This is a genomic window from Kitasatospora sp. NPDC004723 (genome assembly GCF_040609255.1).
In the GTDB taxonomy this organism is placed as follows: Bacteria; Actinomycetota; Actinomycetes; order Streptomycetales; family Streptomycetaceae; genus Kitasatospora.
This window is the reverse complement of record NZ_JBEXJT010000001.1, coordinates 87,453-143,727: the sequence shown is the minus strand read 5'-3', so window position 1 is coordinate 143,727 and position 56,275 is coordinate 87,453. Positions and strand designations below refer to the sequence as shown.

The window sequence follows — 56,275 nt, the reverse complement described above, 5'->3', positions numbered from 1 at the left end:
GATCACACCGGGCTGGGTGACCCGCCAGCGGTCGAACAGCTCGGGGCCGATCTTGCGCAGCTCCGCCATGTCGACCAGGTCGATCCGCCCGCCGGGCACGGTGGGCAGGCCGGCCCGCAGGCCGCCGGCGCGGAGCAGGTCGATGTTCCAGCCGTGGCCGCGGGTGGCGGGGCCGAAGCCGTACCGGCCGTAGATGTTGTACTCGGCGGCGATCAGGATCGCGACGGCGGCGCCGCGCTCCCGGGCCGCGGCGAGGTCCCCGGTCATCATCCGGCGCAGCAGGCCGCGCCGCCGGTGGGTGGCGGTCACGGTGACGGCGGTGATCGCGTCGGCCTTCACCACGGCGCCGCCGGGCACGGTCAGTTCGGCGTCGAAGCTGCGGAAGGTGGCGACGATCCGGCCGTCGTCGAACGCCCCGAGCATCCGGTCCGGCTTCCACTGCCGGCGGCGGAACTCCGTCGCCCGGCCGACGTGCGGCCGCAGGAAGCCGACGGCCAGCGCCCGGTCCCACGCCTCGACCTCGTCCTCGCCGACCGCCCGGACCTCGATCCCGTCGACGATGTCGCCCTGCTCCTTCGAACGCTGTTCCTTCAGACGGCCACTGCCCGGATCGCGGGGGCCGTCGTTCGCCTCGTTGCCCATTCGCTCACCGTACGGCGGGATTTCGGCGAAGGCATCCCAATTATTCCGGGTGCGGAGCACGGGCCCCACTCGTTCCGTCCGCCCTCGGCGAAGACCGGCCCGGACGGGCGCCGGCCGTCCTAGAGTCCGGCCTATGACGACGATCACCACCCACACGGTCAGTTACCCGGCCGACGGACTGACAATGATCGGACACCTCGCGCTCCCCTCCGGAACCGGCCGCCGCCCGGCGGTCCTGCTCGGCCCCGAGGGGCCCGGCCTGAACGACGTCTACCGCCACCGGGCCGACGCCCTCGCCGAACTGGGCTACGTGGCACTGGCCTTCGACCTCCACGGCGGGCGCTGGTTCACCGACCCCCAGGAGATGCTGGCGCGCGCGATGCCGCTGCTCGCCGACCCCGAGCGGATGCGGGACATCGGCCACGCGGCGCTCGACGTGCTGCGCGCCGAACCGCGCACCGACCCGGAGCGGATCGCCGCCGTCGGTTACGGCACCGGGGGCGCCATCGCCCTGGAACTCGGCCGCGCCGGGGTCGACCTGCGGGCGATCGGAACGGTCAACGCCCTGATCACGGGCCGGCCGGGCGAGGCGGCGCGCATCCGCTGCCCGGTGTGGGCCGGGGTCGGGTCGGAGGACCCGATCATGCCGCCCGCGCAGCGGGAGGCGTTCACCGCCGAGATGCAGGCCGCGGGTGTCGACTGGCGCCTCGTGGTCTACGGCGGGGCGCTGCACGCGTTCCACCACCCGCCGGTCGACCACACCGTGCTCCCCGGTGTCGGCCACCACCCCCGGCACGCGGAGCGGGCCTGGCGCGACATCCTCGACCTGCTCGCCGAGTGCTTGCCGGTGACGGAGTGAGCGGGCGCCCGGCCGGGGGTCAGGGGCGGGCGTAGAAGTCCGGGGTGCCCATGATCCAGAGGCTGGCCTGCTTGACCGGCCGGCCGGCCCGGGGGGCCTCGATCATCTGGTCGTCGCCGATGTAGAGGCCGACGTGGTGGATGTCGGCGGCGCGGCCGGTGGCGCTCCAGAAGACCAGGTCGCCGGGGCGGAGCTGGCGGTAGGTGACCGGGGTGGACTGGGCGTACTGGTCGGCGGCGAAGTGGTTGAGCCGCTTGCCTCCCTGGCGCCACGCCATCATGGTCAGCCCGGAGCAGTCGTAGCCGCCCGGGCCCTCGCCGCCCCAGACGTAGGGCAGGCCGATCTTGGTGCGGGCGAAGGCGATGGCCTCGGCCGCGCCCTCGGCCGACCAGGGGCGCTCCGGCGGCGGGGGTGCGGCGGAGCCGGTGGGCGGGGCGGTCCGCGCGGCCTCGGCGGCAGCCGCGTCCCGTTCGGTGGCTTTGGCAGCTTCGGCGGCGGCCCTGGCCTCGGCCTCGCGGGCGGCCTGCTCCGCCGCCTCGCGTTCGGCCGCCGCTTTCTCGGCGGCGGCGCGGGCGGCGGCCTCGGCCTCCCGGGCGGCGATCGCCTCCAGCGCCTCGCGCCGCTGCCGCTCCAGCTCGACGGTGGTGTTCCGGGCGGCGGCCAGTTCGGTGAGCAGCTGCTCGCGCCGCAGTCCGGCGGCCGTGACCTGGTTCTGCTGGTCCGCCAGCCGTGCCTCGGCGCGCTGCCGGGCGGCGCCGACCGCGGCGGCGGCACGTTCGGCGGCCCCGGTCGCGGTGCGCGCGGCGGCGGCGGCCCGGGCGGCGGCGGCCGCCGTGGAGACCGCCGCGTCGAGGATCTGCCGGGTGCGGCGGCTGGCGATCCCGACCACGGCCGCCCGGTCCCCGGCCTCGCGCGGACCGCGCGCGCCGAGCAGGGCGTTGATCGCGGAGAGTTCGGCGCCGGTGCCCTGCCGGTACGTTTCGGCGGCCAGGGCGGCGGCCTCCTCGGCCGCGTCGGACCGCTCGGCCTCGGCGGCTGCGGCCCGGACGGCCGCGGCGGACTCCTCGGTGCGGGCCCGGGTGAGGGCGAGTTGGGCGCCGTTGTAGGCCTCGACGGCCTGTTCGGCGGTCCGGGCCGCCTGGTCGGCTTCGGTCCTGGCGGCGGTGAGCGCGGCCTCGATGGCGGTGACGCCGCCGGCCCGGCGATCGGCCTCGGCCCGGGCGCGGTCGATCTCCTCGGCGGACGGGTAGGCCTGGTCCCCGGCCCCGGGCGGCACGGTGACCGGCGGCACGGTGACGGGCGGCACGGTGACGGGCGGCGCGCCGGGCGGCACGTCGGCCGGAGCGGACGGGGCCGGTGCCGCCGTGACGGACACCGCGGCGGGGAGCAGTCCGAGCAGGGCGGCGAGGGAGAGGACGAGGGACAACAGGAGGGTCGGCAGGAGCCTGCGCGCCACGATTCATCCCTTCGAACGGCCACGAGGGACTGGAGCGGCCACGCACACGTGGGCCGACGGGCCGATGAACCATCCCATTCCGTGACAAGGCGGTCACTGGACGCCATGTTCTCAAGCCGAGGCGCTTTCATGCCTCAAGCCCGCGCCACCAACCGAGTGACCATCAGATGATCAGACCGCAGCCGCCTCCAGCCGGGCTACCGCGCGCCCAGGCGCACCCGCTACCGGCTCATCCTGCGGGTCCGCGTCCGCAGCCAGCGGTGCCGGCCCGGCCGGGTCACCTGGCCGGCCGGGCCGACCGCGTACGTCCGGCTGCGGCCGGCCCGGACCGCCCGCCGTCGCTGCTGGGACCGGCCGTGCCGCCCCGCCCGGGCGGTCGGCCCGCCGTCGCCGGGCGCACCGGCCCCGGCGCTGCGGCGGCTCCCCGACGGGTGCTCCGCGGTGCCCGCCGCCGAACGGCGGTCGGCCAGCCGGGCGGACCGCCGGGCCAGCGCCCGGGCGGCGTGCGCGTCCAGGTGCGCGGTGGCCCGGGCGGCCATCTGCTCGGCCACCCGGTGGGCCGCCGGGTGGTGGGCCGGCACCTTGTCGGGCGCCCCGGCGATCAGGTCGAAGAGCCAGGTGCGGGCCTGGTCCGCACGCCGGTGCAGCAGGCGCTCGCGCCGGAGCGCCCGGGCCCGCAGGCGCGGACTCGCGGCGTACCGCCAGCGCGCCCAGGGGCTGCTCGGGCGGGCCAGCCGGACGGCGCCGACCCAGGAGAGGCCGGGCACCATGATGCCCAGCAGCCCGGTCCACACCTTGCCCTTGAGCAGGGTGACGACCATCGCCAGCGCGTTCACCGAGATCACCGTGACCAGCCCCCACCTGGTCTCCCCGGTGGGCTCGGCGCCGAGCGGGACGTACCCGACGAGCAGCAGGCCGGTGAAGAGGATGCCGAAGATCACCGCGTCCACCGACTTGCGCCCCTGCTCGCTCCAGTAGACGTCGTCCAGGTGCAGGATCAGCGCGAACTCGTCCAGCACCAGGCCGCAGCCGATGCCGAAGAGCAGCCCGAAGACGTCGATCCACGGGTGCCCGCCGTAGGTCGCGAACACCCCGATGCCACCGGCCAGCAGGAACCCCAGGCCGAACACCATGTGGTGGATGTGCAGCCCGCCGGGCGTCACGTTGCCGGGCCACCAGCGCACCTGGGCCCTGATCATCCGCACGCTGAACCGGATGAAGACGAAGGAGGTGGTGAACCCGACCAGCAGCAGGAACAGCGGTTGCTTGTGCGTGGCGACGATGTGCTCGCGATAGCCGTCCAGCAGTGTGGTCATGGCTCTTACCTTCGTTCCTGGTGCTGCGTGCGACCTGCCGCGACATGGCCCGGGGGCCAACGCCCGGCGTCAGAAGCCGCGGGTGCGCTTGGCGGCCCGGCGGGGGATCACCGGGGCGAGCGAGGGACGCTCGCCCCCGACCGGGAGCTTCATGAAGAGCCGGGCGATCTCACCGCCCAGGTTCACGCCGATGGCCAGCGCCATCGCGATCGCGGCGGCCCGGGTGATCTGGACCAGCCCCCCGCTGGGGTGCCCCTGGGCGAACGAGAGCATGCCGAGGTAGAGCGCCGAACCGGGCATCAGCGGCCCGATCGCCGCGGTGACGTACGGCAGCGCGGACCCGTTGCGGTAGCGCGCCATCAGCTGGCCGAAGAGGCCGACCAGGCCGGCCGCCACCCCGGTCGCGACGATCGGCGAGACCCCGGCGTTGTAGGCCAGCACGCCGTAGCTGGCCCAGCCGATGCCGCTGTTCAGGGTGACCAGCGCGAGCGAGCGGCGGTCGGTCTGCAGCAGCATCGCGAAGGCGAGCGTCAGCACCATCGCGGCGACCATCTGGACCGGCGGGTAGTTGTTCCCGACCAGCGACTCGTCCGGCCGCAGCTTCGCCTCGAAGCCGACGCCCAGGTAGAGGATCAGCATCACGCCGATGACGATGCCCGCCACCAGGTAGATCACCTCCAGCAGGCGGGCCGCGGCGGTGATGTAGAAGCCGGTCAGACCGTCCTGCACCGCGGCGACCAGCGCGCGCCCGGGCAGCAGCGCGAACAGCCCGCCGGTGATCACCACGGAGCCGCGCAGGCCCAGCTCGTTGAAGGAGAGCACGATGCCGGAGGCGGCGGCCGGCATCGCGGCCAGCACGAACTGGTAGAACTCCGGCAGCCCGCGACGGGCGATCAGCGAGGCCAGCCGGTCGCCGAGCACGGCGGCCACGAAGGCGCTGAGGAAGACCAGCCAGGCCTTGTCGTCGATCTTCCCGCCGACCAGGAAGGTGGCCGCGCCGGCCAGCAGACCGGTGTTCAGCGCGAGCAGCCAGGCCGCGTAGGGGTGCCGGTTGCGGCGGATCGCAGCGAGCCGGCGGTAGGCGTCGTTGACGCTCACCTGCTCCGCGGTGATGTCCGCGACCAGTTCGTACACCGCGTTCAGCCGGGTGTAGTCGGAGGTCCGGCGGCGCACCACGCGGTCGGCGGTGATCGGCGGCTCGACCAGCGAGGGCTGGTGCGAGATGCCGATCAGGGTGAAGGTGACCTGCGGTTCGCAGCGGTCCAGCCGGTAGGCGTGCGCGATGCCGAGCATGGCCGCCTCGACATCCTCGGCGGCCTCGCCGCTGGCCAGCAGCAGTTCGCCGATGCGCAGGGTCAGGTCGAGGATGCGCGGGACGTTGCGGGCCGCGGCGGAGGCGGTCGCGGGGTGCAGTTCGCGCGCGGAGCGCTCGAAAGCGGGGCGCTCGGACATCGGGGTGCGCAGCAGGGTGCGCATCCGGTCCGGCCAGGGCGCCTCGCCGGGGGCGCCCTGGCTGAGGGCGCCCAGCGGGATGCCGGCCGGCGGGGTGTAGCCGGCGGCCCGCCACTCCTCGGGGGTGAGGGTGTCCTCGGCCACCGAGCGGCGGCGGTACACCGGGGCGAGCGGCTCCCCGGCGGGCGTCGTCGGGCCGGCGGGCGTCGTCGGCTCCGCGGTGGCCGTGGCGGGGGCGGTGTCCTCGCCGAGGGCGGTGCCCGTGGCGTACGCGGTGCCCGTGGTGTCCGTCGGGGCGGCGGCCGGTTCGGGCTCCGGGGCCAGCAGGCCCTTGGTCTCGGGGGCGGGCAGCGCGAGCGGGATCTCCACGGTCTGCTCGGCGACCGGGGCGGGGTGCCCGAGCAGCCCCTCGGTGGGCGGCGCCTCGGACGGGTGGACCGGCCGCGTGCCGACGGCCGGGCGGGCCTGACGCTGCGGACGACCGCCCCGGCCGCCCCTGGCCCTCTTGCCGCCGCCCGGTCGGCCCCGCTTCGGCACTTCCACTCCTTGCCGCCCCTGGCGGTGCCGGTCCCCCGGGCCGCCGATCGATCTCCGCCTACACCTTGCCTGATCGAACTGCCGGACGCACATGTACGCGACGGCGGGCGGCGGCGTCCCCGGACGCCTACCCGGCGCGGTGCGGGCCGCCGGTTCCGGCGACGGGCGCCGCCGTGGGGGCCGCGGCGGGGTCGGTGCGGGCCTCGGTTCCGGCGTCGGCGCGGACGTCGGTGGCGCGGACGCCGGTGCCCCGGGCTTCGGCGGCCGGGGCTTCGGTGGCCCGGCCGGAGCGGCGGGCGCGGAGCAGTTCGACGGCCACCGGGATCACCGAGACCAGCACGATGCCGACCAGGATCGCCTCGATGTTGTCCCGGACGAACGGGATCTGCCCGAGGAAGTACCCGAGCACCGTGACGCCGGCGCCCCACAGCACCCCGCCGATCACGTTGAAGAGGACGAAGACCCGGTAGTTCATCCTGCTCACCCCGGCGATGATCGGGGTGAAGGTACGGACGATCGGCACGAAGCGGGCCAGCACGATCGCCTTCGGCCCGTGCCGGTCGAAGAAGGCCGCCGCCTTCTCCACGTTCTCCTGCTTGAACAGCCGGGAGTCGGGGCGCCGGAACAGGCTCGGGCCGACCTTCCGCCCGAACAGGTAACCGACCTGGTCGCCGGCCACCGCCGCGGCCACGATCAGCGCGCAGACCACCCAGAGCGGCTGGTGCAGGTAGGTGCCGCCGGCCACCAGCAGGCCGGTGGTGAAGAGCAGCGAGTCGCCGGGGAGGAAGAAGCCGATCAGCAGACCGGACTCGGCGAAGACGATGGCCAGGATGCCGAGCAGCCCGAAGGTGGAGATCAGGTGGGTCGGATCGAGCCAGGACGGGCCGAGGGCGAGGCTGGTCACGGTGCGGACTCCTGAGGGCCTGGTGGAAAGGTCGACTCTTGGCAATGAAACAGTAAAGCATTCGCCAAGAACGTATCGATCAGCCCTGTTCCAGGGGGAAGTCGGACAATCGTCCGGACAATGGCACCGGGCGATTCGAGGCCCCGCGAAGCCCGTCACCAGGCCGTTCATTGCGGCGCGGACGCCGTTCTCCCCACCCTGGACAGCCGAAGCTACCCGGGATTAACTTGTGGGGCGATCGGCGGGGCCGTCCGAGCCCGCCGCGCAGGTTCCAGCGAACGTCAGGCACCGTCGAAGGGAGGCGCCGCCGTGCGCCGCACCGTGTTCACCGAGGACCACGAGGCCTTCCGGGAGACCATCCGGGACTTCATCGCCAACGAGGTCGTCCCCGTCTACGAGAGCTGGGAGGCCGAGGGCCACCCGCCGCGGGACTTCTACCGCAAGCTCGGTGAACTCGGCATCTTCGGCATCGAGGTGCCCGAGGAGTACGGCGGCGCGGGCGAGAGCGGTTTCAAGTACCAGGCGGTGGTCGCCGAGGAGACTGCGCGGGCGGGCGTCAGCTTCGGCTCCTCCGGGGTGCACACCGGGCTGGTGCTGCCCTATCTGCTGGAGTACGCGACCGAGGAGCAGAAGCGGCGCTGGCTGCCGGGCTTCGTCTCCGGCGACCTGATGACCGCGATCGCGATGACCGAGCCGGGCGCCGGCTCCGACCTCGCCGGCATCACCACCACCGCGCGGCTGTCCGAGGACGGCACCCACTACGTGCTCAACGGCGCCAAGACCTTCATCACCGGCGGCGTGCTCGCCGACCTCGTCCTGGTGGTCTGCCGCACCTCGCCGTACGACCCGGAGAACCGCCGGGCCGGGCTCTCCATCCTCTGCGTGGACACCGCCTCCCCCGGCTACAGCGTCGGCCGCAAGCTGCAGAAGATCGGCCTGCGCACCTCGGACACCGCCGAGCTGGCCTTCTCGGACGTCAAGGTACCGGTGGAGAACCTGCTCGGCGAGGAGGGGAAGGCGTTCGCCTACCTGACCCACAACCTGGTGCAGGAGCGGCTGGCGATCGCGGTCGGCGCGTACGCGGCCGCCGCCGCGGCCGTCCGGTTCGCGGTGCAGTACGTCAAGGACCGCAAGGTGTTCGGCAAGGCGGTCGCCGAGTTCCAGAACACCAAGTTCACGCTGGCCGACTGCGAGGCCCAGGTGATGGCGCAGCAGTCGATGGTCGACCGCGCGCTGGAGCTGTACCAGAACGGTGCGCTGACGGTGGCGGACGCGGCGGCGGCGAAGCTGTTCTGCACCGAGTCGGCGTCCGTCGTGATCGACAAGTGCCTTCAGCTGCACGGCGGTTACGGCTACATCCTGGAGTACCCGATCGCCCGGCTCTACACCGACAACCGGGTGTTCCGGATCTACGGCGGCACGAGCGAGGTCATGCGCAGCATCGTCGCCAAGTCGCTCGGGCTGTAGCGGGGACGGCCGGGGCGGCTGCCGCCGGCCGGGTTCATGCCCGGTTCGCGCCCGGTTCGCGCCCGGTTCGTGCTCAGTTGGGCGAGTGGTGCTCGGCGCGCCACGCCTCCCAACCGGCCGACGACGCCACCTTGGCCTCGTGCAGGGCCCGCTGGGCCCGCTGGGTCAGGGCGGCCGGCGGGGTGTCCAGCCCCCGCACCCACTTGCGGCCGGCCGTGGCCAGCGCCGCGCACACCATCACCGCACCCGCCGTCCCGAACACCGCGGCGATGCCCGTCAGCACCGCGCCGCCGGCCAGCAGCGAGCGGTTGACCTGGAAGCCGCTGAAGAAACGCTCATTGGTCGCCATGCCTCCACGATGGAGGCAGTCGGCCACCGCCGCACGCCGAGCGCACCCGCGCGCGGCGCGCGCCCGCGAACCTCGGCGTGCGGGCGCGCGGCGCGTCCGGGACGCTGGGCCGCAGGAGCGCCCACGCGGCAGGACCGCACCCGGACGGCAGGAGGACGCGCGATGGTCGATCTCGAACAACTCGTCGCGGAGCACGCGGCCATGGCGGCCGAGAGCCTGCACGGCCGCAGCGCCCATCTGGTGCTGCACGACGGGGTGCTGCGGCAGACGGTGATCGCACTGACCGCGGGCACCTCGCTCGACGAGCACAACGCCCCGGCCGCCGCCAGCGTCCAGGTGCTGCGCGGGCGGGTCTCGCTCACCATCGCCGGGCGTCGCGAGGAGCTCTCGACGGGGCAGTTGCAGGCCGTCCCGCAGGAACGGCACGGCCTGCTGGCCCACGTCGACTCGGTGGTGCTGCTGACGGCCGTCACCGCCTGAGCCCGGGCGGGGCATCGGGCGGGGCACCGGGCGCTCTCAGGTCACGGGGCCGTGCCAGTCCTTGGCGCCGTGCCAGTCCGCGGACTTCCGCTTCAGCACCGAGCCGCCGACCAGCTCCAGCCCGCGCAGCAGGCCCCGCCCACCGGGCGCCATGTCCGGCGCGGCCAGCCACTGCCCGGCCAGGCCCACCAGCAGCGCCTGGTAGAAGGTGCCGCGGGACAGCTCCTCCTCGGTGTCCGCCACCTCGGGGAGCCCCTGGAACAGGGCCGACAGCCCGAGCCGCGCGTTCTTCTGGACCTCGCCGAGCGCCTCCCGCAGCTCCGGCACCCGCTCCACCTGCACCATCGCCTCGAACTGCGAGGCCCAGAGGCCGCGGTGCGCGGCGATGCTCTCCAGCACGCCGTCCCAGACCGCGACGAACCGCTCCTCCGGGTCGTCGGACGTCTCGTTGGCCCGCGCCACGACGGCCACCAGGACATCGCCCCACTCCCCGGTCGCCTCGATCAGCGCCGCGTTGAGCAGCGCCTCCTTGGAGCCGAAGTGGTAGCCGATGGCCGCCAGGCTGACGCCGGAGGCGGCGGCGATGTCCCGGGCGGTGGTGCGCCCGTAGCCCTTCTCGGTCAGGCAGCGCTTGGCGCCGGCCATGAGGTCCTCGCGATTTCCCATGCCCGCATGCTACGTCCGATCAAGACGACTGTCTTGCACGAATGTCTGGCACATATGTCTCGCACAATTGATTGAGACAAACGTACTAGACAAACGTCTGACACGTCCGTACCGTCTTCCCCATGACCGCCACCCCCGGCCGTGCAGGCCGTCGCGAATGGATCGGCCTCGCCGTCCTGCTGCTCCCGACCCTCGTCCTGACCCTGGACATGGGCGTGCTCTTCTTCGCCGTCCCCTACATCTCCACCACGCTGGCGCCGAGCGGCACCCAGCAGCTGTGGATCATGGACATGTACTCGTTCCTGCTGGCCGGGTTGCTCATCACGATGGGCGCGCTGGGCGACCGGATCGGCCGCCGCCGGCTGCTGATGATCGGCGCCACCGGTTTCGCCGGCGCCTCGCTGCTCGCCGCCTACGCGGACGGCGCCGGCCAGCTGATCGCCGCCCGCGCCCTGCTGGGCGTCGCCGGGGCCACCGTGATGCCCTCGACCCTCGCGCTGATCCGCAACATGTTCCACGACCCCAAGCAGCGCCAGATCGCGCTCGGCGCCTGGGGCGGCATCCTCACCGCCGGCGCCACCCTGGGGCCGGTCGCCGGCGGCCTGCTGCTCGACCACTTCTGGTGGGGCTCGGCGTTCCTGCTCGCCGTCCCGGTGATGGCCCTGGTCCTGCTCGCCGCCCCGGCACTGCTCCCCGAGTACCGCTCCTCGCAGCACGGCAGCTTCGACCTGCTCGGCGCCGTCCTCTCCCTGGCCGCCGTCCTGCCGCTGGTCTACGGCGTCAAGACGCTCGCGGTGGACGGCTGGGACCCGCTCGCCGCGCTCGCCGTCCCGGCCGGGCTGCTGCTCGGCGGCGCGTTCTACCGTCGCCAGCGCACCGCCGCCAACCCGCTGCTCGACCTCGGCCTCTTCCGGATCCGCGCCTTCAGCGGAGCGATCAGCGTCAACACCATGGCGATGTTCGCGATGATGGGCTTCAGCCTCTTCACCTCGCAGTACCTGCAGCTGGTCAAGGGCATGAGCCCGCTCACCGCCTCGCTCTGGTCACTCGTCCCCAGCGTGGGCGTGGGCGCCGCCGTCGGCCTGAGCTCGGCGCTCGCCGGGAAGGTCCGACCGGCGGTGCTGATGGCCGGGGGCTTCCTGATCGGCGCGGCCGGCTTCGCGCTGATGACCCGGGTCGGCGCGGACTCCCCGCTGGCGCTCGTCCTCACCGCGGCGGGCGTGCTGGCCGCCGGCACCGTCGGCACCATGACCCTCACCGCCGAGATGGTCGTCTCCGCCGCCCCCGTCGAGCGGGCCGGCGCCGCCTCCGCGACCTCCGAGACCGCCGTCGAACTCGGCAGCTCCCTCGGCATCGCCCTGCTCGGCGCGGCCGGTGCCGCGGTCTACCGCTCCCGGCTCGACGGCACCCTCCCGGCCGGCCTGGACGGCGAGGCCGCCCGCACCGCGCAGGACACCCTCGGCGGCGCGGTCACCGTCGCCGCCCAGCTGCCCGGCCGGCTCGGCACCGACCTCCTGACCACCGCACGCACCGCCTTCACCGACGGCCTGCACGTCGCCGCCGTGGTCGGCCTCCTGATCACGATCGGCGCCTCGCTCCTCGCCTACCGCCTCATGCGCCACCTCCCCGCCGTCCCCGCCCAGGCCCCCGCCCCCGAGCCCGCCACCGCCTGACCGCCCCCCACCCCCAACTCCCCCACCGGCGCGTCATCGCAGCCCCCGCCCACCCCGGGCGGGGGCTGCCGCGCACTCACACCCTGACGTCAACGCCACTTCTGCTCACGGCAGTTGCCCGACGCCGCGCCCTGCCGCCCACGTCGAAGCCCCCGCGAGGGCGGGAGCAGTGCCGTGTCCCCTCGACCTCAGGACCATCCCCGCAGACCGCGGGGAGCGGAGCGACAGGGGCTGCCACCGATCGGCGGTCCTGCCGCGCCGGGCCCGACGCCGAGCCGGGCCACCGGGATGACCAACGAGGCCCGCACCGAACGGGTGCGGCGGTGGTGGGAACCGGCCAAAACGTGGGGGTGGCGCGGCTCGAAGGGGCGTGGTCCCCGGGTGGGCGGTCGGCGGGCGCAGCCTGGGGGGCCGGGGGCGGAACGGTGGGCGGGGGCCGTGGGGGGCGGTCTGACCTCGGGGGATGCGGGGGCTCTCGGCGGGCCCGGTACCCCGGCGCGCCGTCCGGCCGCGCAACATCTGGTTTTTGACCAGCGTTTCCCGACCGGTGTATACGTTCGCCGCCACGGGCAGGCATACTGGCCAGGACGGGCGCTTTGCCCAACTGTGACGTATGACACTAGACGAGAAGGGACCGGTGGCCAGGGATGCTGCGTAACGGTCTTGAGCCCTGGCACGTGCTCGTGGTGCTGGCTGTCGTGATCCTGCTGTTCGGGTCGAAGAAGCTGCCGGAGATGGCCCGCGGCCTCGGCAAGTCGATGCGGATCCTCAAGGCGGAGACGAAGGCGATGCGCGAGGACGACACTCCCGCCGCCGACGCCGCCCAGGGCACCGCTCAGAGCACCGCCGCCCCGGCGCAGCCGGCGGCCGAGCAGTCCCGCCAGGCCGTGAACCCGACCAACGTGACCAAGGCCACCGAGCAGCCGCGGTCCACCACCACCGCCTGACACCCGGCGGCCCGTTCCCGGCCGAAGCCCCCGCCCCCGTGGCGGGGGCTTCGTCGTGTCCGGCCACCCCGTCGCTCGCCCGGCCACCCGCTCGCCCGGCTCCCGGACTCGACTGGCCGTCCCTTTTGATCCGTTATCTCCTGGTGTGCACGACCGGAGGAACGGAGCTGAGGCATGGCGACCAACGGGCCCGGCGGCGACCGCCCCGACGAGCTCGCCGAGCTGCGCGCCCGCCTCAGCGCCGTCGAGGCCCGCACGGCCGCCGCCCTGCCCCGGCGTCACCGGGTCCGCTCCGCCTTCGCCGTCCTGCTGGTCCTGCTCGCCTGCGTGCTGACGCCGCTGAGCATCGCCGCCGTCTGGACCAGGTCGCAGATCACCGACACCGACCGGTACGTCGCCACCATGGCGCCGCTGGCCTCCGACCCGGCCGTCCAAACGGCCGTCGCCGACCGGGTGACCGCCGAGCTGGTCACGTACCTCCCGGTCGACTCGCTGCTCGCCGAGGTCGCCCCGGCGGACCGCCCGCTGCTGAACACCCTGCTCGGCGGCATCGGCCGGGCGCTCACCGACGGGATCACCGGCTTCGTGCACGACCAGGTCCTGCGGGTGGTGCGGAGCGACGCGTTCGCCACGATCTGGACCGACGTCAACCGGGACGCCCACGCCGCCGTCGAGAAGATGCTGACCGGCCAGGGCGGCGGGGCCGTCGAGATCAGGAACGACACCGTGGTGCTCGACCTCGCGCCGCTGATCGACCGGGTGAAGACCCGGCTGGTCGACAACGGCCTGTCGATCGCCGCGCGGATCCCCGAGGTGCACACCCAGTACACGCTGGTGCAGTCGGACGCGATCCCCAAGGTCCGGACCGGCTTCCGGCTGCTGGACCTGGCCGGGTTCTGGCTCCCGGTGCTGACGGTGGCCTCCGCGGTCGGCGGTGTGCTGCTGGCCGGCCGGCGCCGCCGGGCCGTCGTCACGGTCGCCCTGGGCATCGCGGGCGGGGCACTGGTGCTGGGGATCGGACTGTCCGTCTTCCGCGCCGTGTACCTGGACCGGCTGGCGGCGGGGGTCGACCTGGCGGCGGCCCAAGCGGTCTACGACACCCTGGTGCGGTACCTGCGCTCGGCGGTCCGGGTGGTGGTCGCGCTCGGGCTGCTGGTGGCGCTGGGCGCCTGGATCGGCGGCCGGGGACGGTGGGCCGGGACGGTCCGGGGCCTGTGGGCGTCCGGATTCGGGGCGGTGCGACGCGCCGCACAACGGGCCGGGCTTCGGCTGGGGCCGGTGGGCCGGTTCGTGCACCGGTGGAAGACCTGGCTGGGCTGGGTGGCGGTGGCGGGCGCGGCGCTGGCGTTCGTGCTGTGGAGCTACCCGACGGTCCTGGTGACGCTCTGTCTGGCGCTGGCACTGGTAGCGGTCCTGGCGGTGCTGGAGTTCCTGGACGAGCCGGGCGGCGCCCCGGCCGGGACGGGCTGACCGGGATGGCCGGGCAGCAACCGCCGGTACCGCCGCCCCGGAACAGCCCCGACCCGCGGGCCTGGGCCCTGCTGCTCGGTTCGTTCACCCTGCTGATGCTCGGCTACTTCACCCTTCCGCTGCGCCTTCTCGGCCAGGACCGCCCGGGACTGAGCTGGGTGCTCTTCGGGGTGGTGCTGACCGGCCTGACCGGGCTGCTGCTGGCCCGGATCGTCGACACCGTCCGCGGCACGGGCCGCCACCCCGGGGTCTGGCTGGCCTTCCTGATCTGCCTCTCGCTGACCGTCTTCGCCGCCACCTACTACGTCCTGGCCGACCGCCAGGGCGAGTTCATCGGGCTGGAGACCCGGCTCGACTCGCTGTACTTCACGGTCGTCACGATGGCGACCATCGGCTACGGCGACATCACCGCGGCCGGGCAGGGGCCTCGGCTGGTGGTGCTGCTGCAGATCGCCTACAACTTCGTCTTCCTGGCGGCGGCGGCCGGCGCGCTGAGCCGGACGGTGCGCAGCGGCATGGAGACCCGCGCCGCCCACCGGGACGAGCACGGGCACGAGCAGCACCACTGGCAAGGGCAGCACCGCGGCCACCACCCGCGCGACCGCCGTCGCCTCCGCCGCAACCGCCGTCGTCGTCGTGACGGCTAGGTTCGGCTGGCGTCGATCACGCAGAAGCGGTTGCCGTCCGGGTCCTCGACGACCACGAAGTCCGGGTCCGGCGGGTAGAGGTCCCAGTCGACCCGCCGTGCGCCGAGGCCGATCAGCCGCTCCACCTCGGCCGCCTGGTCGGCCGCGTCCGTCGCGTAGAGGTCCAGGTGGACGCGCGGGTGGCGCTGCGGCGGGGTGGCGCTCCGGCCGAGCGCCACCTGCACACCGGCCGCGCCGTCCGCCGGGACGAGCACCACCCAGTCGTCCTCCGGCGAGCCGTCGCGGGGGACGTACCCGAGGGCCTCGCCCCAGAACGTCGCCGCCCGGCGGACGTCAGCCGCCCCGAGGACCACGGAACCGATTCTCAGCATGCCGCCGATTCTGCCGGACGGGCGGGCCCGGCGGGGCAGTTGGCGGCAGGCCGGGAACGGCCGCCGGACGGGGAACGACGGTCAGGCCGGGACGAGGCCGGGCTCGCCGGCCGCCACGGCCCAGGAGGCGGAGGTCCGCACCGGCGACTCGCGCACGGCGATGCTGTCGACGGTCCGGGCGTCGGTCCGCCACCGCTCCCGGTCCACGTCCAGGCGCAGGTAGCCGCGGCGCAGGCCCTCGAAGTACCGCACGTGCGGGTTGAGCGAGGGGTTGAGCGCCTTGAGCGGCCCGTCGAAGGCGGCCGGGAACTCCGAACTGACGCTGGTGGCGGTGAACTCGACGGCGACCGGGGCGGCGGCGAGGTCGTCGCGGTCGATCCGCAGGTCGCTGAACCAGGAGGAGTGGATGTCCCCGGCGAGCACCACCGGGTTGGCCACGGCGGCGTCCCGCAGGAAGCGCAGCAGCCGGGCGCGGGCGGGGTCGTAGCCGTCCCACTGGTCGAGGTTGGCGAGCGGCGGCAGCGGGTGGGACGGGTCCAGGAAGTTCGGGAAGCGGATCTGACTCATCATCACCTGTTGGGCGATGACGTTCCACCGGGCGTGGGAGTCGGTCAGGCCGCGCCGCAGCCACTCCTCCTGCTCGGCGCCGGTCAGGGTGCCGGCGGTGTTGCCCAGGCCGTCCGCGACGGGGCCGAAGTCCTGGCTGTGGCCGCCCGGCTGGTCGGTGCGGTACTGGCGGGTGTCGAGCACGTTGAGACGCAGCAGGTCGCCGAAGTCGAAGCGGCGGTACAGCCGGTAGTCCGGGGAGCCGTTGCGGTAGGGGTTCCGCAGCGGCATGTGCTCGTAGTACGCCTGGTAGGCGGCGGCGCGCTCGCGGGCCATGGCGGCGGTGTCCTGGTGGGCGGCGCCGGTGTCGTCGATCTCGTCGACCAGGCCGGCGTAGTTGTTCTCGACCTCGTGGTCGTCCCAGGTGACGATCCAGGGGAAGGCGGCGTGCGCGGCCTGCAGGGCCGGGTCGGTCTTGTACTGCGCGTGCCGGGCCCGGTAGTCGGCGAGGGTGCTCAGCTGGTTGAGGCCCGGGGTCTGCGGGGTGGTGTGCAGGCGGTCCGGGAAGGCGCTGCTCGGGTCGGTCTCGTAGATGTAGTCGCCGAGGTGCACCACGGCGTCGAGGTCCTCGGCGGCCAGGGCGGTGTACGCGGGCCAGTAACCGTGCTGCCAGTCCTGGCAGTTGACCACGCCGAGGCGGAGCCGGCCGGGGTGGGCGCCGGCGGCCGGGGCGGTGCGGGTCCGGGCGGCCGGGCCGAGGTGGCGGCCGGCCCGGAAGCGGTACCAGTAGTCGCGGCCGGGCTGGAGGCCGCGGACGTCGACGTGGACGCTGTGCGCGCGCTCGGCCTCGGCGGCGGCGACGCCGCGCCGGACGACCCGGCGGAAGCCCGGGTCGGCGGCGACCTCCCAGGAGACGGGCACGGTGCGGGCGCCCATGGACGCGGCGTCGAACGGGTCTGCGACCAGGCGGGTCCACAGGACCACCGCGTCGGGCAGCGGATCGCCGCTGGCCACGCCGAGGAGGAACGGGTCGCGGCGGACCGGTTCCGCGTGCGCCGTACGGATGTTGAGCGCCTGGGCGCCCGCGGCGACGGCCGCGCCGACCAGCAGTCCGCGCCGGCTGAGCGCGGCGGACCGCGGCCGGGGCGGAACGGACGGCGAGGACGCGGACGACGGCGGCGAGAACGACGCGGACGACGAGGACGGTGGCACGGGAGACCTCCTGCGGCGGCTGAGCGGCATCGGGGACACCAGGCCGACATTCCATCAGAACGTCGTGCGGCCGACCATGAACGGAAGGCGACGATTTCCCGCTTCTCCGCGCCACCGCACGGGAGTTGCCGCCCGGCGCCGACCGCTCGACTGCCGCGCCGACCGGTCAGCCGCTGCGCCGGCGCAGCGACATCAGGAGCAGGAAGACCGCCGACAGCACGGCCGCCACCCGCAGCACACCCGGCGCGGAGTCCCACACCACCTGGTTGACCTGCTCGCCGGGGTTCAGGGCGGTGCCCCAGCGGCCCTGGGCACGGCCCCAGACGAACAGCGAGCTGCCGCTGATCGTCATCAGCGGGATCCCGAACACGGCCACCTTGCGGGTGAGGTCGGACAGATGGCGGGAGAGGTAACCGAGGGCCCAGCCGATCAGCATGGCGATCAGCTGTCCGGTGACGGCGCCGCCGATCAGTACGACGGCGGAGAGCAGCAGCAGCGGTGAGGGGCGGCGGACGGTGGACGCCCCGGCCTTGGCGGCTCCGTCCGGGGTCTCGGGGGCCGCAGGGGCGTCGGGGTCGGCTCCGGCCCTGGCCGCCCGGCCCTTGCGCCCCTTGGCCTTCTTGGCCCGGCCCTTCCCCTTCCCCTGCTCCGTCTCCCCGGGGGCGTCGGCGCCGGGCGGCTCGGTCGCCGCGGTCCCGCCCGGCGCCGCGTCCTCGCCCGCCGGCCCGGGCCCGGTCTCCTCCTCGGAGGCGGTCCGCTGCTCGGGGATCGGCCGGTTGGATGCGACCGGGCCGTCACCGAAGTCGATGCTCACGTAGTCCCAGTCGCCCGTGTTCACGGCGCGGTAGGCGGGTGGCAGCGCCTCGGGGTCGGCGGGGGCCGCCTCGCCCGGCCTCGCGATCCACGGCGAGCCGTCGCCCTGCCCGGACGGTGCCGATCGCGCAGGCCGCGAGGGCCGCGAAGGCGTCGCGGACGTCGAAGGCCCCGACGGCCGCGGAGACCGTACGGGGGGCGGCAGGAACGCGGCGGGCGCTCCGTCCGACGCGGAGGACGGCGCAGAGGACGGCGCGGACGCCGGCGCGGGCGGTGCCCCGGCAGGGCGCGGCGGCACCGGGGGGCGCGGCGGCGCGGCGGGCTCCGGTTGCCGCGCGTACACGCTGTCCCCCTCACCACTCCCGCCCGGGCCCGCGGGCCCCGGGGCAGCCGGCGGCTCGCTCCAGGGCCCCTGCTTGCGCCACCACTCGCCGTCCGACATCGCACACACCCCGCCTTGCCCGTACCGAACCGGACCCGACACGCGTCCGGACGCGGCGTCATCCCCGCCGACCGTGACGGTACCCACCCGCCGCCTGCCACGCGAGCCCCGGCGCCCCCGGCGTGCCCCACCGCACCGGTCGCTCCGCCGACGCCGGGACCCTCCCACCCGGCCACCGCCCGACTAACCTAGGTCGAATGACCACACAGCAGGGCCACCAACGCCAGGCCAAGTCCGCCGCCGGCCCCCGCACCCTGGCCGAGGAGCTGCGCGCCCGGCCCGACGACGACCTCGCCGCCCTGCTCCGGTCCCGCCCCGACCTGCTCAACCCCGTGCCCGGCGACCTCACCCAGCTCACCGCCCGGCTCTCCTCCCGCGCCTCCGCGCTGCGCGCGCTGGAGCGGCTGGACCGGTTCACCCTCCAGGTCGCCGAGGCCCTCGCCGCCCTCCCCGACGGCACCCCGCCCGCCGCCGTGCGCACCCTGCTGGCCGGGCCGACCAAGGTGAAGCCGCACCCCGGTGCCACCCCGCTGAGCGCCGCCGACCGGGCCGCCGTCGCCGCCGCGCTCCCCCGCGCCCTGGCCACGCTGCGCGACCGCGCCCTGCTCTGGGGACCGGACAACGGCCTGCGCCTGGTCATCGCCGCCCGTGAGGCGCTCGCCCCGACCGCCCAGAACCCCGGCCGCACCGGTCTCGGCCCGACCTTCGCCGAGGCCACCACCGGGATGTCCCCGGCCCGCCTCCAGCAGCTGCTCGCCGCCGCCGGACAGCCCGCGACGCCCGACCCGGTCACCGCCGTCGCCGCGTTCACCGCGCTGCTCACCGACCGCGCCCGCTGCGAGGAACTGCTCGCCACCGCCCCCGAGCCCGCCCTGCGGCTGCTCGACCGGCTGGTCTGGGGTCCGCCCACCGGCACCGTCCCGGACGCCACCCGTCCGGTCACCGCCGAGGACGCGCAGAGCCCGGTCGAATGGCTGCTGGCCCGCGGTCTGCTGCTGCCCAGCAGCCCGGGCAGCGTCGTGCTGCCCCGCGAACTCGCCCTCCACCTGCGCGGCGGCCGCTCGCACCGCACCGTCGAGCCGGTCCCGCCCGAGCCGGCGCCCGCCACCGCGCCGCGCGACCCCAGGGTGGTGGACGCCGCCGCGGCCGGGCAGGCGCACACCGCGGTGCGGACCGTCGAGGAGCTCCTCGACCTCTGGGGCCTCACCCCGCCGCCCACCCTGCGCGCCGGCGGCCTCGGTGTGCGCGACCTCAAGCGCACCGCCCAGGCCCTGGAGAGCACCGAGCCGGTCGCCGCCTTCTGGCTCGAACTCGCCTACACCGCGGGCCTGCTGGCCCCGGACGGCGAGGTCGACGAGCGCTGGGCGCCGACCCCGGGGTACGACGAGTGGCTGCGGCTGGACACCGCCGAGCGGTGGACCGTGCTCGCCCGCGCCTGGCTCACCGCCACCCGCGTCGCGGCGCTCGCCGGCACCCCCGACGGCAAGGGCCGGCAGCGCGCCGCGCTCGGCCCGGAGCTGGACCGCACGCTCGCCCCGTCCGTGCGCCGCGCCGCCCTCGCCCTGCTCGCCGAACTCCCGCCCGGCACCCCGGCCGCCGCCGAGGACCTGCTGCCCACGCTGCGCTGGCAGCGTCCGCTGCGCGGCGGGCCGAGCGCCCCCGACGGCGGCGGCGACCTGCGCGACCAGCTGGTCGCCTGGACCCTCGCCGAGGCCGAGCTGCTCGGCGTCACCGGCCGCGGCGCGCTCGCCGCGCCCGCCCGCGCCCTGCTCACCGCCGAGCACGACCCGGCCGCCGTGCTCGCCCCGCTGCTGCCGCAGCCGCTCGACCACGTCATCCTGCAGCCGGACCTCACCGCGATCGCCCCCGGCCCGCTGCTCACCCCGCTCGCCCAGGCGCTCGCGCTCTGCGCCGACATCGAGTCCAAGGGCGGCGCGACCGTCTACCGGTTCACCCCCGGCTCGGTGCGCCGTGCCCTCGACGCCGGCCGCACCGCCGCCGACCTGCGGTCCTTCCTGGAGCAGCACTCCCGCACGCCCGTCCCGCAGCCGCTCGCCTACCTGATCGACGACGTCGCCCGCCGGCACGGCCTGCTGCGGGTCGGCGCCGCCTCGTCCTACCTGCGCTGCGACGACCCGGCCCTGCTGAACGAGATCCTGGCCGACCGCCGCGCCGCCGACCTGCGGCTGCGGCTGCTCGCTCCCACCGTGCTGGCCGCCCAGGCGGCACCCGACGTGCTGCTCGCCGGCCTGCGCGCGATGGGGTACGCACCGGCCGCCGAGTCCGCCGAGGGCGATGTGCTGATCACCCGTCCGGACAGCCACCGCACCCCGCCGCGCGCGGCCCCGGTGCCCGTCCCGGACGGCCCGCCCGCGCCGGACGACACCCTGCTGGCCGCCGCCCTCAAGGCGATCCGGGCCGGGGACCGGGCCGCGACGGCCGCCCGGCGCGAGCCCACCGCCCCGGCGGGGCGCCAACTCCCGCGCACGGCCGCCGCGGAGACCCTCGCGGCGCTGCAGACCGCGGTCCTGCTCGGCGAGCGGATGTGGATCGGCTACCTCAACGCGGAGGGCCTCGCCAGCCAGCGGATCATCGACCCGGTCAAGGTCGAGGGCGGCTACGTCACCGCCTTCGACCACCACGACGGCGAACTGCGCACCTTCGCGCTGCACCGGATCACCGGCGTCGCCGAACTGGACGAGTAGGAGGCCCCGGGCGCTCAGTGCCCCTGCTGCTTGGCGTCCTGCTCCGCCTGCTTCTCCTTCATCGCCTTCTCCGCCATCGCGGCGAGGTCCCCCTGCCCGACCGGCATCACGGAGCTGGCCCCGGTCAGGTCGGCGAGCAGGAACCCGGGCGAGGCCAGCAGCCCGCCCGGCCCCTCCCCGATGCCCGCGATCGCGTGCGCGGAGGTGGCGGTGGTGGCGGTCGCGGCGAAGGCCGTACCGACGAGGGCGAGGGCGGTGAGGACGCGCTTCGACTTGTTCATGCCCTCCCCAACGAGCCACCCGGCCGCCGGTCACCCCGCGCCACTCCCTCCGCACCGCGCGTACCGCCGGTTGACGCCCCGCCCCCACCGGCGTAGTCCGGAATGCGGGGGGTGACGAAAGGAGTCATCATGCTCGGCGATCTCATAGGCGACATGCAGGGCCGGATCATCGGCCGGCGCGTCCTCGACGCCGGGGAAGGCCACGTCGTCGTCGAGGTCTCGTTCGAGGGCAGCGGCAGCTACTACGGCACCGCCGTCACCGGCTTCGGCACCTACGAGTCCGAATTGCGCGCCGACGGCACCCTGCACGGCGAGGGCCAGGGCGTCGACATGACGGCCGACGGCCAGAGCGTCGTCTGGCACGGCAGCGGCATCGGCCGCTTCACCGAGAGCGGCGGCACCAGTTGGCGCGGCTCCCTCTTCTTCCACACCGTCTCACCGGGGCTCGACCGCCTCAACCACGTCGTCGGCCTCTTCGAGTACGAAGCCGCCGCCGACGGCAAGTCCACCGCCAGCTACCACGAGTGGAAGTAGCCGTCCGACCCGAGCGGTCCCGCCCACCCGGCCGGATGCGCGACACTGGAGGGTCGGCGTCCCGAAGGACCCCGCAGACCCGACCTACCTGTCAGCCAGTGGAGGGCTCCCCCGCGTGAACGACGGACCGCTCATCGTCCAGGCGATCAAGCGAGATGCGCATCTTATGGCCGCGCAACCGCACAGGCCAGCCCACTTCCCCTCGCACCCGGACCGGCGGAGGAACTGGGCGCTCTCCGCGACAGGGATGCCCAAACAATGCGCCCCGCCCGCGACCTCACGTTACGGGCGGGGCACCTGTCTCACAATTAGCTCGTGACGACGGCAGGGAGCTCCTCGCCGGCGATGTAGTACTTTCGCGCACTCTTGGAATTCAATTCCTTTTGATACATCACGACATATCCAGGAAGTGCCATTATCTGCCAGGAATCGGGAAGCCTCGCGCTCACGAACCGGAAGAACTCATTCGCCGTCATCTCGGGCCAGTCAATATCAACCCGGAACTGCTCGTAGTAGCTTTCCCTCTTGGTTCGATGGTGCGCAAACCTGAAAGTATAGGGGAGAGCATCCTTGGCGAACTTCAGGATAGAGCGCAGGCTTTGATCACCCTGAGGGAGATCGCATATCATCCAGTCAAGATTGGCAGGGTACAACTGATCGAAGTGATCGCCAGAGAAAACCGTGGTGTCACGCTCGGCTCCAGGGTCATTGATGCCGAAGCCATTAAAATTCCAAGGCGCCCGACCGTCGCCCTGAAACCTGTCAATGAGAAGCTTCTCCGGTGCGACCGCAGCGAAATCCTCATCCACGGACAAGGCTTTGAAGCTCATCCAGTCCAGGTGAATATTTTCGCGCCCACTCAGCTTATTGAGGTGCTTCCTCAGCCTTTGACCGAGGGTGACATCGGCCTTCCCGATGTACACGGGGTCACCGTGCCGGTAGAGCTGATACACCCCCTTGTGATTCGGAAGGAGGTCGATGTTCTCATCGGTCAGAGGCGCTGGCTCCAGCCCTCTGAGTGCCGCAGCCAACTGATCGCCGAGCGCCTGAGTGATGCTCAGCTTGAACTCGGCGTGGTTCTCCAGTGACACGGCCTGGCTCCCTTCGGGCGAGTGATCGACATCACCTTAACTGGTGAGCGAGAGGCGCAAGTTGCGCACATCTCGGAAATGTGCTTGATGATCGCCAACTCCGCGGTACACTTTGGACATGCCTGAGCTGCGAGAAGAGCGCCAACATGTGGGGACCTGCGTCGAGCTGTTTGCCGGCGGTGGCGGACTCGCCATGGCTGTGCACGCTGCGGGCTTCCGCCCGCTCCTGGTGAACGAGTACGCCCCGCGAGCCTGTGAGTCCCTGCGAAACAACCCGCCGGACCCCGACGAGCCGGAGAAGCGTTGGCCGCTCGTCCCCGGCGATGTACGCGAGATCATCAACTTCACTGACCACGTCAAGGACGAGGTCGACGTCCTCGCCGGCGGACCGCCGTGCCAGCCCTTCAGCCTGGGCGGTGCCCACAAGGGCATGGAGGACGAGCGGAACATGTTTCCCGAGATGTTCCGCGCCATTCGTGAGCTGAAGCCGAAGGCGGTCATCTGCGAGAACGTGCGCGGCCTGCTCCGACCGTCTTTCAGGCCCTACTTCGAATACATCTTGAACGAGATGCGCCTGCCCTTCGTCAAGCGCGAGAAGGACGCGACGTGGGAAGAACACAACGACGTCCTTGAAAAGCTGATCGCCAATGACTCCGTCGAGCTGTCGCAGCGATATGTGGTCAAGGAGATGGAGGTCAACGCGGCTGACTACGGCGTTCCGCAGATCCGAAACCGAGTCATCATCGTCGCGTTCCGCGCTGACCTCGAAATCGACTGGGCCAAGTTCATGCCCAAGCCGACACACTCCGAGGAGTCGATGATCCACTCCATGCGTGAGGGCGGACCCTACTGGGCCCGGCATAAGGTGGACGCCGCCGCTCGCAAGCGCGTCATCGACAACCTTCCCGAACTCGATCTTGAGAACGAGAAGGTCAAGGAGAAGCTAAAGCTCGATCCGTGGCGTACTCTGCGTGACGCGATCGCGGGCATCGACGAGAACGAGGGAAAGCCTCTTCCCCCGGTTTCCGAGGAAGAGGTCAAGAACAAGGTCATCGTTGGGGGCATCCCGGACCACATCGGCTGGCCTGGCGCGCGCATGTACGCCGGACACACTCCGAACCTCCTGGACCGGCCGGCGAAGACCGTGAAGGCGGGCGTGCACGGTGTCCCGGGCGGGGAATCCGTCATGAAGCTTGACGACGTCGACTTCGCCAACTTCGGCGGCGGGACTGGCTACCGATACATGACCGTACGTGAGACTGCGCGGGTCATGACGTTCCCGGACCGTTGGATTCTCGACGGGCCGAGGGGAGAGAAGATGCGGCAGCTGGGGAACGCTGTGCCCGTCAAGCTCGGGATGGCCTTCTCCAAGGCTGTCGCCGAAGCCCTCAAGTCGGTCCCGGAGAAGCGGAAGTGACCGAAACCGCGAGCGGTCGGCAGGGGCGCTGGAACGATCAGATGCCTCCCGATCGGGCGTGGAAGCCCAGAGTGGGGATGACCAGGGATGCCCGGGCCGCCGAGCAGGACCGAGCCGCCGGCAGCCGCCTCACACGCGCGGTCGAAATCGGCGAGGGCCGATACGCACGCGCGTCCATCGCTCTGCGCGTGTACCGCAGGACGCGCCGCATCCGTGCCTACCTACGGTGGTCACAAGAAGGCGACACACGGGAGCAGTACGTCGGCGAGGTAGACGCCGGCACCCGCGCCGCGAACCTCGCAAAAGCGTGGGAGATGGCTCACGCCGCCGGTTATGTGACAACCGAGCCCCTTCCGCCCGGCTCGTGGGCGTCCTCTCCAGCTTCCCGCGCAGTAATGTCCGCCAACAAGGGACGGGACACGAAGCCCGAGATGCTCTTGCGGTCCGCACTCCACAGACATGGTCTGCGGTATCGCGTCGGGGTAAGGCCCCTGTCAAACCTCCGCCGTACAGCCGACGTGGTGTTCACCAAAGCGCGCGTCGCCGTCTTCGTCGATGGTTGCTACTGGCATGGCTGCCCAGAGCACCTTCGCCCCGCTAAAACGGGCGCGGCGTTCTGGCACGACAAGATCGCGGGAAACCGAGCCCGTGATGCTGAGACCAACGAGGCACTACGTGCAGCGGGATGGCTTGTCATCCGGGTGTGGGAGCACGAAGATCCCGAACTGGCGGCACAGAACGTAGCTGAGGCCGTGCAGTCGAGACAGCACACACCACCGAGTGCCAACGCCCCAGACTGACCTTGCTTCGGGCCCTTCCCTAAGCCAGGGAAGAGCCCGAAGCGTTCGCCGCGCCCTTCGTTGAGAAGGCGGACAACGAATCCGCTGATAATCAGGGCCCTTGCTGTGTGCCGACCGCTCGGCGATCCGCGCACCCACGGAGCTCGCCCGATCTGAGGCTAGCGCCAGACGACCGCCAGGAACGCTGCGGCGATCGTCAGTGTGGCACCGAACGCCGCACCGCCTCGGAGCACGGCCGCCGGCCTCGTCGCGCCGTCGATAAGGCGAAGCCATGCGACACCGATGCCCACAAGCAGTGCCACCAGCGCAGTGATCGTGAGAAGAAGGCCAAGCACCAGCCCATGGGTATGCGAAGTCATCCTGCGACCTTTCGAGCCGACCAAGTTGTGCACCCCATCGTCAGGCGGCCGATCACACAAAAGCATCCATCATGTGTGATGATGTGTGACATTGGGTGGCGATCGCGAGGGTGAACCGTTGGGTGAGCAGGACCATCTGGAAGAGCTGGCGCACGAACTGAAGCGGGCACGGATTGGGGCTGGTCTTGGGGTCGCCCAGCTGGCCAAGAGAGCAGGCGTGTCCACGAACACGGCCAGCTCAGCTCTCAATCCGAAGAGCGGCAAGCCGCTTCCTTCCCTCCGAACGATTGCGGCACTCGCAATGGCATGCGGTGTGGACGTGCGGCCGCTGCTCGACCTCCATGACGCCGCCCGCCTGCAGAGGCAGGTTGCGGATGTTGAGGAGGCTGCTGCCCCTTCAGGCCCTGAGTGGATCATGACGGCGGACGGTGCCGAGCCACCAGAAAGACACTTCAATCCACTACGACGCGAGAACCTCTTCCGCAGTGTCCAGTGGGCTCTGCAAAGCGCCGCTCCGGTCAACCTGGCAGATCCTCTCCCGCGATTCGCCGGTAGCGGCCTCTACGCCCTCTACTACGCCGGTCCTCACGAGCTGTACACGCCCATCTCCTCTGAACTCTGCGGCGCGCCAGTGTTTGTAGGTAGCGCCCTGCCGGGCGGCCGGAGGTCCTACCGGGCCGAGGATGGCCACGTTCGAGGAGATGAGAGCCCGGTCTGGCGCCGGCTCGCCGAGCACCATCGGAAGCTTGAGGCATGCACCGACCTTGATCCGGGGGACTTCCGCGTCCGCTTCTTGCTCACCGACGAACTGTTCATCGAACCAGCGGCAGACCTGACCATTCGCGACCACCGTCCAGTCTGGAACGTCCTCTTGGATGGCTTCGGCGTTCACGCGCCAGGATCAGTCCGTGCCTCGCGCGCGCTGCGGCCGAGGTGGCACGAGGTGCACCAAGGGATCGCCTGGGCCGACCAGATGCAGCCCCAACCCGATGGAGCCGCAGTACTGCGTGATGCCGTTCGAACGCATCTAGCCTCGTCCGTGGCATAGCGTCGCCTGTCCGCCTCGACAGGCGTGACAACCCGTTAAAAGAGCCACACGGTCTTCCGGAGCGGAGGCGTTGCACGCTGGACCCGACATTTCGTCAGACTGACGCAAATTTGCCGGAACTGCGCCGGTGAGCTTCACGGTCTGACATGCTGAAGTCCCAGCGAGAGGGGCCGCAGCGATGCAGTGGAAGATCCACGGGGAACGTCCGATCTACGAGAACCCATGGGTGAACCTGTGGCTGACCGACGTCGAGCAGCCTGATGGGCGCCGCTGGGAGTACCACGTGGTCAAGCTGCGGCACCTGGCTGTGGCTGCCATCGTGAACAGCGAGAAGCAGGTCCTCATGATGTGGCGGCACCGCTTCATCACCGACACCTGGGCCTGGGAACTCCCGATGGGGCTGATCGAACCGGAGGAGACCCCGGCGGAGGCTGCGGCCCGTGAGGCTCTGGAGGAGACCGGCTGGAAGGTCGGCGAGGTGAAGCCGCTGATCTACGCCCAGCCAGCGAACGGGATCACCGACTCCGAGCACTTCGTCTTCCGGGCCGATCCCGTCGAGTACGTGGGCACGCCGACCGAGCGCAACGAATCCGACCGAATCGAGTGGGTTCCGCTGTCCGAGCTTCGCGGCATGATCGACCGCCGCGAGATCGTCAGCAGCGGCACGCTCGTGGGTGTGCTCTACCTGCTGCTGGACGAAGCCGGCCTTTGATCAGCTTGCCGCGCTGGTGATCCGGTCCGCCAGCGTCGCTACCGAGGGGTTGGCACGGTAGGGCCTGAGTAGGTGGCGGAACTCATGGAGGTGGGCGACCACTCTGGGGGACTCGATCACTGCCGCGAGATCGAGGGCTTCCATGGCGGTCGCGCACGCCAACTCGACCTGCCGCCGCTGGAGCTGGGTCCGTGCGAGCCAGAAGCTATGGAACGCGCGGCCCCGGAGGTTCGTCGTCGGTTCGGCCCGTAAGGCTTCGGCGATGAGGGGTTCGGCGGCGGTCGCGTCCCCCAGCTGACCGAGGGCGATTCCGGTGTCCACGGTGAGCTTGGTGTGGTCGAAGTACTCGACCCATGCGGGGTCGTCGTCCCCCTCGCGGATGCGCTCGAAGTGCTGTTGCGCCTCGCTGATCGCGCGGTGGGTCGACTCCTGGTCGTTTGCGCTCGCGTGGCCGAAGGCTTCGCGCATCGACAGCATGGCCAGTAGCCTCGGCGTGCCGCCGACAAGGCGCGCTGTCCTGTGCGGCTCTGGCGAGCGTGATCGCGTCCTGCGCCCTGTCCTGGTAGGTCGACTGGAGGCTGAGACAGGCCAGCACGTTGGCGATGAACGGGCGGTCGTCGATCTCTCGTGCGAACCGAAGCGACTCGGTGAAGTAGCCCTGCGCCGTGTTGTACTGCCGTGCGTCGAAGTAAGTCCACCCGGTGAGGCGTGCGAGCTCGGCAGCGATGCCGTGGAGGCTGCGCCGGTAGTTGGGATCAGCGGTGTCGCGCATTATGCCCGTGACGTACCTGAGTTGACCGATCACCGCCGGCCGGAGCGCTTCGCCGCCGTGCTGGTCGTCGCGCCGCCAGTAGTCCTCGATGGACGCCTGGAGGGACCGCAGGACGTTGGGCGTGACCCGCGTGCCCGCCGCGATGGCGAGGATGTTGTCGAGATCGCTGTCTGGACGCGAATCCACGACCGGCAATGGGGCACGGGCGGGCTCGACCGCCGACGCTGGGCCTCGGCGTGGGATCGGCGACGGTTCCCAGCTGCGGTCCGCCAGGCCGAGCATCCGTCCCGGAATCCGTAGGCCGTCCGCGATGCGTTCGATGACGGTCATGTTGGTGACCTTCGGGCGCCCCTTCATCACCTCGCCCACTCTGCTGGGCGTCAACTCACACGCCCGGGCGATGCGCGAAGGGTGGAAACCGCCTTTGCGCTTGGCGAGTTGGAAGATCAACGCGAAGTCTCTCTCCGCGCATGCCGCAACCATCTCGGGGTCCGCGAGCAGTCGGCTCGGAAGCCCTGGTGATGGTGTGGACTCGCTCATGGCCGGCTACCCCCAGCGCAAGGAAGATCATCGCTCAGTGTCACGCGAGATAACTGACCGCGAGTTTACCCATCGTGGGTACACGCGCTGGCCTTATTTCGACACTGCCCGCCCCGGGATTCTGAGATCACCTCCGGGGGACGCCCGGAGCCCGACTGATGGAGGGGGCGGTCCTACCGATGAGCCTGATCAAGACCGTCGACCCACCAGGCACTGAGCACATCGAGATCCCGGTAGTGCGGTCCGACGACCTTGGGTGTCTGCTTCATCTGCCATGCCATCCCGAATCCGCGGGAACCGCCCGCAAGTTGGTGACTACGGCTCTGACGGCCTGGTCCTTTGAGCACCTTGCGGACGTGGCTGAGCTGCTGGTGACCGAGCTGGTTGCCAACGCGGCCAAGCACACGGGGTGTTCGCGGATCTCCGTCTCAGTGGACCGACAGGAGGCGTCGGTCTGGGTGGGGGTCAGGGACTCGTCCCGCGCACTGCCGTGCCGCACGGAGCCGGAGGGTGAGGCAGAGTCCGGGTATGGCCTCGGCCTGGTGGAGTCCCTCGCGTCCCGTTGGGGAGTGGACTGGGCCCCCTTCGGCAAGTGGGTCTGGTTCGCGCTGAGGACGGCGACACCATGACCACGGACAAGGCTGGGGCTCGCGGCCGTCACCGCGGCGAGTCCCACGATCCGGTCGGTGTGGTGCTGACAGGGGTCTGGGCGCTCGGTCACGTGGTCACCGTGTTCCTCCTCGGAACCACCGTGGTGAACCAACTGGACGCCGACCACCACGGCCTGGCGCACACCTCGCTGGCGGCACCGGACCACGAACCGCTGGCCTGACCGCTCCCCTCAAGACTCCCCCGGCCTCGACGACACCGGGTCCGGGGGGCGCTCCACCGTGGCGGGACTGAACCCGCCACCCCAGTTTTCCCGCCGGAACCCCGGCGGGAGGTCCCAAGTAGAAGGGAAGAAACACCATGGTGCAGGACACCCCGGCGGCTCCGGCCGTTGAGGGCGGCCTCCTGGTCGCCGCCCGGAAGATCGCCGCTGCGCGGGCTCGTACCGAGCAGCCGTCCGACGTCAGCAGCGGCCGTTCCGACGGCAACGACTGACAAGGGCGCCCACGATGCATGATGCCGCTTCGTGGGCGGCGCGTCTGGGCGGGGACTCGTTCCTCGCCCAGACGTTCAACCGCTCCTACGCCGTCTTCCCCGGTGAGGCTGCCGACGTCGCCGGCCTGCTGTCCTGGGACGACCTGAACACCATTCTCGCCACTCAGCGGCTGGAGCCCCCGCGGCTTCGGCTGTCGCTGGACGGTGAGATGGTGCCCCTTCCCCGATACTCGCTCCCGGTTACCACCCGCCGGTCCGTGACCTGGCACCGCACCCAAGCGGCCGAGCTGCACGCCCGATTGGCAGAGGGCGCCTCGCTCGTGGTGGACTCGATCGAGAAGATTCACCCGCCGATCGGGGCTGCCGCTGAGGCCCTGGAGCGCTTCCTCGGCACGCTGGTGCAGGTCAACGCCTACGCCTCGTGGACCGAGCGGGAGGGCTTCGGTACCCACTGGGACGATCACGATGTTGTGGTGGTCCAGATGTACGGGGCCAAGCGCTGGAAGCTGTACAGCCCCACCCGGATCGCTCCGACCTTCCGGGACGTGGAAGCGCCGGAGCAGCCGGAGGGCGAACCTCTCGTCGACCTGGTCCTGACCGCTGGGGACGTGCTCTACCTGCCGCGCGGCTGGTGGCACGCGGTCAGTGCCGACCAGGGGACGGCCTCCCTGCACCTGACCTTCGGCCTGGTCACCCACACCGGTTCCGACCTGCTGACCTGGGTCGTGGATCAGCTGCGCTCCCGCCTCGCCTTGCGGTTGGACGTGCCGCGCTTTGCCCTGCCCCAAGAGCAAGCCGCGTACGTCGATGAGCTGCGTTCGGAGATGCTGACCGAGTTGTCCGATCCCGAACTGGTCAGCCGCTGGGCCGAGTCGGTCGACACCACGCACTACGGCCGGGCGGTCACCTCCCTGCCGTACATCGACGGCCTTCCTGCACGGCCGGAGATCGCGGTCCGGCTCACCGCCCCTCGCGCCAGGATCACGGAGAACGGCCCGGACGGCACTGTCACCCTCGCGGCGGCGGGGACCGCATGGGACTTCGCCAGCCAGGCCGCCCCGCTGCTGCGGGTCCTGCTGACCGGACAGCCGGCCACCCTGGGGGCGCTGGCCGCGACAGCCGATCTGGAAGTGAAGGACGTGGCATCGCTGCTGTCCGTCCTGATCGAGGGCCAGGCTGCCTCCGTGGTGGGGACGGCGCTGTGACCGCCGCTCTCGGCTTGGGAACGTACCGGGTGCGCGTCGTCAGCCAGGCGGCGCGCACCGCCCTCAAGGCCGGAGCCCTCTGGGTGGACACGGCCCCCAACTACGCTCACGGCTCGGCACACCAGGACCTGGTGCCCGTGCTGGCTGCTCACCCGGATGTCAGGGTGAGCACGAAGACGGGCTTCCACACGGCCACACAAGGGCGTGCGGCCGTCGCAGCCGGCGTGCTCACCGCGGAACTCGCGACTATCGGACACAGCCTCGATCCGGCGTTCATCCGCTGGCAGACCGAGCAGTCCTTGAGCGTGCTGGGCCGCGCCAACCTGGTGTTCGTCCATAACCCCGAGCGAGCGGCGTCCGACCACGACCGCGCCCAACTGCACAGCCACCTACGGGCAGCGTTCGCCGTCCTGGAGGAATTCGCTCATGCCGGCCGGATCGGCGGCTACGGCGTCGCCACCTGGTCCGGTCTGGACTCGGGCGCGTTCACGGTGGCTGAACTTCTTCACCTCGCCGAAGAGGCCGCGGGGTCGGCAGGCCACCATTTCACCGGACTGCAAATGCCGGTGAGCCTGGTCATGGCCGACCCCATCACCCACGCGCTCATGGACGCCGGACCGCTGGTAGAAGCACGGGACTCGGGAGTGATCACCTTCGCGTCCGCGCCGTTGCACGGCGGTGAGCTGCCCGAGCTGATGACACCCGAGCTGGTGAACCTCATCCGGCCCGGGTTGTCCGCTCCTGCTGCTGCGCTGCTGGCCGTGGCCTCCTGCCCGGGCTTGGATGTGGTGCTGTTGTCTGCGAGCACCGTGGAGCACTGGGAGGATGCGGCAAAGGCCGTGGCCGTCCCGTTGGACGGCGACCGACTCAGGAGCGTGATCGATGCACTCGCCACCGGATGAGGGCACCCGGCTTCGCATGGAGACCGCGCACGCGAACGCGGCGGCGACCCTCGAGCTGAACTGCACCGGTTCTCCCGTGTGGGGGTTCCTCGGCTGCACGATCAGCCGCCGGGCCGGTGGGCTCTGGTTGCGTGTGGCCTCCACCTCGAAGGCGAACGCGGGCCGGAGGCAGGGGGAAGGCGTCGTCGGCGCGTCGATCCTGGTCCCGGACGACGTGCCGCGTCCCAAGCTGCACGACGTGCTGGACTGGGTCGAGGGGCTGTACGCCTACAAGACCGAGCTCACCGACTACGTCGCGCATCCGGTCATCTCACCCGACCGACCGGACCTGGCCCGAGACCCTGGCCTCCCGGATGAGTGGTGGAAGAGCCTTCGCGATGCGCTCGGTCACCTGGGCCAGGCGGCAGGCGTGCGGACCACTGTCCGACCTGGCTGGATCGACAAGGCGTTCCCGCAGTTCCTCGGCATCCCCGCACCCGAGAAGGTCGAGCGCGTTACCGGGCACGGTGACCTTCACTGGGGGAACCTGACCGCGCCGCTGGCCATCCTCGACTGGGAACGCTGGGGCCAGGTGCCCGTGGGCTACGACCCCGGCCTCCTCCACGCAAACAGCCTCCTGGTCCCGGAAGTCGCCGCACGCATCCGCGCAGAGTTCGCCCCGGTGCTCGACACACCCACCGGCCGGATCGGCGAACTCGTCGCCCTGGCCGAGATGCTGCAAGCCGTCGCACGCGGCTGGTACCCCGAGCTGGCTCCCCTTCTCGCCAACCGGGCAGTCGAACTCACCGGCGTCCAACCCCCGGTTCCCGTGAAATCGGAGGTCTCAGCGTGACCGAGCTGGCTGCGGCGGCCGGATGAGAGCCGTTCCACCGAGCAGACACACAACCTCATGAACACGCCGGACCACCCCTGACCTTGGCGGGGAGGGTGGTCCGGCGGCGAGTTGACCTCGCTGACCAGCCCTGGTGCCGCATGGTACTGGGGCCAGCGGCATGTTCAGAGCGATTTTCTGACGTGGGGTCAGCATGGTGAGCGTGGTAGGTGCGGGTGTCGGGTGGTGCGGCGGCGGCATGCGGGGCGCCACTCCGGTCGGGCCCCCCGACAGCTGCCGAGTTGTAGGGGCGGGCGGGTTCGGTCAAGCCCGCTCGTACGGGCCCGCACGGGGCGACGGTGGCGCACGGTGCGGGCTTGACGGGTTCCGAGCGCCCCGGAGAATCGGGCAGCGGGGGGCCCGAACGAACGGCGGGCAACCATCGGCCTTGACCTTGGCCTCGTGGGGCCGGACTGCCTGTCCGGGGTCCCTTACAGCCCAGCCGACCGCCATCTCGTTCCTTGCGCCGCCAGCGGGGCCGCCCATAGCGGGGCGGAGACAGGAGCGGCGGGCGGCAACGCGGCGGCGCGCGGCCCGCCTCTGGCGGGCCGCCTTGATCCAGTAATGAAACTTTGAACACGCCTCCCTGGCCCGCTTCATCTTCCTGGTTCTGGCCGCTTTCTGCCGGCCGTACGTCTTCCTGCCTGCTGCTGTCCTGATCCTCCGAAGGCGTCAGGAAGTCCGCGGTGCACTTCTCCGTTCGTCCTCCGTACGCCTCGGCCTTGGCGCGCTCGTGCGGGCGTGGTTCGCTCCGCCCCACCGCTTCGGCCTCGGGCTGTTTCGACGCTTCCCGGTCGGCTGTCACACCGATTGCGCCGCCGACACCTCTATGGACCGTACGCATCTCCTGGCTGCTCGGCGGGCTACCACAAGATCGGCTCGCTCCGGTGAGTCGTGGCGGCGGGACGGTGGCGCGCAGGGCTCGGGAAGAAAGTTCGGTCCGCGTGTCACACGGACGCCGATTTCCGAGCTTCTAGGGAGTGAAGCCGGGCCGCCGGAGCGAATGGGATGAACAGGACATGTCGGATATGACTGTGACGTCGGCGGAGTTTATCCACAGGGCGTTCGTGGCTGGATGGTCTGACCGTGAGCGGGGCAGCTTCTACCGGAAATTCTCGGCCGGGCCCAATCGCGGAATGGCGGCATCGTGTCCCGCATCCGGTCAGCGGGAACAACTGGGCCGCCTGTGTGGCACACGCCACAAAGAGACCTTCCGGACTTTCTGGAGAAATGTGGTTTTTGTACGAACTCATGTCAGGTCGAAGGCTGGATACCACGCGCCATATCTCCCACTCAAGGACTTGTGCGACGACCACAGTGGACGTGTTCCCGAACGGTTCGGGGTCGACGCGGCGAAGGGTGGTTCGGTGATCGTGTGGCGTGATGTGTGCCACGAGTTCCGCATGGTGGACTCGCTCGCGGGTTCTTGTCGTCAGCGGTCGTTTCTCATCGCCCTGCCGGCGCGACTGAGGGGCTCGGAGTCGTGGGTGGACTTGCCTGCGGACCTGCGGTTGGCTTGGCGCGCGTCCCGGGATGCGGGATCTGGGGAGACGTTTCTCCGTGCTGCGGGATCTGTGTGGGTTGGAGGATGTGCGTGGGTGCCCGAGCCGGCGATGGTGGCTTGTGGTCGCCTTGATGGCCGCTGGCCTGCGGGGTTGCCTCACCTTGATGGGCCGCCAAGCGAAACCTTGATGGCTGCGCGCACCTTGATGGCCAACCTTGGTGGGAGGAGTTACCGAGCCGTTGCGAAACAGGGCTTCCGCATCAAGGAATCCACCAAGGTTCGAGGTGTTGAGTGCAGGAACTCACCAGCCCGGTATCTGAAATCACCGGCCTGCGAGGCCGTTCTCACCGGCCATGCGGGGCTGGCTGGGAACTCACCACTTTTCTCACCGACACCCGATGCACAGCCGTTATGCGCGGTCGGGGCGCTTGGGGAGAAAACCGGTGAGTGCCGCCGGATTGAGTGGGACCACCGGAAGCAAATGACCTGCGGGGGAAAGAACCTGATGCATACTCGGGAAATCGACGAACTCAAGGCCCGGCTTGCCAGGCTCGGCGGCACGCTGGCCGACCTGGAGGAAGCCCTGTCCGCCTTCGTCGCGGCTACTTCTGCTTGTTCAGGAGTTCTGGCAGGGCTTGATGGAGAAGCGCGACCAGAGACGACACCTGGTCTTCGAGCGTCGTGATCCGCTCCGACAGTTCCAGGTATTCGGCGGTGTGGCTGTTCGCCTCCTCGTCGGATACCTGGCTGTCCGCAGTGCCACCCGGCGCGGCCGGCGGCACCTGCCGCACGAACGTGCCCTTGCCCTGGACCGAGTAGACCCACCCCTCCTTACGCAGGATGCCGATCGCGTTGCGCACGGTCATGTTGGCAATGCCGAACCGCCGCTCGTACTCGGCATTGGTCGACAGCTTGTCCCCGGGCTTGAGCTTGCCCGTCGTGATCTCCTCGCGGATGACATCGGCGGCCAGCTGATAGCGCGGGCGCTCGTCTTCGATCGGCAGGTCCATGCCCCCAAGGTAGCGGTAACTAGCGCGAGCTAGCGCTAGTAGCGCAGATATCTGACCAACCGAGCTAGCGATGTCAGGTGACTTGGCTAGCTACCACATCTAACGTTCTCGATTGTCGGCACTCGCCGACGACCTTCCACCCCTCTCCCTTGGAGCCCTTCATGGCCCGTATCACCATCCGTCCCGACCTCGCCGGCACCACCCACATGGTCGCTGTGCCGCCCGTGCCGAAGATGGCCGACGCCGCTACCGGTCAGGTCGCCACCGACCGCGAGAGCGGTGCGACCCTCTACACGGTCCAGCTCCTGGAGACGTTCGAGGCGACCGCTCAGCTGATCAAGGTCACCGTGCCGGAGACCGGTCTCGACGCTGGTCTCGTGCCCGGAGCGATCGTGCGCCCGGTCGGCCTGACCGCCACCCCGTGGGCGAACCTCTTCAACGGTCAGGTGCAGTCGGGTGTCGCCTACCGCGCGGCCTCCCTGGTCCCGGCCGTGCCCGCCACGGCCTCCTCCGCGCCGAAGGCCAAGGCGCCGGCCGTCGAGCCCGTCGCGTCGTGACCGGCATCGGCCCCGCCCGTCTCGTCGGGCCCGTGGACTGCGCGTCTGCGGGCCCGGCCCCGGCCCCCGAGCCGGTGGCGTACCCGCTCCCGGCCCCGGATGACGACCCCCGCTTCACCCTCGGCCTGGTCCTCGACGCCGCCACGGTGCTGGAAGGCCACGGCTACCCGCCGATCGCCTCCGGTGCCGACCTGCTGAACCTGCGCCAGGCCCTCTTCCGCTTCCTCTATCGCCCCAAGGACTCCACCTGATGACCGCCTCCTCGCCCCTGCCCACCACGAGCCCTCTCGACGCGATGCCGTGGCTGCCCTACGCCGCCGGGGCCGTCGTCCTCGGCCTGCTCGGCTGGCTGATCGTGATCGGCGTGCGCTACCTGTGTGCCGACAAGGAGACCCGCCGCTCGATATGGCAGGCCGCCCGCATCCGCCGCACCTGGCCGCGCCTGGCCCGCAACCTCGGCCTGGTCACCACCGACCGCACCCCCACGTTCCTCCAGTCCATCGCCGACACCAAGGGGGGCAAGAAGCCCGAACCCCGGATCCTCACCCCGAGCCTGTCCACCGAAACGGACTCGTACGGTGTCACGGTCACCGTGAAGACGGTGCCGAAGATCGGACTGGAGGAGTTCCAGAAGCGCGCCGACCACCTCGCCGACGCCTGGGGCTGCACCCGGGTCTCGGTCAACCCCGCCGGCCCCGGCAGGCTCCGCATCCGCGCAGTGCGCCGCGAACCCCTCTTCGAGCCCTACGCCTACACCCCCGACGGCAAGCCTCCGGCAGACCTGTCCGTCTGGGACCTGGGCATCGACGAGTACGCCCTCGCCTCCGTCCTGCGCATGTCCAATGTGCCCGGCGTGTGCGTGGCCGGCCTTCCCGGCTACGGCAAGACGTCGCTGATCAACGGCCTCATCTCCCGTCTCGCCCCCTCCGGCGCCGTCCAGTTCGCCGTGGCCGACGGCAAGGTGTCGGAAGCACACGAAGGCGACTACGCCGACGTCGTGAACCGCCTGTTCGCCTTCGTCGGCGACGACCTCGAAGCCGCGAACAAGCTCTTCAACCGCCTGGTGAAGCTGCGGCGTGCGCGCTCCTCCTCGATCCGGCGCGTGCTGGGCACCACCAACATGTGGTCCAAGGGGCCCAGCACGGCCTGGCCGCTGGTCGTCCTGGTGATCGACGAAGCCCACACCTACTTCCGCGAGTACAAGGGTGCCGACCCCGCCACCAAGCGTCTCGCCCAGCTCGCCGCCGACAACGCGCGCCTGGTCGAGGACCTGGTGAAGAAGGGCCGCTCGGTGGGCATCGTGGTCGTCCTGGCCACCCAGAAGGCCACCGGCGACGCCATCCCCACCTTCATCCGCGACGTGTGCCCGGTCTCGCTGTCGTTCGCCCAGAAGACCACCGACGCCGCGGTAGCCGCCCTCGGCGAGGACATTCGCAACTGGCCCGACGCCAACCCCGTGACGATGCAGGACCCCGGCTTCGTCGGCGTCGCCTCCATGGTCCGCCAGGGCCACGAAGGCTTCACCCGCATCCGCGTGCCCTACGTCGAACCCGACCACGTCGCCCGCGTCGCCGAAGCCTCCGCCCACCTGACGGCCGACCCTTTCGAGCTGCTGGTCCTCCAGGCCGGCCCGAACCTGCTCAAGGACACCGACTTCGACACCACCGCCTGACCGCCATGCCGCCAACGTGCAGACCAGAGAGGAGAGTCAGCGATGACCGCCAGCACCTCAGCCGTGGCGGGTCCGGCCGATACGGGGGCGTTCACCCGCATCACGGTCACTGTGGTGATGGCGGTCATCGCCGCCCTGGCCTTCGTCTTCTCCTTCGGCAACGTCTGGGCCCTCGCCCTGCGGCTGGGCATCCCCCACCCCATCGCGCCCCTGATCGCCCCCATGGTGGACCTGTCCGTGGTCGGCCTCCTCGTGGCCCTCCACCACCTTGTCCTGACGGGCGCCGCTCCGAGCCAACTCGCCCCGGCCAACCGGCTGATGCACCTGTGTGGCCTGCTCACCCTCGCTCTCAATACCGCCGAACCCCTCATCACCGGCCACTTCGGGCGCGCCGCCCTCGACACCGTCGCCCCCGCCCTCCTGCTCGGCTGGGGAACGGTCGGTCCGGACCTCCTGCGTCTTCTTGCCACCCCAACCACTCGTCCCAGCAAGGATGTTGCTCCTGACCTCCACTTCGCACCGTCGACCGACACGCCGCTTCTCCTCGACCGGCCCGACCCCGTACCGGCCTCGTACCCGGCGGACACGGTCTCGGCCGCTGAACTCCGCACCCCTGCGAACAGCGCCGAACCCGACCAGGGGCCCACGCCGCCGCTGCCTCCGGCCGCTGACCTGACCGCCCCGGACACCGAGTCTGACCCGGAACCCACCTCGGACCCGGAACCCGCCCCCGCCCCCATGGCTCTGCCGGACGTCCCGGCCCCGCTCCTCGGCGTCGGCCGCCGCATCGCTGGCGACCACCACGCCCGCACTGGCAACGTGATCACCCCGGCCGAACTGCGCGTCCGCCTCGACGTCCCCACTCCGCTCGCCGACGCTGTCCACGCCCGCTTGGCCGCCGTCCCCGGCTGACGCCCCACCCCACTGCCTCGCGCCGACCGCGAGCACCACGCCCCTCGTGGTCGGCGCGATGGCACCGCTATGCCTCGTCGCTTCCACCCGGCCGTGATTGCGCCCCGCGGCCGTGCCGCGAACGGTCCGCCCCGTGAAGCACCCCACAACGCTGCCCGGAAGGACAGAGCCCATGACCGTCCACCCTGACCTCCTCGACCTGCGCGCCGTCGCCTCACTGGCCGCCCGGGACCTGGTCCACCTCGCCAACCGCGACGACTTCGACCGCATCGAAGCCACCGTCGAGCGCCTGGCCGGCTGCACCCACCCCATCCAGCTCACCGGCAGCACGTCCACGTTCGACACCACCACCGGCGAACTCCTTCGGCACTACTCCAGCGCCGCCGAACCCCTCGGCCGCACCCTCATCGCCTGCGGCAACCGCCGCGCCACCCGCTGCCCCTCCTGCTCGCGCGTCTACGCCGCCGACACGTATCAGCTCATCCGCGCCGGACTCGCCGGAGGCAAGGGCACCCCCGACGCCGTCCGCACCCACCCCCGCGTCTTCGTCACCCTCACCGCCCCCAGCTTCGGTCCGGTCCACAACCGCCCCACCACCCGCACCGGCAAGCCCTTCCCCTGCCGATGCGGCTCCCTCCACCCCGCCGACGTCCCGATCCTCGGCACCCCCATAGACCCCACCACCTACGACTACGCCGGAGCCGTCCTCTTCAACGCCCACGCCGGAGCCCTCTGGGCCCGCTTCACCACCTACCTGCGCCGCGAGGTCGCCCACGCCGCCGGCCTCACCACCAAGGAACTGCGCGGCCACTGCCGGGTCTCCTTCGCCAAGGTCGCCGAGTTCCAAAAGCGCGGCCTGGTCCACTTCCACGCCATCGTCCGCCTCGACGGCCCCGAAGGCTCCACCACCACCCCGCCCGCCTGGGCCACCACCGGCCTCCTCACCCACGCCGTCCACGCCGCTGTCGAGAAGGTGGCCGTCACCGTGACCGGCGACTCCATCGGTGAACGTGTCCTTCGCTGGGGTGCTCAACTCGACGTCCGCGTGATCCGCAATCCCGACGCTGCCGACCGCGACGACACCCCGCTCACCGACGCCGCCGTGGCCGGCTACGTCGCCAAGTACGCCACCAAATCCGCGGAGGGCACCGGCACCGTCGACCGCCCCCTCTACTGCACCCGATGCAAGGGACGCGGACGCACCCCCACCGACGACGGCGACATCGAATGCCGCTCGTGCGAGGGGACCGGCCTGGCCGAACCCATCGCCGACCTGAAGGTGGCCGCGCACGTCCGCCAGATGATCCGCACCTGCTGGGACCTCGGCCGCCGCGTCACCGACTTCGCCGACCTCAAGCTCACCAAGTGGGCCCACATGCTCGGCTTCTGCGGCCACTTCTCAACCAAATCCCGCCGCTACTCCACCACCCTCGGCACCCTCCGGGGAGTCCGCCGCACCTGGCAGAGCGAACAGGCCCGCATCCGGGCCGGCCACCCGCCCATCGACCCCGACACCACCCTCGTCGTCTCCGACTGGCGTTACCTCGCCACCGGCTACGCCCCCGGCGAAGAACTCCTCGCCCAAACCGTCCGCGACAACCGTCAAGCGGCGCAGCGTCTCAGGCGCGAGGGGGACTTGGGATGACAACCGTCCCAGACCTCGGCTGGGTGCCTATGCAGGTCTTCGAGGCGCTCGACAGCACCGATGCCGGCGAGCTCCTCATCGAGAAGCATTCAATCGGGCGACCGACAGACCTGCCGTCCTGGGTCCTGTCTACAAAGTTCCCGAGCGTCGCAGTGGATCTCCTTAGTCACCTCGGCAGCGCCGATGCTGGGGCTGCGGTGACCATCGGTGCGCACACCAAGGTGCGGGTGAACGCCCCATCGATCCGGCTAACCATGGACGGGCCCATGTCACTGACGTCCGCCCTGGTCCATCAGCCGAAGACCAACTGCCTAGTACCATGTATCGAAGCCCGTTTTCGGCTCGCAGAGGCGTACCACCTCGGCGCGTTCCGCTTCCGATCCTCCTCGTGGGACCTCGCTGAGACGGTCATGGGCGTCCAGGACGAACTTGCTAGGGCGACGCGACCGGTGCTCTGCGAACTGACCTTGCTGCAAGTCGCCTTCACAACACGCACCGGCGACAGCAGGTTCTTCCAGAGGCCTGTACTGACGGTCCTTCGGGGCGACACGCCCGCAGCAAAGTAGCTGACTGCCGCCTGTCCCTTGGGCGCTCCGATGTCAGCCACCTCTGGGACTATTGGTCAGAAGCATCCAGGCTGGAGCCACTTCCGAGCAAGGGAGGCACAAGTGCGGCTGGCCGTCAACAAGTCTGCTATGCAACAGATTGATGCGCTATCGGGGACCGCACGCCGAAACGTCGTACACTTTCTCAGTTCTCTCGGTGACGTCGACCCGGACGTCCTGCTGCGGGACTCCGGGGCCGCTCTTGGCCTGGAACCCTATGGCAAGAACGAGAACATGTATACGGCGGTGGTCGGCGGGGAAGTCCTCGTCATTCTCTACATCAGCGGCGTGAGAGTATTCGTATACTCCGCACTGGATCTCAGCGACAAGAACGCCGCAGTAGCACAGTCGCAGACGGCAGGGTCCGACTCGCAGCATGCGTCAATCGACGGCCCTGTGATTGGACTAGTCCAGTCCCAGGGAAGGCTTCGGATCGCCACAGCCGAGCCCGATGGCACAGGTATCGCCGCCGGCCATGACCTCCTTGACCTTATCCGGCTCGGTCTTTACACGTCCGAGAGGTGGATATCTCGTGTCCGTGAGCTTGAGGATCTGATCAATGACCCCGCGGTCAAGGAGAACGACCTACAGCGGTTCTTCGAGCGCAATCCCGACTTCCTCTTCGGGGATGCGTATCAGGAGGCTTACCCTCAACTTGTCCTCCCGCTCGGCGACGGAAAGAATCTCAGGCCCGACTTCGGCCTTCGGCCACACAACCAACAGGCGCTGTGCGACCTACTCGACTTGAAGCTTCCCACGGCGAGATTGCTTTCGGGAATTGAATCGCGGCGACGCTTGTCCTCCAAAGTCATGGACGCCGTTGGTCAGATGAGCAACTACCAACGGTACTTCGATAGCGAAGCGCGACGCCGAGAGATCGAGCAGGCTTACGGTCTACGGTTCTACAGGCCGCGGATGCTCGTGGTCATTGGCAAACGAGCCGGAGTTGACCCAGTTCAGCTTCGCCAGGCAGAGGCCGACGTACCGAACCTGTTGCTGATCACCTATGACGACCTGCTAGAGCGAGCCAGGGCCAAGGGCAACACACGAAAGCCATAGGCGACGCGCCTCAGGGGTAGATTCCCACACACTTTCGCCGCGCAGGCATACGCGCTGGTCCACCTATAAGACCTTCAGGAGGCGGACCAGCGCGTTCCTTATGCCATCAGGAGACCGTCCCCAGTGCCGTCGCTCTGGGCTTCCTGCTGGACGGTCTTCTCGCAGGCAGCTGCCCGCCGCATCTGTCCCTCCTCGCCGAAATAGACCGCCAGCCGCGACAGGTCCAGGACCTTGCCGCTCTTCGCCGCTGGAGCCACCTCCACATACGCCCCTGCACCAAGCAACAGGTCCCGCTTCCCGGCCACGTCGGCGTCCCGCCAGACCTCCTCATGCGTCTTGCCGATCGGGACCACCTCCGTTCCCGCCGGCTTCGCGTTCCTCTGCCGCTCCTTGAGGTCGGCAATCCGCTCCTCAAGGCGGGCGTACTGCGTCGTGAAGCGCTCCGCGCCATCGTCGCCCTTGAAGAGACCGCGCTCGTACCGGTCCTTCTCCAGGTCGGTCAGTGCTTCCTCCGCCTGCCTGATCTGCGGGCGGAAGTTCTCCCCTACGTGCTCCACCACCCGCACCACGGGAAGGCGGCCGAACTTCCGAAGGAACTCGCCCTCGACGTGGTCCTCCATCCCCTTCCCTGCGATGCTCACGCCGTAGCAGTCAACGGCAACACCGCCCTGCCGCTTCTTGAGCCGACCGATGCACCGATACCGCGTCCGCCCGCTGGCCACGTAGGTGTACATCCGGAAGCCGCACAACGCGCAGTGCACCACCCCGCGCAGCAGTGAAGTCGCCTCCCGCCTGCGCTCGCCCGGATTGTTGGACCGGCGGCCCAACTCATCCTGAAGCGCCTGCCAGGTGTCCATGTCCAGGATCGGCGGCCGGTTGACCAGCGGCAGTCCATCGGTCCGGAGGATCGGCTTGCCATCCTCGATGACCTGCCCGAGCAACTGCGGGTTGCTCAGCAGACTCCGGAGTGAAGTCGTGTACCACTTCTTCGAGTTGCTGCGCTTACCCGTGGTCTGTCGGGACGTGTGCCCCGGCGACGGCACGTCGGCCTCCGTCAGGTCGATGGCGATCTGGATCAACGAGTCCTTGGCCAACACCCGCTTCACGATCGAGTGAATGGTCTTGGCCTCCTCCTGGTTGACCACCAGCACCTTGCCTGCGCCCTCCGGGTTCGGGGCCACCTCGTAGCCGTAGGGGACACGTCCCCCGGTGTAACGGCCTTCCCGCCGAAGGTGCTCGTGGGCGCCGGCGACCCGCATGCCGATGGTGTCCGACTCCAGCTCGGCGAAGACGGCAATCACCTTCGCCATGGCCCGCCCCATAGACGACGTGAGGTCGAGCGGTTCCGTCGCCGACGCCAGTGCGACGCTCTGCGCCTCAGTGATCTTCATGATCTCGGCGAAGTCCACCGTGGACCGCGCAAGTCGGTCGATCTTGAAGAACACGATCACGTCGAACTCGTCGAGCCGTTCAAGGATCTTCTGGAGCCCAGGGCGTTCCAGCCCGCGCGAGAACCCGGAGACGTCGATGTCCTCCTCGACGGCGACCACGGTCCAACCGCGGGCCGCACACAGCTGCTCGCAGGCCGCCCGCTGGCGCTCTGGCGAAGTGGTTTCCTCTGTCTCGCGCGATAGGCGAACATAGATAGCTGCGCGCATACCTGGTGCGCTGGCCGGAACGCCCTTCCGGCGACGGGCTCGGGGCATGGCCCGAACAGTGGCAGTCGTGGTCTCTGTCACGCGGCGATCCTATCCACGGAGGTATGTGTGTCCTGCCTAATCGTCCAGAGCGACAAAACTCTTCTCCTGGAGATCGACCACCCCGGGGCCGGCGACTGCCGCCGGGCCATCGCGCCGTTCGCGGAGCTGGAGCGGGCGCCCGAGCACGTGCACACGTACCGGGTGACGCCGCTCGGGCTGTGGAACGCGCGGGCCGCGGGCCACGACGCCGAGCAGGTCGTGGACGCCCTGGTGACGTACTCGCGCTACCCGGTGCCGCACGCGCTGCTGGTCGACGTGGCCGACACGATGGCGCGGTACGGACGGCTGAAGCTGCTCAAGCACCCGACCCACGGCCTGGTGCTCACCACCACCGACCGGCCGGTGCTGGAGGAGGTGCTGCGCTCCAAGAAGATCGTCCCGCTGGTCGGCGCCCGGGTCGACCCGGACACCGTGGTGGTGCACCCCTCCGAGCGCGGCCAGATCAAGCAGGTGCTGCTGAAGCTCGGCTGGCCCGCCGAGGACTTCGCCGGCTACGTGGACGGCGAGGCGCACCCGATCGACCTGGAGGAGGACGGCTGGAGCCTGCGCCCCTACCAGGCGCAGGCGGTGGAGGGGTTCTGGCACGGCGGCTCGGGCGTCGTCGTACTGCCCTGCGGCGCCGGCAAGACGCTGGTCGGCGCGGCGGCGATGGCGCACGCCAAGTCGACCACGCTGATCCTGGTCACCAACACCGTCTCGGCCCGCCAGTGGAAGCACGAGCTGGTCAAGCGGACCTCGCTCACCGAGGACGAGATCGGCGAGTACAGCGGCACCCGCAAGGAGATCCGCCCGGTCACCATCGCGACCTACCAGGTGATGACCACCAAGCGGAAGGGCGTCTACGCCCACCTGGAGCTCTTCGACGCCCGCAACTGGGGCCTGGTCGTCTACGACGAGGTCCACCTGCTCCCGGCCCCGGTGTTCAAGTTCACCGCGGACCTCCAGGCCCGCCGCCGGCTCGGCCTGACCGCCACCCTGGTCCGCGAGGACGGCCGCGAGGGCGACGTGTTCAGCCTGATCGGCCCGAAGCGCTTCGACGCGCCGTGGAAGGAGATCGAGGCGCAGGGCTACATCGCGCCCGCCGACTGCTGCGAGGTCCGGGTCACCCTCACCGACTCCGAGCGGCTCGCCTACGCGACCGCGGAGCCCGAGGAGCGGTACCGCTTCTGCGCGACCACGGCGACCAAGCGCCGGGTGGTGGAGGCCCTGGTCAAGAAGCACGAGAAGGACCAGACGCTGATCATCGGCCAGTACATCGACCAGCTGGACGAGCTCGGCGAGGCCCTGGACGCCCCGGTGATCAAGGGCGAGACCAGCAACGCCCAGCGCGAGAAGCTGTTCGACGCCTTCCGCAACAAGGAGATCGGCGTCCTGGTCGTCTCCAAGGTCGCCAACTTCTCCATCGACCTGCCGGAGGCGACCGTCGCCATCCAGGTCTCCGGGACCTTCGGCTCCCGGCAGGAGGAGGCCCAGCGCCTCGGCCGGGTCCTGCGCCCCAAGGCGGACGGCCACGCCGCCCACTTCTACTCCGTGGTCGCCCGGGACACCGTCGACCAGGACTTCGCCGCCCACCGCCAGCGCTTCCTCGCCGAGCAGGGCTACGCCTACCGCATCATCGACGCGGACGACGTGCTGTAACGGAGGTGGTGGGGGCGGCGGGGCTGGAACAGCGGGGCGGACGCGGCTAGGATCGTCCGTCTGCCCCCTCCCGAACCGTGGTACCTGCTGTAGTCGCGCAGGCAGCCGGGGGAGGTACCGGCCGTTCGGCAACCGGCCGGTATCCACTGTGAGCTCCTACGATCCGCTGCGCCCGCCTCCGGGGCAGCCGGGAAGGTTCGCTGTGCCCGCCACCCCCACCACCGACCCCCTGCAGCGCGAACGCGACCACCTGGCCGCGTCCAGGGCCGCGCTGCGCGCGATGCGCGAGGACGTCGAGTCCCTGGACATCCGTGACGTCACCGGCACCTGGGTCACCGCCCTGGTGCTGCAGAACCAGATCGAGGCCAGGATCGCCGCCCTGGCCGACCTCTCGCACACCCCGCTGTTCTTCGGCCGGCTCGACTACCTGCACGCGATCAGCGAGGAGCTGAGCGAGGGATCCGGCGGAGAGAGCTTCTACATCGGCCGCCGGCACGTGCACGACGGCGACGGCGACCCGATGGTGATCGACTGGCGCGCGCCGGTCTCCCAGCCGTTCTACCGGGCCAGCCGCACCGAGCCGCTGGACGTCGAGCGCCGCCGGCGCTTCGGCTACACCGGCGGCGAGCTCACCGCCTACGAGGACGAGCACCTCTCCGACCCCGCCGAGGACGACAGTGCCTCCGCCCTGCTGGCCGCCGAGATCGAGAAGCCGCGCGTCGGCCCGATGCGCGACATCGTGGCGACCATCCAGCCGGAGCAGGACGAGATCGTCCGCGCCGACATCTCCGGCACCCTCTGCGTGCAGGGCGCCCCCGGCACCGGGAAGACCGCCGTCGGCCTGCACCGCGTGGCGTACCTGCTGTACGCGCACCGCGAGCGGCTGGCCCGCACCGGCACCCTGGTGATCGGCCCGAACAACGCCTTCCTCTCCTACATCGAGCAGGTGCTGCCCGCACTGGGCGAGCTGGACGTCGCGCAGGCCACCGTGCAGCAGCTGGTCGGGCACGTCGAGGTGCGCGGCGAGGACTCCCCCGAGGCGGCCCGGCTGAAGGGCGACGCCCGGATGGCGGAGGTGCTGCGCCGCGCGGTCCGCTCCGGCATCGCGCTGCCCACCGAGCCGTGCGTGGTGATCCGCGGCTCCCGCCGCTGGCGCGTCCCGGTCCACGAACTGACCGGGATCATCGAGGAGTTGAAGGGCCGCGACATCCGCTACGGCGCGGCGGCCGAGGCGCTGCCGCAGCGGATCTCGCACGCCGTGCTGCTGAAGATGGAGCAGGGCGGCGAGGCCCCGGACGACCGGGTGCAGGACGCGGTGGCCCGCAACGCCGCCGTGAAAGCGGTGGTCAAGGCGTGCTGGCCGGCGGTCGACCCGGCCAAGCTGGTGCTGCGGCTGCTCTCCGAGCCGGAGTTCCTGGCCGCGTGCGCGGACGGCGTGCTGAGCGCCGAGGAGCAGGCGGCCGTGCTGTGGCCCAAGCGGGGCCGCTCGGTGAAGACCGCCCGCTGGACCGCCGCCGACGCCGTGCTCGTCGACGAGGCGACCGACCTGGTGCGGCGCACCGCCTCGCTCGGGCACGTGGTGCTGGACGAGGCGCAGGACCTCTCGCCGATGCAGTACCGCGCGGTCGGCCGCCGCTGCACCACCGGCTCGGCGACCGTGCTGGGCGACCTCGCGCAGGGCACCACCCCCTGGGCGACGGCGAGTTGGCCGGAGGCGCTGCACCACCTGGGCAAGCCGGCCGCCCACATCGAGGAGCTGACCAAGGGCTTCCGGGTGCCGGAGGAGGTCATCGCGTACGCCTCCCGGCTGCTGCCGTCGATCGCCCCCGGGCTGAACCCGGCCAGTTCGGTGCGTGAGGCCCCGGGATCGCTGACGATCCGCCAGGTCGCCGAGGAGGAGCGGGCGGAGGCCGTGGTCGCGGCCTGTCGGAGGGCGCTGGAGCGGGAGGGGTCGACCGGCCTGATCGCGGCCGACGCGCGCGTCCCGGAGCTGGCGGAGGCGTTGACGCAGGCCGGGCTGGCGCACCTCGCTCCCGGCACCGAGACCAGCGCCGAGGCCCGGCTGACGCTCGTCCCGGCGTCGCTGGCGAAGGGTCTGGAGTACGACTACGTGGTGCTGGACGAGCCGGCCGCGGTGGTCGCGGGCGAGCCGGACGAGCGGACCGGGCTGCGCCGGCTGTACGTGGCGCTGACCCGTGCGGTGTCCGGCCTGGAGGTGCTGCACGCCGAGCCGCTGCCGGAGCAGCTGGGCTGAACGGGCGGGGCCGGCCCGTCGTCACGGCGGCCCGGCCCCGGTGCCCGGCGGCGTTCAGCCGTCGATCATCCCGCGCCACTCCGCGACCTTGGCGGCGTCCACCGGCGACTGCCAGCCGTCCACCCGGACCGCGCCGCCGACGTGGAAGGCGTCGAACCCGGCGGCCCGCAGCTCCGGCAGGTGCTCGGCCCGCAGGCCGCCGCCGATCAGGATCCGCTGGGTGTGGCCGGGCTCGCCGGACCGGGCCAGCTCGGCCAGCAGGACGTCCCGGCCGGCGTCCACCCCGCCGGCCGCGCCGGAGGTGAGGAAGGTGTCCAGCCCGGGCAGCGCGCCGACGGCGGCGCGGACGGCGGCCCGGTCGGCGCTGTGGTCGATCGCCCGGTGGAAGGTCCAGCGGCAGCCGGCCACCGCCTCGGCGACGGCCTCGGTGGCGGCCAGGTCGACCCCGCCCTCGGCGTCGAGGAAGCCGAAGACGAACTCGTCGGCGCCCTCGGCCCGGAGCGCGGCGGCGCGGGCGCGCAGCTCGTCCAGATCGCCGGGCGCGAAGCCGTCCCGGATGCGGAGCATGACGCGCAGCGGCAGTTCGACGGCGGCGCGGATCTTGGCGAAGTCCTCGACCGACGGGGTGAGTCCGTCGGCGGCCATGTCGGTGACCAGTTCGAGCCGGTCGGCGCCGCCCGACTCGGCGGCCTGGGCGTCCTGGGGGGTCAGCGCGATGACTTCGAAAATTGGTCTAGACATATGAGACAGCCTGCCACATCGGTCCGCCCCCGGCGAGCCCCGTGCGGCCACTTGGCCGGACAACACCCGCCCCCGGAAAGCACGGAACGGCCGGACGCCCGGGTCCCCCGACCCGGACGTCCGGCCGCCCGCACAGCCCTACGCGAGGCTCCGGCCGCCCCCCGTTCCGCCGGCGCCCCGCCGCAGCAGCCACCCGGCCGCCAGCAGCGCCAGCAGCACCGCGCCCGCCACCGGGAGCAGCCGCCACATCCCGCCGAGCGCCTGCCACAGCCGGAACACGCTGAACAGGAAGGTCAGCGGCAGCACCGCGAGACCGATCGCCGCCGGGGCCAGGCGCTCCCGCGCCGCGAAGAGCAGCGCGCCCGCCGGGACGAGCAGCAGCACCGCGGCCGCGTTGCCGTCCAGCAGCACGAAGGAGCTGTAGAAGTCCTGCGCCACCAGCAGGAGTCCGCCGCCGGCCAGCGCGGCCGGCAGCACCGCCAGCCCGCGTCCGCTCGGGCGCTCCAGCAGGTCCTGCGGCGCGAGCGCGAAGAGCAGTCCGGCGAACAGCTGCGGCGCCGCCTCGCAGGACTCCTCGAAGACCAGCCAGCCGCCCGGCATGGTCGCCGCCGACAGCAGCACCCCCAGCGCGCCGACGGACGCCACGGCGAGCGCCGCCGCCCTGGCGAGCCGCCACCGGCCCACCGCGACGGCGGCGACCAGCAGCAGCGGCACGAACACCTGGCCGAGGTACCAGAGGTAGTGGGGCACCTGGTTGAGGTGGTCCGGCAGGTCCCAGTTGGAGTGCCAGCCGGGGTTGAACAGCGCGTCGTAGAGGCCCCGGGTCAGGCCGACCCCCGCGATCCCGCCGGCGATCAGCGGCGCGGCCAGCGCGAGCAGCCGCCCGGCGAGCGAGGAGGAGGTCAGGCCGGTGCGCATCCGCAGCCCGTACGCCCCGAGGTCGAGGGCCTCCCGGGCGGTGGCCAGCTTCCCCGCCCTGGCCGTGCTGTCGGCGAAGACGGCGGAGAGTTCGGCGCCGCGCTCGCGCCGGTAGCGGGCCGGGTAGAGCCGGAGCGCGGCACGGAACGCCACCGGGTCCGCGACCATCCCGGGAAAGGTCTGCACCGTCATGCGAGGGCCCCCCTGGCCTTGGTGAAGGTGAACGCGGGCCTGGCGGTCCCGCCGGAAGGCCGGCCGGCGGCCGGGCGGACGGCGGCCAGCCGCCGCTCGGCCTCGGTGGCGACGGCGCGCAGCCGCTCCGCCTCGGTGGCCAGGGCGCCGCGACCGGTGTCGGTGAGCGCGTAGGTGCGCCGGGCCCGGCCGTCGACGATCTCCTCGGCCGCGATCTCGATGAGTCCCTGCTGGAGCAGCCGGTCGAGCGCGCCGTACAGCGTGCCGGTGCGCATCTTGACCCGGCCGTCCGAGATGGCGGCGATCTCCTGGATCAGTGCGTAGCCGTGCCTCGGGGCGTCGGCCAGCGCGGTGAGGAGGAGCAGTGTCGGTTCCTGCATGGCCCGTTCTGTCATGGAGCTACATATACAGGTCACCGACATATAAGGTCCAGTGGAATCGCTCATTCGGGCGGTCGCCGGGCAGCAGACTGACCCCATGCCCGACGCCACCGGACCCGACGCCGCCCCCGCTGCCGCCCCCGAGGACCTGCTCGCCGCCTGGACCGCCCTGCTCCACCGCTGCGGCACCGGCTCCGACCCCGCCCCGGCCGGCCGGGAACTGCTGCGCCGCTGGTCCGAGCCGCAGCGCCGCTACCACACCACCGATCACCTGCGCGCGGTGCTGGGCCACGTCGACGCGCTCGCCGGGCACGCCGACGACCCGGACGCCGTCCGGCTGGCCGCCTGGTTCCACGACGCCGTCTACCGCCCGGACCGCTCGGAGAACGAGGAGCGCAGCGCCACCCTCGCCGTCCGGGCGCTGACCGGGGCGGGGCTGCCCGCCGCCCGGATCGAGGAGGTGGCCCGGCTGGTCCGGCTGACCGTGACCCACCACCCCGGACCGGGCGACCGTGACGGCGAGGTGCTGTGCGACGCCGACCTCGCCGTCCTCGGCGGCCCGCCGCAGGCCTACGCGGCGTACGCGGCGGCCGTCCGGGAGGAGTACGCCTTCGTCCCCGAGCCGGACTTCCGCGCCGGGCGCGCGGCCGTGCTCCGGCAGTTGATCGCACTCCCCGCGCTCTACCGCACGCCCACCGCGCACGCCCGCTTCGACGCCCCCGCCCGGGCCAATCTGGCCGCCGAGCTCGCCCGTCTGGAGGCCGCCGGCTGAGCGCGCCCACCCGGCCGACGGCCCCGGAGCCGCCCGGCGTCACCCCGCCCGGCGCGCCAGCGGAAGCCGCGACCGGGTGAACGCGGCCGCACCCAGCCCTGCCACCACCGGCAGCACCACCGTGATCATCACCAGCAGCCCCCACGGCGCGGTGAACGGGGCCTCCGGCCCGCCGATCCGCCCGCCCGCGTGCGAGCGCAGCAGCGCCACCGCGGGCACGAACCCGCTGACCGTGCCGACGGCCGCTCCGAGCCCTGCGATCAGCGTGCTCTGCAGGCCGGCCTGCACCCGGTGGATCCGCGGCGGTGCGCCGACCGCGGCGAGCGTGGCCCGGTCGACCAGGGAGTCGGCGGCGGCCAGACCGGTGGCCACGGCCGCGGCGCCCAGCACCACCACCACGGCGAACCCGGCGAGCGCGAGGCTGATCACGTCGTCCTTCGGCTGGAAGCCGCGCTCCACGTGCAGCGTCGCCCGCGGGACGACCTGGGCCAGATCGGCCTCGACGCGCTGCTGCACCTTGGCGGTGGGCGGGTGGGCGGGCCGCCACACCGAGCCGATCGATTCGGTGGCGAGACCGGCCCTGCGCACCGCGTCCTCGCTCATCAGCAGCCCCCCGTACCGGGCGGCGTCCGGGTTGTCGACCAGAAGCGCGTCGACTGCGATCTCCTTGACGCCCGGCTGCGGCGCCTCCCCGGGCCGGACCGGGCCGCCGCCGGCCGCGCCCAGCATGGTGAGCACCGCCCGGCCGTCGTGCAGCCGGTCGCGGTCGAAGACGATCGCCTTGCCGGCGGCCAGGGCCTCCTCGACGGCCCGGTCGTTCACCCCGAACAGGTTGTGCAGCACCGTCGCGTCGCCGACCAGGGCGCGGCTCCCGGAGCCGCCGTCGTCGAACCGCCCGCCCGTGCCCTTGGCCCGCACCGCACTGGAGCAGCCCTCGCAGAAGACGTACAGCATGCCGTGGACGTCGGCGCGCGCACCCGCGTCCGGCAGGTCCCGCTCGACGGCGGCGCGCAGCCGCGGCAGCTGCGGGTCGTCCGGCTTCATCGGGGCCTCGACCACGACGGCCCCCATCGGGGCGGTCGGCCGGTAGGCGGCCCGGTCCTGGGCCTCGGTACCGGTGGTGTAGACACCGACGGCGACGGCTCCGGCGACGGCGGCCATCACGGCGGCCACGGCGGGCGCGGTGCGGCCGCGGTGGCGGGCCGAGTCGCGCAGGGCCAGCCGGGGGCCGAGCGGCAGCCGGGCGGCGAGCCGGCCGGACAGCGCGATCAGCAGCGGGGTGAAAAGCAGGAAGCCGATCTCCGCGGTGACCGCCCCGGCGAGCACGGTGAGCGCCTTCCTGGTGAGCCCGTGGAACACCGGCAGGCCGGTGGCGTCCTGGCCGCCGGCGCCGTAGAGCGCCAGGCCCGCGCCCGCGACGACCAGGACCAGGCCCAGCAGCGGGAGCCTGCGACTCGGCGCGCCGACGCTGTCCCGGCCCGTGAGGCCGGCCACCACGTCGCGGCGCGCGGCCTGGGCCGCGGGCACCACGGCGGCCAGCAGCGCGGTGATCACGCCTACGGCGGCGATGGCCAGCAGGTCGAGCGGCGCGATCGCGAAGTGCCCGAAGCGGCTGCCGCCGGCCTCCTCGGCCCGGGTCCGCAGCACCGCGACCAGTCCGACGCCCGCCACCAGGCCGACGGCCGCGCCGGCGGTGCCGAGCACGAGTCCGGAACCGAGCACGACCGCGCGAACGTGGCCGCGGTTGCCGCCGGCGGCGCCGATCAGGGCGAGCTGCCGGCGCAAGCGCCGGGCACCCACCGCGAAGGCCGGGCCGGCCAGCAGGGCGACCTCCAGCAAGGCCATCCCGGCCACCGTAGCCAGTACGACGATCCGCTTGTCCGCGTCGGGGAGCCTGAACAGATCGGGATCATAGGTGACGGCGGACGCGGGCGGCGGGTCGAGCGCCACGGCGCGCGAGGTCACCGTGAAGCCGTACCGGTTGAGCTTCCGGACGGCGGGCCAGTCCAGGGCGGCACCGCCGGGCATCCGCACCAGCCAGCGCTCGGGGCGGGCCTCGTCCGCCCCGGCCGCGGTCAGCCCGGACGGGGCGCCCGCGGAGGGCGCGGCCGCGGCCACGGGGGCGATCAACTCGCCGGGCCGCGCCACCAGCTCGACCTTGCCGAGGTCACCCGGGTACTCGACCGCACCGGTCAGCCGGAACGGCGCGCCGTCGAGGCCCTTGACCGTGGTGGAGTCACCGATCCGCAGTCCGGCCTCGTCCAGGAACGCCCGGGTGACGGCCGCCTCGTGCGGCGCGCTCGGCGCCCGCCCCTCGACCAGGTCGAGCCGGCCCTGCCAGATCCGGTCGGTCAGATCGGCCTCGGAGGTCGCGGTGGTGAACAGGCCCTCCCGGGTGGAGGTGCTGACCGCCGGCCCGGCGGTGGCCGGCAACAGCACCGCGCCCGCGGGCAGCAGCCCCGCGACCAGGTCGGCGGGCGAACCGGCCGCGGCGGCGGCCGACACCGAGGCCGGATCGGTCCGGTCCTCCCGCAGCACCTGCACACCGTCCTCGGCGAACGGCCCCTGGTCGACCGAGCGGCCCGGCCGGTGGGCGGTGATCAGGGCGTCCGCCCCGCCCATCAGCCGCTCGACCCGCTCGCCGGGGGTGAGCTGTCCACTGCGGTGGACGACGTCGGCACCGGCGACCCCGAGCACGGGAAGCGCGACCATGGCGGCCACCAGGACGCTGCGGCCCTTGGCCCGCAGGGCGTCGCGGCGGGCGATCCGCAGAGCGACGCGCAGGGCGGAGAGCCTCATCGCGGGCCCCCGTCCGGGGCGGCGGCGAGCAGCCGCGCGGCCTGTCGCCCGGCGCTCTCCTCGACCACCAGGCCGTCGCGCAGGACGACCACCCGGTCGGCCCAGACGGCGTGCCGGGCGTCGTGGGTGACCATCATGGCGGCGGCGCCCGCGTCGCAGCGCGCCCGCAGCACGCCCAGCACCGCCTCGCCGGTGGCGGAGTCGAGGGCGCCGGTGGGCTCGTCGGCCAGCACCAGCCGGCGGTCACCGACCAGGGCGCGGGCGATGGCGACGCGCTGCTGCTGCCCGCCGGACAGCTGCTCGGGGAAGCGGTCGGCCAGCTCGGCGATGCCCAGCTCGCCCAGCGCGGCCCGGGCCTCGCCGCGGGCGGTCCGTCCGGGCACGCCGTCCAGCTCCCGGGGCAGTGCGATGTTCTCGGCGGCGGTCAGCGCCGGGACGAGGTTGTAGTCCTGGAAGACGTAGCCGACCGAGCGGCGCCGGACGGCGGCCAGGCCGGTCCGGCTCAGCGCGCCGAGCTCGACGCCCTCGACCAGCACCTGTCCGCGGCTGGGCCGGTCCAGGCCGCCGGCCAGGGTGAGCAGGGTGGACTTGCCGGAGCCGGACGGCCCCATGACGGCGACGAACTCGCCCGGACGGATGGCCAGGTCGATGCCGCGCAGCGCCTGCACCTCGGCCGCGCCCGCGCCGTGCACCCGGGTGACCGCGCGCAGTTCGAGGACGGGCCGGGTCGGATCTGGCTGGGACATGGGGCTCCCCTCTCGGCCGTGGAGCTCTCGGCCGCGAAGACTCAGATGGACTATATAAGTCGGTAGACTGCATATGCAGTCCATCGGTTCCACCCGGCACGAAAAAGCCGCCGCCGCACCCGGAGGCGCGACGGCGGCGAGGCCACGGACGGGGCTACGCCAGCTCCCCCACCGCCGCCACCACGACACCGCGCTTGCCGCACACCCAGTGCGGGTCCGGCCCCAGCTCCGGTTCCACGCCCAGCGCGTGCGGGTCCCCGTCCGCCGCGCAGTCCGCGCACAGCGGCCAGCGGCCGTGGGTCTCCAGCAGCGCGTCCTGGACGTCCTGGGCGACCAGGCCCAGCACGAAGCCGGTGCCGTCCGGCCACTGCTCCAGCCACCAGCGGCGGTGCGCCACGGCCTTCTCCACCAGTGACACCACGGCGGCGTCGGCGGCGTCCCGCGCGGTCAGGTCGGCCAGGATCAGCGCCCGCGCGGTGTGCAGCGCCGTCTCGATGTCCTCTGTCGTAGCCATCCGTCCAGTCTCCCAGGAAGGTCCGGGAACGCCGCACGGGCGGCTCCCCGAGGGGAACCGCCCGTGCGAGCGAGGAACCGTCCGATCCGTCAGGATCAGAAGTCCATGTCACCGCCCGGCATGCCGCCGCCGGCGGCCGCGGCGGCCTTCTCCGGCTTGTCGGCGATGACGGCCTCGGTGGTGAGGAAGAGCGCCGCGATGGAGGCGGCGTTCTGCAGCGCGGAGCGGGTGACCTTGGCCGGGTCGATGATGCCCTCGGCGACCAGGTCGACGTACTCGTTGGTGGCGGCGTTCAGGCCGTGACCGGCGGGGAGGTTGCGCACCTTCTCCACCACGACGCCACCCTCCAGGCCGGCGTTGGTCGCGATCTGCTTGATCGGGGCCTCCAGCGCGACCTTGACGATGTTGGCACCGGTGGCCTCGTCGCCGTCCAGCTCCAGCTTGTCGAAGGCGACACCGGCCTGCAGCAGGGCGACGCCACCACCGGCGACGATGCCCTCCTCGACGGCGGCCTTGGCGTTGCGGACGGCGTCCTCGATGCGGTGCTTGCGCTCCTTGAGCTCCACCTCGGTGGCCGCGCCGGCCTTGATGACGGCCACGCCGCCGGCCAGCTTGGCGAGGCGCTCCTGGAGCTTCTCGCGGTCGTAGTCCGAGTCGCTGTTCTCGATCTCGGCGCGGATCTGGTTCACCCGGCCCGCGACCTGCTCGCTGTCGCCGCCACCGTCGACGATGGTGGTCTCGTCCTTGGTGATGACCACCTTGCGGGCGGTGCCCAGCAGGTCGACGCCCGCGTTCTCCAGCTTCAGGCCGACCTCCTCGGAGATCACGGTGCCGCCGGTGAGGATGGCGATGTCCTGGAGCATGGCCTTGCGGCGGTCGCCGAAGCCCGGGGCCTTGACGGCGACGGACTTGAAGGTGCCGCGGATCTTGTTCACGACCAGGGTCGACAGGGCCTCGCCCTCGACGTCCTCGGCGATGATGACGAGCGGCTTGCCGCTCTGCATGACCTTCTCCAGCAGCGGCAGCAGGTCCTTGACCGAGCCGATCTTGGAGTTGGCGATCAGGATGTACGGGTCCTCGAACGAGGTCTCCATACGCTCCAGGTCGGTGGCGAAGTAGGCCGAGATGTAGCCCTTGTCGAAGCGCATGCCCTCGGTGAGCTCGAGCTCCAGACCGAAGGTGTTGCTCTCCTCGACGGTGATGACGCCTTCCTTGCCGACCTTGTCCATGGCCTCGGCGATCAGCTCGCCGATCTGGGTGTCGGCGGCGGAGATGGAGGCGGTGGAGGCGATCTGCTCCTTGGTCTCCACGTCCTTGGCCTGGGCCAGCAGCTGGTCGGAGACGGCGGCGACGGCCTTCTCGATACCGCGCTTCAGGGCCATCGGGTTGGCGCCGGCGGCGACGTTGCGCAGACCCTCGCGGACGAGCGCCTGGGCCAGCACGGTGGCGGTGGTGGTGCCGTCACCCGCGACGTCGTCGGTCTTCTTGGCGACCTCCTTGACGAGCTCCGCACCGATCTTCTCGTACGGGTCCTCGAGCTCGATCTCCTTGGCGATGGAGACACCGTCGTTGGTGATGGTGGGGGCGCCCCACTTCTTCTCCAGAACGACGTTGCGACCCTTGGGGCCGAGCGTGACCTTCACGGCGTCGGCGAGCTGGTTCATGCCACGCTCAAGGCCGCGGCGAGCTTCCTCATCAAAGGCGATGATCTTGGCCATCTGAAGTGGTCCTCCGGGACACGGTCGACTGCTCGGACCAAGGGGTGCCCGCGACGGACGGCCCTGGTGTGCGGGGGTCCCTTCCCCTACCGCTCCCTGGGGCCTCACCGACCCGGTCCGCTTATCACTCTCAAGCTCTGAGTGCTAACGCCAATGATTAGCACTCTGGGTGGGCGAGTGCAAGCCCAATCGACGATCCGCGAGCCGCGCGGACATGACGGCGGGGCCCGGGGGCGCCGGTGGGCACGGCCCCCCCAGAGGCAAAAAGGGGGACCACCCCGGGGGCGAA

At 71.7% G+C, this 56,275-nt stretch carries 52 protein-coding genes (1 of these 52 running past the window's edge); 29 read left to right on the top strand and 23 right to left on the bottom strand.

The window, feature by feature from the left end:
* A protein-coding gene (locus ABZW10_RS00710) for a GNAT family N-acetyltransferase (protein ID WP_355357696.1) crosses the window boundary here: on the bottom strand, window positions 1–642 show its beginning. Its footprint begins 687 nt before the window's first position; the window shows 642 of its 1,329 coding nt (coding positions 1–642); its start codon is at window positions 640–642; the stop codon falls past the left edge of the window.
* A gap of 133 nt (window positions 643–775) precedes the next feature.
* Between ABZW10_RS00710 and ABZW10_RS00705 the strand changes: the two genes are divergently transcribed.
* Window positions 776–1,501 carry a dienelactone hydrolase family protein gene (locus ABZW10_RS00705; protein ID WP_355357694.1) on the top strand — a complete coding sequence of 242 codons (726 nt, stop codon included), beginning with the start codon at window positions 776–778 and terminating at the stop codon, window positions 1,499–1,501.
* 19 nt (window positions 1,502–1,520) lie between these two features.
* Here the strand turns inward: ABZW10_RS00705 and ABZW10_RS00700 are convergent, their stop codons facing one another.
* From ABZW10_RS00700 to ABZW10_RS00685, 4 genes are all read right to left on the bottom strand, one after another.
* Entirely contained in the window at window positions 1,521–2,957 is a 1,437-nt protein-coding gene (locus ABZW10_RS00700) for a C40 family peptidase (protein WP_355357691.1), read from the bottom strand.
* 221 nt (window positions 2,958–3,178) lie between these two features.
* Window positions 3,179–4,273 (bottom strand): hypothetical protein, encoded by a 1,095-nt coding sequence (locus tag ABZW10_RS00695; RefSeq protein ID WP_355357688.1) that lies wholly within the window; start codon window positions 4,271–4,273, stop codon window positions 3,179–3,181.
* 69 nt (window positions 4,274–4,342) lie between these two features.
* The gene (locus ABZW10_RS00690) at window positions 4,343–6,262 is read right to left on the bottom strand and encodes a threonine/serine exporter family protein (protein WP_355357685.1); all 1,920 of its coding nucleotides are present in this window, start codon (window positions 6,260–6,262) and stop codon (window positions 4,343–4,345) included.
* A gap of 127 nt (window positions 6,263–6,389) precedes the next feature.
* The gene (locus ABZW10_RS00685) at window positions 6,390–7,166 is read right to left on the bottom strand and encodes a VTT domain-containing protein (RefSeq protein ID WP_355357682.1); all 777 of its coding nucleotides are present in this window, start codon (window positions 7,164–7,166) and stop codon (window positions 6,390–6,392) included.
* Window positions 7,167–7,475: 309 nt separating this feature from the next.
* On the opposite strand from ABZW10_RS00685, the gene ABZW10_RS00680 reads away from it, so the two are divergent.
* The gene (locus tag ABZW10_RS00680; RefSeq protein WP_355357679.1) at window positions 7,476–8,633 is read left to right on the top strand and encodes an acyl-CoA dehydrogenase family protein; all 1,158 of its coding nucleotides are present in this window, start codon (window positions 7,476–7,478) and stop codon (window positions 8,631–8,633) included.
* 73 nt (window positions 8,634–8,706) lie between these two features.
* Here ABZW10_RS00680 and ABZW10_RS00675 read toward each other — a convergent pair whose 3' ends face one another.
* Complete coding sequence (locus ABZW10_RS00675; protein ID WP_355357676.1) at window positions 8,707–8,982, bottom strand: hypothetical protein; 276 nt, start codon at window positions 8,980–8,982, stop codon at window positions 8,707–8,709.
* Between the two features lie 162 nt (window positions 8,983–9,144).
* Between ABZW10_RS00675 and ABZW10_RS00670 the strand changes: the two genes are divergently transcribed.
* Window positions 9,145–9,462 (top strand): cupin, encoded by a 318-nt coding sequence (locus ABZW10_RS00670; protein WP_355357673.1) that lies wholly within the window; start codon window positions 9,145–9,147, stop codon window positions 9,460–9,462.
* A gap of 36 nt (window positions 9,463–9,498) precedes the next feature.
* Here ABZW10_RS00670 and ABZW10_RS00665 read toward each other — a convergent pair whose 3' ends face one another.
* The gene (locus ABZW10_RS00665) at window positions 9,499–10,128 is read right to left on the bottom strand and encodes a TetR/AcrR family transcriptional regulator (protein ID WP_355357671.1); all 630 of its coding nucleotides are present in this window, start codon (window positions 10,126–10,128) and stop codon (window positions 9,499–9,501) included.
* 122 nt (window positions 10,129–10,250) lie between these two features.
* Between ABZW10_RS00665 and ABZW10_RS00660 the strand changes: the two genes are divergently transcribed.
* From ABZW10_RS00660 to ABZW10_RS00645, 4 genes are all read left to right on the top strand, one after another.
* Window positions 10,251–11,801 carry an MFS transporter gene (locus ABZW10_RS00660; protein ID WP_355357668.1) on the top strand — a complete coding sequence of 517 codons (1,551 nt, stop codon included), beginning with the start codon at window positions 10,251–10,253 and terminating at the stop codon, window positions 11,799–11,801.
* Between the two features lie 647 nt (window positions 11,802–12,448).
* A complete protein-coding gene (tatA, locus tag ABZW10_RS00655) occupies window positions 12,449–12,748 on the top strand; it encodes a Sec-independent protein translocase subunit TatA (RefSeq protein ID WP_355357665.1) in 300 nt (99 codons plus the stop codon).
* A gap of 174 nt (window positions 12,749–12,922) precedes the next feature.
* Window positions 12,923–14,218 carry a hypothetical protein gene (locus ABZW10_RS00650; RefSeq protein ID WP_355357662.1) on the top strand — a complete coding sequence of 432 codons (1,296 nt, stop codon included), beginning with the start codon at window positions 12,923–12,925 and terminating at the stop codon, window positions 14,216–14,218.
* Window positions 14,219–14,223: 5 nt separating this feature from the next.
* Window positions 14,224–14,865 (top strand): potassium channel family protein, encoded by a 642-nt coding sequence (locus ABZW10_RS00645; RefSeq protein ID WP_355357659.1) that lies wholly within the window; start codon window positions 14,224–14,226, stop codon window positions 14,863–14,865.
* Here the strand turns inward: ABZW10_RS00645 and ABZW10_RS00640 are convergent.
* From ABZW10_RS00640 to ABZW10_RS00630, 3 genes are all read right to left on the bottom strand, one after another.
* Window positions 14,862–15,236, bottom strand: coding sequence for a VOC family protein (locus ABZW10_RS00640; protein WP_355357656.1), 375 nt, complete (start codon window positions 15,234–15,236; stop codon window positions 14,862–14,864). The two genes, ABZW10_RS00645 and ABZW10_RS00640, sit on opposite strands and share 4 nt — an antisense overlap.
* Window positions 15,237–15,317: 81 nt before the next feature.
* Window positions 15,318–16,994, bottom strand: coding sequence for an alkaline phosphatase D family protein (locus ABZW10_RS00635; RefSeq protein WP_355357653.1), 1,677 nt, complete (start codon window positions 16,992–16,994; stop codon window positions 15,318–15,320).
* A gap of 166 nt (window positions 16,995–17,160) precedes the next feature.
* Window positions 17,161–17,832: a hypothetical protein gene (locus tag ABZW10_RS00630; protein ID WP_355357650.1), complete on the bottom strand. Its 672-nt coding sequence runs from the start codon at window positions 17,830–17,832 to the stop codon at window positions 17,161–17,163.
* Between the two features lie 614 nt (window positions 17,833–18,446).
* On the opposite strand from ABZW10_RS00630, the gene ABZW10_RS00625 reads away from it, so the two are divergent.
* Window positions 18,447–20,954 (top strand): helicase C-terminal domain-containing protein, encoded by a 2,508-nt coding sequence (locus ABZW10_RS00625; RefSeq protein ID WP_355357647.1) that lies wholly within the window; start codon window positions 18,447–18,449, stop codon window positions 20,952–20,954.
* 14 nt (window positions 20,955–20,968) lie between these two features.
* On the opposite strand, the gene ABZW10_RS00620 is transcribed toward ABZW10_RS00625, so the two are convergent.
* Window positions 20,969–21,235 (bottom strand): hypothetical protein, encoded by a 267-nt coding sequence (locus ABZW10_RS00620; RefSeq protein WP_355357644.1) that lies wholly within the window; start codon window positions 21,233–21,235, stop codon window positions 20,969–20,971.
* A 129-nt stretch (window positions 21,236–21,364) separates the two neighbouring features.
* Here ABZW10_RS00620 and ABZW10_RS00615 point away from each other — a divergent pair, with 129 nt between their 5' ends.
* A complete protein-coding gene (locus ABZW10_RS00615; RefSeq protein WP_355357641.1) occupies window positions 21,365–21,769 on the top strand; it encodes a hypothetical protein in 405 nt (134 codons plus the stop codon).
* 308 nt (window positions 21,770–22,077) lie between these two features.
* Here ABZW10_RS00615 and ABZW10_RS00610 read toward each other — a convergent pair whose 3' ends face one another.
* Window positions 22,078–22,860 carry a GIY-YIG nuclease family protein gene (locus tag ABZW10_RS00610; RefSeq protein ID WP_355357638.1) on the bottom strand — a complete coding sequence of 261 codons (783 nt, stop codon included), beginning with the start codon at window positions 22,858–22,860 and terminating at the stop codon, window positions 22,078–22,080.
* A 118-nt stretch (window positions 22,861–22,978) separates the two neighbouring features.
* Between ABZW10_RS00610 and ABZW10_RS00605 the strand changes: the two genes are divergently transcribed.
* A complete protein-coding gene (locus ABZW10_RS00605; RefSeq protein WP_355357635.1) occupies window positions 22,979–24,277 on the top strand; it encodes a DNA cytosine methyltransferase in 1,299 nt (432 codons plus the stop codon).
* Window positions 24,278–24,318: 41 nt separating this feature from the next.
* On the top strand, window positions 24,319–25,077 hold the full coding sequence (locus tag ABZW10_RS00600) for a very short patch repair endonuclease (RefSeq protein ID WP_355358861.1): 759 nt from the start codon (window positions 24,319–24,321) through the stop codon (window positions 25,075–25,077).
* Window positions 25,078–25,235: 158 nt separating this feature from the next.
* Here the strand turns inward: ABZW10_RS00600 and ABZW10_RS00595 are convergent, their stop codons facing one another.
* Window positions 25,236–25,436 carry a hypothetical protein gene (locus ABZW10_RS00595; RefSeq protein ID WP_355357632.1) on the bottom strand — a complete coding sequence of 67 codons (201 nt, stop codon included), beginning with the start codon at window positions 25,434–25,436 and terminating at the stop codon, window positions 25,236–25,238.
* Between the two features lie 118 nt (window positions 25,437–25,554).
* Between ABZW10_RS00595 and ABZW10_RS00590 the strand changes: the two genes are divergently transcribed.
* Window positions 25,555–26,484: an Eco29kI family restriction endonuclease gene (locus ABZW10_RS00590; protein WP_355357629.1), complete on the top strand. Its 930-nt coding sequence runs from the start codon at window positions 25,555–25,557 to the stop codon at window positions 26,482–26,484.
* 178 nt (window positions 26,485–26,662) lie between these two features.
* Entirely contained in the window at window positions 26,663–27,196 is a 534-nt protein-coding gene (locus ABZW10_RS00585) for an NUDIX domain-containing protein (RefSeq protein ID WP_355357626.1), read from the top strand.
* Here ABZW10_RS00585 and ABZW10_RS00580 read toward each other — a convergent pair whose 3' ends face one another.
* Window positions 27,197–27,673: a hypothetical protein gene (locus tag ABZW10_RS00580; RefSeq protein ID WP_355357623.1), complete on the bottom strand. Its 477-nt coding sequence runs from the start codon at window positions 27,671–27,673 to the stop codon at window positions 27,197–27,199.
* 1,014 nt (window positions 27,674–28,687) lie between these two features.
* Between ABZW10_RS00580 and ABZW10_RS00575 the strand changes: the two genes are divergently transcribed.
* From ABZW10_RS00575 to ABZW10_RS00550, 6 genes are all read left to right on the top strand, one after another.
* Entirely contained in the window at window positions 28,688–29,137 is a 450-nt protein-coding gene (locus tag ABZW10_RS00575) for an ATP-binding protein (protein WP_355357620.1), read from the top strand.
* On the top strand, window positions 29,134–29,340 hold the full coding sequence (locus tag ABZW10_RS00570) for a hypothetical protein (protein WP_355357617.1): 207 nt from the start codon (window positions 29,134–29,136) through the stop codon (window positions 29,338–29,340). Before ABZW10_RS00575 ends, ABZW10_RS00570 begins: the two co-directional genes overlap by 4 nt.
* A 137-nt stretch (window positions 29,341–29,477) precedes the next feature.
* The gene (locus ABZW10_RS00565; RefSeq protein ID WP_355357614.1) at window positions 29,478–29,612 is read left to right on the top strand and encodes a hypothetical protein; all 135 of its coding nucleotides are present in this window, start codon (window positions 29,478–29,480) and stop codon (window positions 29,610–29,612) included.
* A 14-nt stretch (window positions 29,613–29,626) separates the two neighbouring features.
* Window positions 29,627–30,817, top strand: a complete 1,191-nt coding sequence (locus ABZW10_RS00560; protein WP_355357611.1) for a cupin domain-containing protein — start codon at window positions 29,627–29,629, stop codon at window positions 30,815–30,817.
* Window positions 30,814–31,719, top strand: a complete 906-nt coding sequence (locus tag ABZW10_RS00555) for an aldo/keto reductase (RefSeq protein WP_355357608.1) — start codon at window positions 30,814–30,816, stop codon at window positions 31,717–31,719. Before ABZW10_RS00560 ends, ABZW10_RS00555 begins: the two co-directional genes overlap by 4 nt.
* Window positions 31,720–31,735: 16 nt before the next feature.
* Entirely contained in the window at window positions 31,736–32,551 is an 816-nt protein-coding gene (locus tag ABZW10_RS00550) for a hypothetical protein (protein ID WP_355357605.1), read from the top strand.
* A gap of 2,145 nt (window positions 32,552–34,696) precedes the next feature.
* Here ABZW10_RS00550 and ABZW10_RS00545 read toward each other — a convergent pair.
* Window positions 34,697–35,104 carry a GntR family transcriptional regulator gene (locus ABZW10_RS00545; protein WP_355357602.1) on the bottom strand — a complete coding sequence of 136 codons (408 nt, stop codon included), beginning with the start codon at window positions 35,102–35,104 and terminating at the stop codon, window positions 34,697–34,699.
* 161 nt (window positions 35,105–35,265) lie between these two features.
* Here ABZW10_RS00545 and ABZW10_RS00540 point away from each other — a divergent pair, with 161 nt between their 5' ends.
* The 7 genes from ABZW10_RS00540 to ABZW10_RS00510 all read left to right on the top strand — a co-directional run bounded on the left by ABZW10_RS00540 (window position 35,266) and on the right by ABZW10_RS00510 (window position 41,554).
* Window positions 35,266–35,661 (top strand): hypothetical protein, encoded by a 396-nt coding sequence (locus ABZW10_RS00540; RefSeq protein ID WP_355357599.1) that lies wholly within the window; start codon window positions 35,266–35,268, stop codon window positions 35,659–35,661.
* Between the two features lie 32 nt (window positions 35,662–35,693).
* On the top strand, window positions 35,694–35,912 hold the full coding sequence (locus tag ABZW10_RS00535; RefSeq protein ID WP_355357596.1) for a hypothetical protein: 219 nt from the start codon (window positions 35,694–35,696) through the stop codon (window positions 35,910–35,912).
* Window positions 35,912–37,333 (top strand): cell division protein FtsK, encoded by a 1,422-nt coding sequence (locus ABZW10_RS00530; protein ID WP_355357593.1) that lies wholly within the window; start codon window positions 35,912–35,914, stop codon window positions 37,331–37,333. Before ABZW10_RS00535 ends, ABZW10_RS00530 begins: the two co-directional genes overlap by 1 nt.
* Before the next feature lie 42 nt (window positions 37,334–37,375).
* On the top strand, window positions 37,376–38,245 hold the full coding sequence (locus ABZW10_RS00525) for a DUF2637 domain-containing protein (protein WP_355357590.1): 870 nt from the start codon (window positions 37,376–37,378) through the stop codon (window positions 38,243–38,245).
* A gap of 172 nt (window positions 38,246–38,417) precedes the next feature.
* Window positions 38,418–39,890 (top strand): replication initiator, encoded by a 1,473-nt coding sequence (locus ABZW10_RS00520; protein ID WP_355357587.1) that lies wholly within the window; start codon window positions 38,418–38,420, stop codon window positions 39,888–39,890.
* Window positions 39,887–40,456 carry a hypothetical protein gene (locus tag ABZW10_RS00515; protein ID WP_355357584.1) on the top strand — a complete coding sequence of 190 codons (570 nt, stop codon included), beginning with the start codon at window positions 39,887–39,889 and terminating at the stop codon, window positions 40,454–40,456. The genes ABZW10_RS00520 and ABZW10_RS00515 overlap by 4 nt, the downstream gene beginning before the upstream one ends.
* 102 nt (window positions 40,457–40,558) lie before the next feature.
* Window positions 40,559–41,554 (top strand): Shedu anti-phage system protein SduA domain-containing protein, encoded by a 996-nt coding sequence (locus ABZW10_RS00510; protein ID WP_355357581.1) that lies wholly within the window; start codon window positions 40,559–40,561, stop codon window positions 41,552–41,554.
* Between the two features lie 98 nt (window positions 41,555–41,652).
* On the opposite strand, the gene ABZW10_RS00505 is transcribed toward ABZW10_RS00510, so the two are convergent.
* Window positions 41,653–43,212, bottom strand: coding sequence for a recombinase family protein (locus tag ABZW10_RS00505; RefSeq protein WP_355358858.1), 1,560 nt, complete (start codon window positions 43,210–43,212; stop codon window positions 41,653–41,655).
* A 108-nt stretch (window positions 43,213–43,320) separates the two neighbouring features.
* Here ABZW10_RS00505 and ABZW10_RS00500 point away from each other — a divergent pair, with 108 nt between their 5' ends.
* Window positions 43,321–44,952, top strand: coding sequence for a DNA repair helicase XPB (locus ABZW10_RS00500; RefSeq protein ID WP_355357578.1), 1,632 nt, complete (start codon window positions 43,321–43,323; stop codon window positions 44,950–44,952).
* Between the two features lie 202 nt (window positions 44,953–45,154).
* On the top strand, window positions 45,155–47,206 hold the full coding sequence (locus tag ABZW10_RS00495; protein ID WP_355357575.1) for an AAA family ATPase: 2,052 nt from the start codon (window positions 45,155–45,157) through the stop codon (window positions 47,204–47,206).
* A gap of 54 nt (window positions 47,207–47,260) precedes the next feature.
* On the opposite strand, the gene ABZW10_RS00490 is transcribed toward ABZW10_RS00495, so the two are convergent.
* From ABZW10_RS00490 to ABZW10_RS00480, 3 genes are all read right to left on the bottom strand, one after another.
* Window positions 47,261–47,947 carry a copper homeostasis protein CutC gene (locus ABZW10_RS00490; protein ID WP_355357572.1) on the bottom strand — a complete coding sequence of 229 codons (687 nt, stop codon included), beginning with the start codon at window positions 47,945–47,947 and terminating at the stop codon, window positions 47,261–47,263.
* A gap of 138 nt (window positions 47,948–48,085) precedes the next feature.
* Window positions 48,086–49,057 carry a hypothetical protein gene (locus tag ABZW10_RS00485; protein WP_355357569.1) on the bottom strand — a complete coding sequence of 324 codons (972 nt, stop codon included), beginning with the start codon at window positions 49,055–49,057 and terminating at the stop codon, window positions 48,086–48,088.
* Window positions 49,054–49,452: a PadR family transcriptional regulator gene (locus ABZW10_RS00480; RefSeq protein ID WP_355357566.1), complete on the bottom strand. Its 399-nt coding sequence runs from the start codon at window positions 49,450–49,452 to the stop codon at window positions 49,054–49,056. The genes ABZW10_RS00485 and ABZW10_RS00480 overlap by 4 nt, the downstream gene beginning before the upstream one ends.
* Before the next feature lie 82 nt (window positions 49,453–49,534).
* Here ABZW10_RS00480 and ABZW10_RS00475 point away from each other — a divergent pair, with 82 nt between their 5' ends.
* Window positions 49,535–50,209: a hypothetical protein gene (locus ABZW10_RS00475; protein WP_355357563.1), complete on the top strand. Its 675-nt coding sequence runs from the start codon at window positions 49,535–49,537 to the stop codon at window positions 50,207–50,209.
* A gap of 39 nt (window positions 50,210–50,248) precedes the next feature.
* Here ABZW10_RS00475 and ABZW10_RS00470 read toward each other — a convergent pair whose 3' ends face one another.
* The 4 genes from ABZW10_RS00470 to groL all read right to left on the bottom strand — a co-directional run bounded on the left by ABZW10_RS00470 (window position 50,249) and on the right by groL (window position 55,986).
* The gene (locus tag ABZW10_RS00470; protein WP_355357560.1) at window positions 50,249–53,008 is read right to left on the bottom strand and encodes an ABC transporter permease; all 2,760 of its coding nucleotides are present in this window, start codon (window positions 53,006–53,008) and stop codon (window positions 50,249–50,251) included.
* On the bottom strand, window positions 53,005–53,754 hold the full coding sequence (locus ABZW10_RS00465) for an ABC transporter ATP-binding protein (RefSeq protein ID WP_355357557.1): 750 nt from the start codon (window positions 53,752–53,754) through the stop codon (window positions 53,005–53,007). The genes ABZW10_RS00470 and ABZW10_RS00465 overlap by 4 nt, the downstream gene beginning before the upstream one ends.
* A gap of 154 nt (window positions 53,755–53,908) precedes the next feature.
* Complete coding sequence (locus tag ABZW10_RS00460; protein ID WP_355357554.1) at window positions 53,909–54,268, bottom strand: hypothetical protein; 360 nt, start codon at window positions 54,266–54,268, stop codon at window positions 53,909–53,911.
* 95 nt (window positions 54,269–54,363) lie between these two features.
* The gene (gene groL, locus ABZW10_RS00455) at window positions 54,364–55,986 is read right to left on the bottom strand and encodes a chaperonin GroEL (protein WP_344334086.1); all 1,623 of its coding nucleotides are present in this window, start codon (window positions 55,984–55,986) and stop codon (window positions 54,364–54,366) included.
* Window positions 55,987–56,275 lie beyond the last annotated feature (289 nt).

Coding starts and splice junctions, on each gene's coding strand:
- ABZW10_RS00705 (WP_355357694.1), top strand. CDS start 776: ATGACGACGATCACCACCCACACGGTCAGTTACCCGGCCGACGGACTG.
- ABZW10_RS00695 (WP_355357688.1), bottom strand. CDS start 4,273: ATGACCACACTGCTGGACGGCTATCGCGAGCACATCGTCGCCACGCAC.
- ABZW10_RS00675 (WP_355357676.1), bottom strand. CDS start 8,982: ATGGCGACCAATGAGCGTTTCTTCAGCGGCTTCCAGGTCAACCGCTCG.
- ABZW10_RS00670 (WP_355357673.1), top strand. CDS start 9,145: ATGGTCGATCTCGAACAACTCGTCGCGGAGCACGCGGCCATGGCGGCC.
- ABZW10_RS00665 (WP_355357671.1), bottom strand. CDS start 10,128: ATGGGAAATCGCGAGGACCTCATGGCCGGCGCCAAGCGCTGCCTGACC.
- ABZW10_RS00660 (WP_355357668.1), top strand. CDS start 10,251: ATGACCGCCACCCCCGGCCGTGCAGGCCGTCGCGAATGGATCGGCCTC.
- tatA (WP_355357665.1), top strand. CDS start 12,449: ATGCTGCGTAACGGTCTTGAGCCCTGGCACGTGCTCGTGGTGCTGGCT.
- ABZW10_RS00650 (WP_355357662.1), top strand. CDS start 12,923: ATGGCGACCAACGGGCCCGGCGGCGACCGCCCCGACGAGCTCGCCGAG.
- ABZW10_RS00645 (WP_355357659.1), top strand. CDS start 14,224: ATGGCCGGGCAGCAACCGCCGGTACCGCCGCCCCGGAACAGCCCCGAC.
- ABZW10_RS00640 (WP_355357656.1), bottom strand. CDS start 15,236: ATGCTGAGAATCGGTTCCGTGGTCCTCGGGGCGGCTGACGTCCGCCGG.
- ABZW10_RS00625 (WP_355357647.1), top strand. CDS start 18,447: ATGACCACACAGCAGGGCCACCAACGCCAGGCCAAGTCCGCCGCCGGC.
- ABZW10_RS00620 (WP_355357644.1), bottom strand. CDS start 21,235: ATGAACAAGTCGAAGCGCGTCCTCACCGCCCTCGCCCTCGTCGGTACG.
- ABZW10_RS00615 (WP_355357641.1), top strand. CDS start 21,365: ATGCTCGGCGATCTCATAGGCGACATGCAGGGCCGGATCATCGGCCGG.
- ABZW10_RS00605 (WP_355357635.1), top strand. CDS start 22,979: ATGCCTGAGCTGCGAGAAGAGCGCCAACATGTGGGGACCTGCGTCGAG.
- ABZW10_RS00600 (WP_355358861.1), top strand. CDS start 24,319: ATGCCTCCCGATCGGGCGTGGAAGCCCAGAGTGGGGATGACCAGGGAT.
- ABZW10_RS00595 (WP_355357632.1), bottom strand. CDS start 25,436: ATGACTTCGCATACCCATGGGCTGGTGCTTGGCCTTCTTCTCACGATC.
- ABZW10_RS00585 (WP_355357626.1), top strand. CDS start 26,663: ATGCAGTGGAAGATCCACGGGGAACGTCCGATCTACGAGAACCCATGG.
- ABZW10_RS00580 (WP_355357623.1), bottom strand. CDS start 27,673: ATGCTGTCGATGCGCGAAGCCTTCGGCCACGCGAGCGCAAACGACCAG.
- ABZW10_RS00575 (WP_355357620.1), top strand. CDS start 28,688: ATGAGCCTGATCAAGACCGTCGACCCACCAGGCACTGAGCACATCGAG.
- ABZW10_RS00570 (WP_355357617.1), top strand. CDS start 29,134: ATGACCACGGACAAGGCTGGGGCTCGCGGCCGTCACCGCGGCGAGTCC.
- ABZW10_RS00565 (WP_355357614.1), top strand. CDS start 29,478: ATGGTGCAGGACACCCCGGCGGCTCCGGCCGTTGAGGGCGGCCTCCTG.
- ABZW10_RS00560 (WP_355357611.1), top strand. CDS start 29,627: ATGCATGATGCCGCTTCGTGGGCGGCGCGTCTGGGCGGGGACTCGTTC.
- ABZW10_RS00550 (WP_355357605.1), top strand. CDS start 31,736: ATGGAGACCGCGCACGCGAACGCGGCGGCGACCCTCGAGCTGAACTGC.
- ABZW10_RS00545 (WP_355357602.1), bottom strand. CDS start 35,104: ATGGACCTGCCGATCGAAGACGAGCGCCCGCGCTATCAGCTGGCCGCC.
- ABZW10_RS00540 (WP_355357599.1), top strand. CDS start 35,266: ATGGCCCGTATCACCATCCGTCCCGACCTCGCCGGCACCACCCACATG.
- ABZW10_RS00530 (WP_355357593.1), top strand. CDS start 35,912: ATGACCGCCTCCTCGCCCCTGCCCACCACGAGCCCTCTCGACGCGATG.
- ABZW10_RS00525 (WP_355357590.1), top strand. CDS start 37,376: ATGACCGCCAGCACCTCAGCCGTGGCGGGTCCGGCCGATACGGGGGCG.
- ABZW10_RS00520 (WP_355357587.1), top strand. CDS start 38,418: ATGACCGTCCACCCTGACCTCCTCGACCTGCGCGCCGTCGCCTCACTG.
- ABZW10_RS00515 (WP_355357584.1), top strand. CDS start 39,887: ATGACAACCGTCCCAGACCTCGGCTGGGTGCCTATGCAGGTCTTCGAG.
- ABZW10_RS00505 (WP_355358858.1), bottom strand. CDS start 43,212: ATGCGCGCAGCTATCTATGTTCGCCTATCGCGCGAGACAGAGGAAACC.
- ABZW10_RS00490 (WP_355357572.1), bottom strand. CDS start 47,947: ATGTCTAGACCAATTTTCGAAGTCATCGCGCTGACCCCCCAGGACGCC.
- ABZW10_RS00485 (WP_355357569.1), bottom strand. CDS start 49,057: ATGACGGTGCAGACCTTTCCCGGGATGGTCGCGGACCCGGTGGCGTTC.
- ABZW10_RS00480 (WP_355357566.1), bottom strand. CDS start 49,452: ATGACAGAACGGGCCATGCAGGAACCGACACTGCTCCTCCTCACCGCG.
- ABZW10_RS00475 (WP_355357563.1), top strand. CDS start 49,535: ATGCCCGACGCCACCGGACCCGACGCCGCCCCCGCTGCCGCCCCCGAG.
- ABZW10_RS00470 (WP_355357560.1), bottom strand. CDS start 53,008: ATGAGGCTCTCCGCCCTGCGCGTCGCTCTGCGGATCGCCCGCCGCGAC.
- ABZW10_RS00465 (WP_355357557.1), bottom strand. CDS start 53,754: ATGTCCCAGCCAGATCCGACCCGGCCCGTCCTCGAACTGCGCGCGGTC.
- ABZW10_RS00460 (WP_355357554.1), bottom strand. CDS start 54,268: ATGGCTACGACAGAGGACATCGAGACGGCGCTGCACACCGCGCGGGCG.
- groL (WP_344334086.1), bottom strand. CDS start 55,986: ATGGCCAAGATCATCGCCTTTGATGAGGAAGCTCGCCGCGGCCTTGAG.